Source organism: Comamonas flocculans (assembly GCF_007954405.1).
Lineage (GTDB): Bacteria > Pseudomonadota > Gammaproteobacteria > Burkholderiales > Burkholderiaceae_C > Comamonas_C > Comamonas_C flocculans.
Genome location: NZ_CP042344.1, coordinates 3230861 through 3286095, shown reverse-complemented (window position 1 = coordinate 3286095; position 55235 = coordinate 3230861). Strand labels below are relative to the sequence as shown.

Here is a 55235-nt window from a genome sequence, read left to right as displayed (position 1 = left end):
AGCCGTCGGGCTTGTAGGCCAGCGCGTCGATCAGCGAGATCGGTACGTCAAAAGCCGTGGCCGGATAGCCCAGATCGGGCGCGGCCTCGTCCGAAGCCACGCGCAGGCGCACCACCTGGCTGCGGCCGAAATGAAAGTCGGCGCTGCTGACCTTGGCCGTCTGGAAGGGCAGCCCTATCACCAGCACCACCACGCCGGCGCGCTGGCTGCTCCAGTGCGCCGACAGCGTCGGGCAGTATGCCTGCTCGCACAGCAGGCTGCGCGGTGCCACCGCCACGGTCTTCGCGCCGTCGGGGGCAATGCTCTGCTGCACCTGAGGCAGCCGGCTGTCGGTGGCCGCGCAGCCCGCGAGCAGCAGCGCCGCCATGCTTGCCGTCCACGCCAGTCTTTGCGGATTTCTCCTCATCTGCTTGCGCCTTTTCAATGTCTTTGCAGTCGATACACCGATGTTGCCATGGCGCTGAGCCCGCGCGCGGCAAAATCGGGGTCCTGGGCCAGCAGGTCGCGCTGCTCCAGGCGGCGCAGCTCCCAGCGGGGCGCATAACGCTGCATCACCTCGGCTTCGGGCACGGAAAATGGCGGGCCCTGCATCTCGTCCTGAGGGTATTGCAGCGTCACCAGCAGCCCGCGGCAGCCGCTGGGCAGGCGCGCCATCAGCTCGTCCACATAGGGCGCGCGCAGTTCGGGCGGCAGCGCGACCAGCGCCGCGCGGTCGTACAGGCCGCTGCAGTCTGCCAGCGCCTGTGCATCGAGCGCAAAGGCGTCGCCGCAGATCAGCTCGATCGGCCCGGCCACGTGGTGGCTGCCGTAGCGCGTGTGCGTGACCTGCGGCGTGAGGCCGTGCTCGCAAAAGAACTGCTTGACCGCCAGCTCGGACAGCTCCACGCCCAGCACGCGCAGGCCCTGGTCCGCGAGCCAGAGCATGTCCAGCGACTTGCCCGCCAGCGGCACGAACACCCGCGCTCCCGAAGCCAGGCCCAGCGCCGGCCAATGCGCCTGCAGCAGCGGCGACACCCGCGCTTGATGAAAGCCGATGCGCCCTTCGCGCCAGCGCTGCAGCCAGAAAGCATGGTCCATCCGTCGTTCTCCCAAAGCGGTTTGCAGTTTAGGCCAGCGCCGTTTGGGCAGGCGCGCCCAGGCAGCGCGCTGGCCCGGCCAAGGGGGCCGGCGTTGCTGGCGGGGCTGCCGCTGGCGCGTTCTACGCGGTCCGCGCAGCCGACGCGGGTGCGCCCGTGCCGCCGGCCAGCAGCGAGAACCGCATCAAGGTGCGCGCCCTGGCACGGGCATGGTCGACGACGGGCAGCGGGTAGTCCACACCCAGGCGCAGCCCGCAGGCCGCGAGGGCCGCGGGCTTCATCGCGGCGGGAAAGTGGATGTGCGCGTCCGGCACGCGCGCCAGCTCGGGCAGGTAGCGGCGGATGAAGGTGCCGTCGGGGTCGAAGCGCTGCGACTGCGTGATCGGGTTGAAGATGCGGAAGTAAGGCTGCGCGTCGCAGCCGGTAGACGCCGCCCACTGCCAGCCGCCGTTGTTGGCCGCCAGGTCGTAGTCGTTCAGGTGCCGGGCAAAAAAGCGCTCACCCCGGCGCCAGTCGATGCCCAGATCCTTGGTCAGGAAACTCGCCACCACCATGCGCAGGCGGTTGTGCATGTAGCCGGTGTGCAGCAGCTGGCGCATGGCGGCATCGACCAGCGGGTAGCCGGTGCGCGCCTCGCACCAGGCCTGCCACAGTGCGGGCGCTTCGTCCCACTGCACGCGGTCGTACTCGGGTTTGAAGGACTGCGTGAGCACCCGCGGGCAGTGCCACAGGATCATGAAGTAGAAGTCGCGCCAGGCCAGCTCCGACAGCCAGGTCTGCGCGCCCGCACAGCCCTGGCTGGCCTGCTGCGCGGCCAAGGCGGCGAGCTGGCGCACCGACACGGTGCCAAAGCGCAGGTGCACCGACAAATAAGACACGCCCCTGCGCCCGGGGTAGTCGCGCGCCCGCTGGTACGCCGCCATGCGCGGCACGAAATCTTGCAGCAGCTTCTGCGCCCCGCCCATGCCCGTGGGCAGGGGCAGCTGGCGCAGGTTGGTAGCGGCAAAACCCAGGTCCGACAGCGCGGGCAGGCGCTCGCCCGCAGGCGGCGGCGCCAGGTGCCGGGCATGGCGATCGACGGGATAGGGCCTGAGCTGGAAGGCGTCCAGCCGCTCCAGCCACGCACGTTGGTAGGGCGTGAACACGCTGTAGGGCCGGCCCTGCCGGGTCAGCACCTCGTCCCGGTCGAGCAGCACCTGGTCCTTGTAGTCGCTGAATGCGATGCCCAGGATGTGCAGGGCCTGGGCCACGTGCTGATCGCGGGCGATGGCCTGGGGCTCGTAGTCGCGGTTGGCCAAAACCTCCTGCACGCCCAGCGCTTGCGCCAGCCGCACGATGCACTCCCGCGCCGGACCATGGCGCACGATCAGCCCTCCGCCGGGCGCGCCGCTTTGCGCGGCCAGTCGCTGCAAACCTTCGTGCAGCTCCAGCACGCTGGCGTGGATGAACTCGACACGGCGGTCTTCGCGCCGATTCCCGTGACCGGGCAGCGCGTCCAGGATGTCGGTGTCGAACACGAAGGCGCAATACACCCGCTCAAAGCGGCGCAGCGCGTGGTACAGGGCGGCATGGTCAGCGCAGCGCAAATCGCGGCGCAGCCAGACCAGGGCGCTGCCTGCCGTGGCGGGCGGCTGGGGTTCAGCGCGACGGGAGGAGGCATTCATTTGGGGGTGGCTCCGAGCGTACAGGCTGCAGAGCATGCATCGCTGCGCCCACGGCTGCCAGCGGCACAGACAAAAAGAGAACTCCGAGCCCACGAAGGCCTGTTCGCCCTGCCCCCTCCGCTCGGGCAAGGCGACCCAGGGCCGACCCATCGCGGCGACCATGCGGGCAAAAACCTGCGCAATGGCGGAACAGGACGGCGCGGCGGATTTGGCGCAATGTATTGCGCCACCGCGACTTTGCCCGAGCGATCAATTCAGGCAGACTGCTTGAGCATGCTCCGCCCTGTACCAGAGTCCGCTTGCCCGTGTCGGCGCCATGCGGCAGGTGCCGGGCTTGCCGCGCCTGGCAGCGCAGTGGCGCCAAGCCCATTGAACCAACGGAGAATTTGCCATGCCGATGCCAACCCAAGCATTTCAACACGCGCCCGCTTCCGTGCCGCGCCCCATCTTCGCCCAGCCGCGGCGCCTGGCTCTGCTGGCGCTGCTGCTGGCGGGAGGTGCAGTGCTGCTGGCCGGCTGCGCCAGCACGCGCCCGCCGCCTGGCGTCACGGCAGTCACTCCGTTGGACGTGCAGCGCTACGCCGGCCGCTGGTATGAGCTGGCCCGCCTGGACCACCTCTTCGAGCGCGGCCTGACCGACGTCACGGCCCGTTACGCAGTGCAGCCGGACGGCAGCGTGCGCGTGGTCAACCGCGGCTATTCACCAGCGGCCGGCCGCTGGCGCCAGTCGGTAGGCAAGGCCGTGTTCACCGACGGGCCCGCCACGGGTTCGCTCAAGGTGTCGTTCTTCGGCCCCTTCTATGGCGGCTACCACGTCGTCGCTCTGGATCCCGATTACCGCTGGGCCCTGGTGCTGGGCCCGGATACCAGCTACTGCTGGATTTTGGCGCGCGAGACGCGGCTGCCTGCTGCGCAGCGCGAAGCCATCGTGGCGCGGGCGCAGGCGCTGGGCGTCGATACCTCGGCGCTGGTCTGGGTGCCGCACGAACGGGAGGACCCGGCGCACTGAGCGCTTGGCGACCCCTCGATCCAACAAGCCCAGCGAGGAAAGCGGCAAGCCCTCGCTTCGCTCGCAGGGCGGTCGCGGCCCTCACGTCGCTGGCGGCTCAGGAACTCGTCCTGCCGCCGCCGCGCCTTGGGCGAAATCGCTGCTTGTACCCTGCACCAGCCGCGCAAGTCCCTTCGCAGCTGGTCCCTTGCTTGCTTCCGGCCCGCTCACATCTGTGCAGACAGGGCGTGCGCATACCGCGCCGGCGTGACCCCGAAGACCCGGCGGAACAGGGCGATGAAGGCACTCACGTTGTCGTAGCCCAGATCAAGCGCGGTCGCGGTGACCGATCTGCCCGCTGCCAGCCATTGCAGCGCGCGCAGCAGGCGCACCCGCTGGCGCCATCCGCTGAAGCTGAAACCGGTCTCGGCGACGAAGCGACGGCTCAGCGTGCGCGGCGCAATGCCCGCCCAGCGCGCCCAATGGTCCAGACTGCGGCCATCGTCGGGGTGCTCCGACAGCGCCTGCGCGATCCTGAGCAGGCGCGCGTCCCGCGGCATGGACAAGCCCAGTTCCGCGCGGGGCCGGGTGCCGATCTCGTCCAGGATAACCGCCGCCAGGCGCAACTGCGCGGCGTCGAGCGCCGCCCCCTGCGGCCACGACACGGCCCGCGCAAGCGCTTCGCGCAGCAGCCCGGATACGCTCAGCACGCAGGGCTCACCCGGCAGGGGGCCGCAGGCCGATGTAGCGACGTACAGGCTCCAGCCCGAGAACGGGCCATGCGACTTCAAGCCATGCGCCACTCCGGGCGGAATCCAGACCGCATGGGTGGCGGGTACGACCCAGCGGCTGTTGCCCGCATCGACCGAGAGCAGTCCCTGCGTGGCACCGAACAACTGCCCGCGTGCATGGCGATGCCGGGGCGTGGCGCGCACTTCGCCGCTGCGCGCCACCACGCCGAGCACCGGCGGCCCGTTCGCAGCCGATGCCAGGTCGGGGGAAAGCAGCGGGAGGGACATGAATGGCGCAAACGAGGTATGCAATGTCTTTTATACCGTACTCCAGCCTCTGCCGCCTGCCTAAAGTACGGTGAAACTTCAGGAAGGAACACCATGCAAACACCCTCCATCCACCGGGTGCTGGACGATCTGCTCAACCAGGGGACGCTGCCGCTGGACGAGGTTCTGGATCGGCATTTCAGCCCGGCCTACCGCCAGCGTACGAACGGGCAATGGGACGACCGCCGGGCCTTCGCCCTGCATGCCCGCAAACTGCGCGAGGTGGTGGCTGTGGCGCGCATCGAGGTACTGGACGAACTGCGCGACGGCAGGCGCTACGCCGATCGCCACCGCGTGCACATCACCAAGCGCGACGGCGCCGAGCTGCTGCAAGAGGTTTATCTGTTCGCCGAGCTGGACGCGGACGGACGCTTCGCCCGCGTCCATGAAACCACGCTGATGCTTGAAGGAACAGAGTCCGACCGCGAGATCGGCAACATGAAATGACTCTGAGGCCGCGCGCCATGGGGCGCGATCGACGGTGGCTTCGCGGGGCAGCGGCCCATCATCCATCAGCGCCTGCGGACAGCGCAAGCAGTCGCGTCCGGTGACGACGAGGCGAGCGCCGCGGCGATCACCATGCCGGCCATCAGCCGCCCGCGCAAAGTGGAGTGCTTCGGCCGCGGCCACGAAGCATCGAAAGTGATGCAACGCCATGCCCGGCGAATCCTCGCGCCTTTATGTGCCGCGACTCAAACTTCAAGAGCCGTCTCGTCGGGCGCCGCCTGGCCAAGGGTCAATCCCGGGCCCAGAGCGGCCAAGGCCACTGCATCCGCGCCAGCAGGTAGACGGATCGGGCACGATGGGTCGTTCGCCGCGCGCCACACAGTCTCCACCACGTCCGACGCCTGGGTGAGGGGCTCAGACGACTGCGTCCATTCCGCAAAAACGTTCTGCGCCAATTCGGAATAGGCGTCGGGGATGGACCTCATCCTGGAGCGGGAGTTTTCACCGAAGCGGGTCTGTGGCGCTCGTCCCGGCAGCACCAGGCTCACACGCACGTTGAACTGCTGAAGTTCCAGCGCGAGCGACTCGGTGAATGCGTTGACCGCCGCCTTGCTGGCGGTGTACACGGAAAGCAAGGGCAGCGATTTCAACGTCACGGCCGATGTAACGTTGACGATGACGCCTGCCTTGCGTTGCCTGAACTGAGGCAGCAATGCCTGGGTCATCGCAATCGTGCCTAGCGCGTTCGTCTCGAAGATCTCACGCACCGTGTCCATCGGCGTGCCTTCAAGAGCATTCAGCGCGCCGATCCCCGCGTTGTTGACCAGAACATCGACCGGCCCGGCGGCTTCCACGGCCTGGCGAATACTCTCCTGGTCGGTGACGTCGAGAGCAAGCACGCGCAAATGCCCGAAGCGAGGAAGCAGATCTTCGCGTGGTGTACGCATCGTGGCGACAACTCTCCAGCCGCGATGAAGAAAGTACCTGGCGGTTTCAAGTCCGAAGCCAGACGAGCATCCGGTGATCAGGATGGTTTTCATGAAAGTTCAAGCGAGTGATTACGGTTCATGAACGATAGACTGGTACGGCCGGACTGGATACAACGGATAGTCCGGATTTTTATTCTTGGAGTCCATTCGTGATTGATCCGCTCGCCGAAGTGGTCACGATGCTTCAGCCCAGCGCTCCATTCTCCAAGGTCGTCAGTGGCGCCGGCGCCTGGCGCGTTCGTCGCACGGAGCCCGGCCGGACCTTCTACTGCGTGATTCTCCAGGGTGCGTGCCGTCTGCTGGCCAGCGGACACGAGCCGATCGTCCTTCAAGAGGGCGATTTCATTCTGATCCCTTCGGCGCACGGGTTCTCGATGTCGAGCCTTGAACCGCCGCCGGAACAAATTGACGCCTTGCCCGTCGCATTGCCCAATGGCGAATTCAGGCTGGGCGTCCCGAACGGGCCGCCCGAGGTCCGCTATCTTGTCGGCTACTGCGTCTTCGGCGCGCCGGACTCGGCCTTGCTGGTGTCGCTTCTTCCCAAGCTCGTCCTTGTCCGGGGCGAGAAACGGCTTGCAACCCTTGTGCAACTGGTGGGAGAAGAATGCAACGCACGTCGGCCCGCTCGCGATGTCGTCCTGGCACGCTTGCTGGAAGTACTCTTCGTCGAGGCTCTTCGCTCTGCGGCAGGGGCCACTGCATCATCAGGCCTCCTTCGGGGACTTGCCGACGAACGTCTCGCGGTCGCCATACGGCGGATGCACGAGACACCAGCCCAGTCATGGACGGTAGATCAGCTGGCGAAAGAGGCAGCACTCTCGCGCTCGGCGTTCTTCGAGCGATTCAGCCGCGTCATGGGGACGACCCCGATGAAGTACCAGTTGGCCTGGCGCATGGCGTTGGCCAGGAACCTGCTGAAGCGCGGTGAGTGCAGCATTGGCGAAGTCGCGCAGCGCATCGGCTACAGCTCGGTAAACACCTTCAGCGTCGCGTTCACCCGTCACGTCGGGCTACCACCGAGACGCTATGCACTGGAAAGCGTCGCGGCCCAGTGACCCACGAGCCCGACGGGCTGTGCGAGCAACTGGCAATCGAGCATCGCCTCACCAAACCGGAATGCCCAGGGCCAACGGCACGCTCGAGCGCTTCAACGGGCGCACTGCCGATGTTCTGAAGAGTCACCGCTTCAACAGCGTCCAAGACCAGGGGCGACGCTGATGCACCATGCGGACTTGTACAACCGCCAGCTGCCGCAGTCCGCGCTGTACAGCAAAACGCCTGAGCAGGCCATTGAGCAGTGGCATCGGAGCCATTCAGGTGTCTGGCTGTGCCCGTCGCGGGATCATTCCCACTCCATCATCAACAAGCGCCTGAACCCGCATGGTTAAAGGACTTGGCTGTGATCGACATGGGTCTTTACCGTCGCTTTTACCGTCAGAAACGCAGATCTTTTGCTGGCGCAGGAGATGGAGCGATTTGCGGGGAAGCGACTCTTTCGACTTCATTGTCAATCAGGGCCTAGGATACCGGAAAGGCCCTGAGTGAGGATCCGTGCCTCGCTGGCACTTCCAGCCAATTTTCTTGCCCGCCCCTGCACGATCGCCATCTTCTGTGCGATAGAATTTCTGCGTGCGTTCGTCGACGCCAGCTGCTCACCATGGCCCACCCGGTTCGCCGGGACGACGTGAAGACCTTCGACTGAGCTTCCCATGTTTCGCGGAGCGCGGCAGTGAGCACCGGGTGTATCTGCGGCAACATGAAGGAACGCACCATGGAACTCATCTCAACAACGGCGACCGCCGCCGAAAAACTCAAGCGTTTGGCCAAGACGCTTCGTAAAAGCACCCGTACATCGCTCGCCATTGCACTGGATGCTGTCGCCAAACAGCACGGCTACGAGCACTGGAAGCATGTGACGGTCTGCCTTGAACAGACAGCCAGCGCGAGTCGCAGCAAACCGCTTCCCGAGTCACTGAAGGACCTTCTAGATCGAGCGGCCATGCGCAGCCCCGCGTCGGCCGAATCACAGAAGGCCTTCGCCCAAGGCTTTGTCTTCGCCATGGACGTCAAGGACGCCGAAGAGCTTTCGCTGACATCCGAGTACGCGGAGTGCGACGATGGGTGGTACCTCGCCGCCAAAGATCTGTGGCGGGGGCTGGCCCACTACCGTGACGACGAGACGGGCACCACACTCTTCGAGACACAGCAGCCCGAAGAGTTGGCCAGCGCGGCACTGGACGACCTGCAGAACTACAGGCTCTTCCGACATTTGGGCACGGCCGTTCCGGCCTCGCTTGAGGAGGCCTACAAGCAAGCCAGCGAGCTCTCGTTTTTCCCACCTACCCACATCTGGCTTGGCGGAAAGTTCATCGACATCGGCGAGGTTCCCGAAATTCGGGTGGACGGACAGGTGGTGTTTTCCTCCTCGCCGGGTTTTGCCGTGCTGCCGTCAACCGACAAGCGCACCCGTTTTGAGAAGTTCGGCCATCTCCTGAATGCAGCGGAGCGGGAGTTGTTCGACAAGATAGCGGCGCAGGAGCAGGATTTCTGGCTGTTCCAATTGGAAAAGCAGACGCCGATCGGCCAAGCCCGCTACAAGCCGGTGCACAGCTCGGTCAGGTCCAGTTGGCAAGACGCCAAGAAAATCTAGCCCTGTGAAGAGTCCTCTGCGGCGCCCTCGCCTAGTCGATCGTCGAACCACCATTTGTCGATGGCTTGACGGTCCTACAGGTGCGAAACCCAACGGTCATCGAACAGCACATCGACGCTGAAGACCGGCTACGCGTCGTAGACGACCTCGTGGTCGAAGAATCGCCCTTGCGGCGCGTCGCAGTGGATACACCCGTTGGACAGCGAGGGTTGCCACGCTCTTCTTGGGTGGCAAATAAGAAAAACGCAGTGTCGCCGGCACTTTCCGTGTTCTCATGGGCGGAGTTCACGCCTCAAAGCGCCTTTCGTGAAGCCTGCCTTCTGCGGCCTGCGCGTCGGGTCGCTGGCAGCGTCTCTGCACTCCTGTTCGAGCAGACGGCCCGCGAGACATCACGGGCTGGCGCCTCTAGGATTGACCCAGCCGATCGTGTGCATCAATTCCGTACCATCGGCGCATGAGCACAGGATCAAAAATCGAACAAGCGCGACTGGTTGACATCGGCGTTAACTTCCACTCTGGGCAGTTGGTGTCGCTGACCGACCAACTGTTGGTGCGTGCACGGGCGGCAAACGTGACCCAGATTCTGGCGACAGGCACATCGGCGGCGTCCAGTCGTCTGGCCCTTGAGCTTGCGAGAGCCAATCCGGGCACTGTCTTCGCGACCGCGGGGGTGCACCCCCATGGCGCAAAGTCGTACGACCCAAGCACCGTCCGCGAGCTGACCGAACTCTGGAAATGCACGGAGGTCGTAGCTATTGGAGAGTGTGGCCTTGACTACAACCGCAACTTTTCGCCTCCCCAAGCGCAGCGCATTGCCTTCGAGCAGCAGCTGTCAGTGGCTGTCGAGAATCGCAAGCCGCTTTTTCTTCACTGCCGAGACGCCTTCACCGATTTCCACGACATGCTTACCCCTGTGATGGCCGCCGGAGCGCGCGGCGTCGTGCACTGTTTCACAGGTAATCGCGCGGAAGCGGAAGCCTTTCTCACGATGGGACTCGACATTGGCATCACGGGTTGGGTCACAGACCTCCAACGCGGCCAGGCGCTTCGCGCAGCCCTGCCAGCCATTCCGCTGGATCGACTGCACCTTGAAACGGATGCTCCTTATCTGTTCCCCAAGAACGCCGGAACGCGTCGGGGGCACAACGAGCCGGCTAATCTTCCCTGGGTCGCGGAAAGCGTGGCAGAGCTCTTGGGTTGCAACGTCGACGAGCTCATTCACGCCTGCAGTTCCAATAGCCGACGGATGTTCTGCCTTCCAGGCAATTGACAGGGTTTCGCCCCCTCTGGTCTGCACGCAGTACATGCTCGGCGCGTCGCAGGCACACTTTCAGTGTAAGCAGGCCTGGGTCATAAGCGAATCTCCTAGGGATGCTCTTCACGAATCACCGCGCCGCGTGCATCTGCGGGCTCGGGCGGTCTGCGGCGTCGCAAATCCTCGCAATAGCTCCGACTATTGCTGCGGTTTGCGCCTTGCAGCCCATCCCGATCCGCAGCGCACACTTACCGCTCGATTCGTGAAGAGCATCCCTAGCAAGCTGGTCCAACACCGAATCAGAACCGTGCCTCGGTGCCACTGCTGGCTGTTTCTTCCCTGAGTTCCTCAAGGCTCTCCATCAATCCAGGTATCGGTGCCCTGCAGATGTATGGCCCACTTCGTCGAGAGATCAACCTGGTTTCGCAAGAGTGCTACCCCCCTTGTCCGGCCCCCGTCTCCTGAATCCCCTGTCTCCCGCCATGAACGCCTCCAGCATGTATGGGATCAGCGTAGCCGCATCGACCGGTTCGCCGTAGGTTTGCGCGTGCAGCGCCGCGTAGCGGTCGAGGTCGGCCTTCAAGTGGGCCGGACACGCGAAGGCCAGCTTCGTGGATTCCAGTTTCGGCAGCGGCCCGAGCCGCAGCTTCTTGCCCGTGCTCATCGAATTGTCCCCCTCTGGAAGAACATCGGCTGATACGGTCGCAGCACCAGGTCGCGGTTGACGATGATCCGCACCGGCAGGCCCGGCCGCTCGGTCAAGGTCGGCTGGATGTTCATGTTGCGCCGGGTCATCTCCTGGCCGACCTGATTGATGCTGTCCTGGGCGCTGTCGCGCCCCGCGATCACGATGCGGTTGCCGTCCTGCCGGTTCTCCGGCGCGGCCAGTTCGGCACCCACGCCCAGCAGCGTCGTCAGCGCCGCGCCGGCGACGATCCGGCCCCAGTGGTAGTCCACGCCGTCTTCGAGGCCGGAGTAGCCGGCCGGGTCGGTGCCCACCAGGTTGTCGATGGTCAGCGAAGACGTGTCCGGCAGGATGATCCGGTTCCAGACCACTTGAACCCGGCTCTGCCCGTAGCTGACCTGGCTGTTGTATTTGCCGAGGATGCGCGATCCCTGCGGGATCAGCAGGAACTTACCCGTGGCCGAGTCATAGACCGGCTCCGTCACCGTGGCGATCACGTCGCCCGGCAAGTCCGACTTGATGCCCGTGACGAGCGCCCCGGCGATCACTGTTCCGGCCATGACCTGATACGGCGAGGCCGGCATTTGCAGATTGCCGGAATTGCGGGTTTCGGTAGAACCGCCTTTCAAGAACGCCTCCTTCTGGTCTTGCCGGTTCTGCGTGGCGGTCGGATCGGCAGGCTGGGCCGCCGTCGAGGCAGGCCCCGCCGCCAGCGGGTCGAAGCCCGCCAAGGCGCTACCCGGCGCAGCCGCAGCGGCTTGGGCTGTGGCAGGCGCTACGACCTTGCCCTGCTGGCCCGAGCGAAAGAACACCGCCGAAGCCGCCGCCGCTTCGGCCTCCTTGCGCAAGGCATCCGCCGGGTCATGGCCAGGCGGCGCATAGGTGGGTGTGACTGGCTGCTGCGAGGCCACGATGGCCGGGCCAAGGTCGCCCGGTAGCGGCGGCCCCAGCTCGGGCACCTTCTGCGGCAGCTTCGAGTAGTCCGATGGCAGGCCGTCCAGCCCTTCGGACTTCGATACGCGATCGACGTTGTAAAGCTCGGTCTGCTCGCCCGCACCGCGTCGATGCGGCTGGAGCGACCAGATGGCGGCCCCGAGTACGGCGACCGACAGGCCGCCCATGAGCATCGCCAGCGTGCGCCGGTTCAGGCGCGTGACCGGGCGCGGCTGCGCGCGCAGCGCCACCGCCTCGGGCGCGACCTTGCCCGCCTGCGGCGCAGCACGGTCGGGGGTGTCGTCCTGGCTCATGGTCAGTTCCTCCGCGTGCCCACTGCCGCCCCGTCATTGCGCTCGATCCGCACCACGTCGCCCTTGTCGCCGCCCAAGCGCAGTTCCGCCGCGCCAAAGAGGCGATCCACGATGTAGTACGACGCACGGAAGCGGTAATTCACCAGTTGCCCGTCGCCCTGCGCACCGATCACGAACAGCGGCGGCAGCTCGCCTTGCGCGATGCCAGCGGGGAACTGGATATAGACCTTCTCGCCGTCATCGAAGGCGCGCAGCGGCTTCCACGGCGGATTGCTGCCGGTGACGGCGTAGCGGAAGCGGATCTTCTCCAGCGACAAGCCGGTATCGACCGGCGCGGCGGCGCTGGCCGCCTGCGCCTGGCGCTGCAAAGCCAGCATCCTGTCCTTCGGGTACTCCCAGGAAACCGAGGCCATCCACGTTTTGTCGGTCGAGGTCAGCTCCAGCAGGTAAGTGCGCCGACTGGTGGTGATGACCAGATTGGTCTTGAGGCCCGAGCGGATGGGTTTGACCATCACATTGACGCGCAGCGCCTCACCGCTGCCGCTCGATGTGTCGCCCACGATCCAGCGCACGGTATCGCCCGCAGCCACCGTCACCAGTTCCTCGCCGGGCTGGAGCGCGATCACGGTCACGCGGCCCACGGCCGCATAGACCTGGTACAGCGCGCCATCGGTGAAGGGCCACACTTGAATTGCATTGACGTAGCCCTCGCGCGTAGGCGCGATGCGCGCCTCGGCATTGGCGCGAGACACGCGCACGGTTTCGTCGGCCGGTTCCGGCGCGGGCTTGGCGTCCTCGGCGTCGGGCAATGGCTTCAACTGCGCCGGCAGCGCCAGCGGCTCGGGCACCTTGACCACTTCCACCGGCGCGGGCGGCTCCGGCAGCGGCTGGGCCTGCACCGGCTCATCGAGCGAGATGGCCGGCGGCGGCTTGCCCTGTGTGGCGCAGCCCGCCAAGGCAACGAGCATCAACGGCAAAGCGTAAAAGCGGAAAGACAAGTTCATGGTTTTGCTCCTTCGGAAGAATCCAGCTCACGGCTCCACGACAGGCCGTTGACGTAGATGCCCAGGGGGTTCTTGCGCAGGCGCTGCTCGGTGCGCGGGGTCTGCTGCACGATGGAAATCACGGCGTTCCAGCGTTCAGTGCCCGCCGCGGCGCCGTTGACGAAGCGCCGTTCCGTCCAGCGCACGTTGAAAGACGTGTCGCTGGCGCGCACGACGCTGGTGATCTGCACCGTCACCGACTCCTTGCCGATGCGCGCAAACGGGTCGTTGACCCGCGCGTAGTCGTTGAGCACCACGGCGCCCTTGTCGGTCGTGTAGTCGTAGGCGTCGAGCCAGTTCTGGCGCACGACGATGGGGTCGATGGACAGCGAGCGCACCAGCTCGATAAAGCGGCCCAGGTGGTAGGCCACTTGTGCATCGCTGGGCCGGTACGGCGTGGCGGCTTCGCCGACCGCGCGTACCTGGCCCGCGTTGTCCACCTCCACAACGTAGGGCGTCACGATGGACTGCGCCGAGCGCCACACCAGGCCGCCAGCCATCAGCAGCGCCAGCGCGAGGCAGCCGAAAGCCATCAAGCGCCAGTTCTTCGCCTGCACGCGGGACGTGCCGATGCGCTCGTCCCACACCTGCGCGGCGGATTGATAAGGGGTCGCAGGCTGCGGTGTGTCGGCATAGCGCACCTGCGGGCGTTTGAATCGCATGGGTGTTCTCCTTGAAGATCAGGAATCGGAATCGCGCAGGCTCGGCCCTTGGCCGGAAGCGCCACCGTCGCCACCGCGCAGCGTGTGGGCGGCGGTTGTGGCGGCATGGGTGAGTTGTTGACGTCGGTGCAGGCGCTTGGCCCAGGCCGGTTGCTCCTGCGGTGCGGACGGCGGCGCGTCGCCGCTGGCTGCACCACCACCTGCTGCGGGCGCATCTGCGCTGAACGCAGCGGCAGCGCGATCACGGATCGAGCGCGCGCCTTGCGCCACCTTCTGTCCGGCCGCCTGTGCGCCGGTCTTGGCGACATTGCCCACGCCAGCGGCGGCGCCCTTGAGGCCGCCACCAGCAGAATCGGAGCCGGCCTGGAACGCCGACTTCGCGCTCCCGGCCAGCTTGGCGGCAGCCGGAGCCATGCGCGCGCCGGCCGCGACAGCGCCACCGACGCCCGTGGCCGCCGCACCCACGGCAACGGCGGTACCAGCCGCGCCCAGCGCGGCGCCGGCCATCGCGCCCGCGCCGAGCTGCGGGCCGCCGGACACCAGCCCGGTCGCAATGCCCGGCCCGAAGATGCCCAGCGCCAGCAGGGTCAGAGACGCCAGCATGATGACCACCGCATGGTCGATCGACGGCTCGGCCGGATGTATCTGGAACTCGGCGAACAGCCCCGAGCCGATGCCCACGATGACGGCCAGCACCAGTACCTTGATGCCCGAGGACACCACGTTGCCCAAGACCTTTTCTGCAAGGAACGCGGTCTTGTTCCAGAGGGCGAACGGCACCAGCACGAAGCCCGCGAGCGTGGTCAGCTTGAACTCGATCAGCGTGATGAAAAGCTGCACCGCCAGCACGAAGAAGCACAGGATGACGATCAGCCACGCGAGGAACATCACGACGATGGGCGTGATGTTGATGAACACCTCGGGGAATCCCGCCAGTTCGCGGATCTGATCGAGGATCGGCATCCCGGCGTCGATGCCGACCTTGGCCAGCCTGCCCGGTTGCAGGAAGTTCTCCATGCTCAAGGTCGAGCCGCTGGCCGTCAGGCCCAAACCCGCGAACGAGCGAAACACGATGCCGGCCAGCCAGTTGAAGTTGCCGATGATGTAGGCGAAGGCACCGACGTAGAGCACCTTGCGGATCAGCTTGGTGATCACGTCATCGCCCTGGCCGGTGGCATGACTCATCGCCCAGAACAGCCCGGCGATCGTCATGTCGATGACGATCAGCGTGGCGGTCAGAAACGCCACCTCGCCATGCAGCAGCCCGAAACCCGAGTCGATGTAGCGCGAGAACACATCGAGGAAGCGGTCGATGACCGAAACGTCGTTCATGGCGTGTCCTCCCAACCAGACACGGCCACGGCTTCGGTGCTATCGGCCGGCTCATCGAAGCTGGGCGGGATTGGTGGCAGGTCGGCGAGCGTCTGGTACTCGCCGGGGCCGGCCTTGCCCGAGAGAAAGCGGCGCAGGTCGGCTTGGGCCACCTGTGCGCAGAATGCGCCGTCGTGCTCGCCGGCGCGGCATTGCGCGCGCAGCGCGTGCAGCTGTGACGGGTCGGCGGCCAGCGCATCCACCGAAGGCGGCCGGTCGCAGCCGGCCAGCAGGGACGCGAGAGCGAACAGAACGGGCGCGTTCTTCATGGCCGCACCCGTCAATGGTTGTAGAAGTTGACGGGCTGCGGCGTGTACGGCGTGCCGTTGCCCAGGAAGCGCCGCGTCACTTCGCGCCCGCGCTCGGTGGCTGCGGCTTGCCGCGCCAGCTCCAGTGCGGTGGCCCGGTCTTGTGTGATCTGGAGCCGCTGCGACTGAATCGACTGCTTGGCCTGCAAGGCAAGCAACTGGTTCATGGCCTGCATCGCCTGCAAGGCACCCACGGCCGACTGGCTCTGGCCCACCAAGTCGGTGAGTGCGCCCTCGTCGTCGTTCAGGTTACCGGACGCCTGCGCCTGCATCCGCATGGCAGTCTGCAGGCCATTGAGCGTGTTCTTCCAGCGCTCCTGGGCATCCCGGTACATCTGGTCGCCACTCGCTGTGGCGGCGTACTGCTCTGGGTACAGGCGGGCAAACTCCCGATCCAGATTCGTCACGTCGTAGGCCAAGCCTTTGGCCTCGGCGATCAGCCGCTCAGTCGTCGCCAGGTTGGCGCGCAACTGGCCGACCACGCTTGAAGGCAGGCTCGCCAGGTTGCGCGCCTGGTTGATGAGCATCTGCGCCTCGTTTTGGAGCTGCTTGATCTGGTTGTTGATCTGCTCCAGCGCACGAACTGCGGCCAGCGCGTTCTCCACGTGGTTCGTCGGGTCGTACACGATGCGCCCGCCGCCCAGGCCGAACAAAGCGTGAGCGGGCATGGAAGCACTGAACGCGAGCATTGCGGCCGCAGCCAGCGCAACGCTCCGGTGCTTGATGGAAGAACGAAGGGTCATGGTGAGTTCTCCTGAGATTGAGAAGGAAACGTTGACAACAGGTCGGCGGCCCAATCGAGGCCTCGGTGGCGTAGCCACGCGCCCGCGAAGCTGACCGCACCGGCATTCCGCAGCGCTTGATCGATCTCCTGCTGGTCCTGAGGGGTGGACGCGCCCGCAAACGCCAGCGTCGCCGGCCCCAGGTCGAGGTCGAACAGGCGGTTGCCGAGGCGGGATTGGTAGTAGTAGTCGCGCTTCGGAACTGCCGTGGCGACGATTTCGATCTGGCGGTTGTTGAGGCCGAAGCCCTGATAGATCGTCTTGATCTGCGGCTCGGTCGCCTGCGGGTTTGGCAGGAAGATGCGGCTCGCACAGCTTTCGACGATCGCTGGCGCGATGCTCGAATCCTTGATGTCCGCGAGCGACTGCGTGGCGAAGATGACCGACACGTTTTTCTTGCGCAGCGTCTTGAGCCATTGGCGGATGCGCGCGGCAAACACTGGATCATCGAGAAACAACCAGGCTTCATCGATAATCAGCAGTGTGGGCGCGCCGTCGAACCGTTCGTCGAAGCGCGCGAACAGATAGCCCAGCACGGCAAGCACCGCTGCCTTGCTGTGCATCAGTTCTTCCATCTCGAAGCACTGCACGTCCGCCATGCCCAGCCGGTCATGGTCGGCGTCCAACAGCTTGCCGTGCGTGCCGCCCAGCACATACGGCGCGAGCGCCTGACGCAGTGCGTTCGATTGCAGCAGCACCGACAAGCCTGTCATCGTGCGCTGCTCCACCGGCGCACCGGCGAGGCTGCCGAGCGCCGACCAGATGGCGGCTTTCTCGTCCGGGCCGATCGCCACGCCTTCGTGCAGCAAGCGGCCTTCGATCCATCCGGCCGCCCAGGTGCGGTAGCCTTCGCGGTCGATGCGGGCCAGGGGCTGGAAGGCGATTTCGCCATCCGTGCCCAGGTCGTAGTGCTCGCCGCCCAGCCCGAGGATCGTGGCGCGCATGGAACGCCCCATGTCGAACGCGAAGATGCGCGAGCCGCGGTAGCGGCGGAACTGCATCACCAGCGTGGCGAGCAAGACCGACTTGCCCATGCCGGTCGGGCCGGCGACCAGCGTGTGGCCCACGTCGCCGATGTGCGTCACCAGCCGGAACGGCGTCGCGCCATCGGTGCGCGTGACAATCAGCGGAGGGCCGCCCAGGTGCTCGTTCCTCTCCGGCCCGGCCCAGACCGCCGATACCGGCATCATGTGCGTCAGGTTCAGCGTAGAAACGATGGGCTGGCGCACGTTGGCGTAGGCGTTGCCGGGGAGCGAGGACAGCCACGCATCCACGGCGTTGAGCGTTTCGGGGATGGTGACGAACCCGCGCCCCTGGATGACGCGCTCCACCATGCGCAGCTTCTCGTCGGCTGCGCCGGCGTCCTCGTCCATGACGGTGACGGTCGCCGTCAGGTATCCGAAGGCGACTTGATCGCTGCCCAGCTCCTGCAAGGCGGCATCGGCGTCGGCAGCTTTGTTGCTGGCGTCGGTATCGACCAGCGGGCTTTCCTGCTGGAAGATCGTTTCGCGCAGCAGCGCGATGACGTTCTTGCGCTTGGCGAACCACTGGCGGCGCAGACGCCCCAATTCCCGCTGCGCCTCGGATTTGTCGAGGCACAGAAAGCGCGTACTCCAGCGATGCGCAAATCCCAGGCGGTTGAGGTCGTCCAGAATGCCCGGCCAGGTCGAGGTCGGAAAGCCCCGCACCGACACCACGCGCAGGTGCTGGTCGCCCAGCATGGGCGCCAGGCCACCGACCAACGGCGAGTCGGTCAGCAGCGCGTCGATGTAGAACGGCACTTCGGGCACGCCCACGCGGTAGCGCCGCGTCGAGATGGTCGAGTGCAGATAGGTCAGGGTCTGCGCGTCATCGAGCCAGGCGATTTCCGGCATGACGCCATCGAGCAGGTCAAAGACCCGATCCGTTTCCGCGACGAAGGCTTGCAGCCTCTCGCGCCAGTCCACGCCATTCATCGGCGTGTTCTCGTAGAGCATCTTGGCGGCACGGGCGCGCGATTCCTCCGGCGGCAGGTACACCAGCGTCAGGTGATAGCCGCTCTCGAAATGGTTGCCCGATTCCTCGAACGCCGCGCGGCGTTCCTCGTCCACCAGCCACGACAGCGGCTCGGGAAACCCGGAGCGCGGATAGCCGGCGGCGGCGCAGCGCTCTGCCTCGATGAACAGCGCCCAGCCCGAACCCAGCCGGCGTAGCGCGTTGTTCAAGCGCGCCGATGTGGCGATCAGCTCGCCTTGCGTGGCGCTGTCGAGGTCAGGCCCGCGAAACCGGGCCGTGCGCTGGAAACTGCCGTCCTTGTTCAAGACGACACCCGGCGCGACCAGCCCGGCCCAGGGCAGCCAGTCGGCGAGCAGCGCCGGACGCTGGCGATATTCGGCAAGGTTCAGCATTTCGGCATCCCCCTACACGTCCAGCAGCGGGCGGTGTTTGATGTGCCGGGCGAACACGGCCATGAACTGCGGATCGACGCGCGCACCCCAAACCGCCAGCGAATGGCCGACGATCCAAAGCACCGCGCCTGGAATCCAGAGTTGCATTCCCAGCCCGACAGCAGCAGCCAACGTGCCATTGGCAATCGCCACGGTGCGCGGTGCGCCGCCCAGCAAGATCGGCTCGGTGAGCGAGCGATGCAAAGGCACCTCGAACCCGGCCGCGAAGCTGTCCAGGGCGCTCATACGACAGCCCCGCCGGAGAAGCTGAAGAACGACAGGAAGAACGAGGACGCGGCGAAGGCGATGGTCAGCCCGAACACGATCTGAATCAGCTTTCGGAAGCCTCCCGACGTATCACCAAAGGCCAGCGCAAGGCCCGTGGCAATGATGATGATGACGGCCACGATGCGTGCCACCGGCCCTTGGATCGACTCCAAGATCGACTGCAACGGCCCTTCCCAGGGCATCGAGGAACCGGCGGCCTGCGCGGTTCCGGCCAGGAACAGCAGCAGCGCCGCCAGCATCAGCCCTTGCGCCGCAGGGCGGGCCAGGGTGCGCAGCCGCGAAAGGCGCAAAGCCGGATTTGCAGAAACACGGAAAGCAGGAACGATCATCTGCGTCATGGCAGTTCTCCAAGTTGGTCAGGGGACGGGGAAATCGCCGCAGCGGGTGCGGCTTCGGGAAATGGCGGCAGCTCGGGAAACGGCGTCTCCAGCGCGTCCGCCAGTTGGTAGCCCACGCCGTCGAAGCCGACGACGCGGGCGATGCTCTCGATGCGGCGCTTGCGCCCGCGCCCGGCGATGTGGATCACCACGTCCACGGCCTCGGCGATCAGCGCACGGGGCGGGTTCACCGCCACTTCGAGAATCAATTGCTCCATGCGCAGCAGCGCGCCCAGCGCAGAGCCGGCGTGGATCGTGGCGATGCCGCCGGGGTGCCCGGTGCCCCACACCTTGATGAGATCCAGCGCCTCGGGGCCGCGCACCTCGCCGACGACGACGCGATCCGGCCGCAGGCGCATAGATGAGCGCACCAGCTCGGTCATGGACACCACGCCGGAGCGCGTGCGCAGCGGAACGTGGTCGCGGGCCGCGCATTGCAGCTCCACCGTGTCTTCGAGCACCAGCACGCGGTCGCCGGTGGCGGCGATTTCGGCGAGCAAGGCATTGGCGAGCGTGGTCTTGCCGCTGCTGGTGGCTCCGGCGATCAGGATGTTCTTGCGCTCGCGCACGGCGCGAACGAGAAAACCTGCCTGGGCGGCAGTCATCATCCGGTCGATGACGTACCGCTCCAGCGGAATCACGCCAATGGCGCGCTTGCGCAGCGCAAAAGCCGGCCCCGGCGCGGCGGGCGGCAGGATGCCCTCGAAGCGTTCGCCGGTTTCGGGCAACTCGGCCGACAGCAGCGGCTGGCCGCGATGCACCTCCGCGCCGACGTGGGCCGCGACCAGACGGATGATTCGCTCGCCATCGGCTTCGGGCAGCTTCACGCCCATCGGTGCGCGGCCCGACGACAAGCGATCCACCCACAGGGTGCGGTCGGGGTTGAGCATAATTTCCACCACGTCCGGGTCTTCCAGCGCGGCGGCGATTAGCGGCCCCATTGCCGTGCGCAGCATCTGGATGCGCCGGTCGAGCGAGGCCGCGTTTGCGGACTGCGGCGCGTTCATGACCTACGCTCCTGCGCTTCGTCCAGGCGCACCGGATCAGGATGGAGTTCTTCCACCACGTCGCGCACCAGGCTGCGTCCGCGCATCAGGTGGCGGCCAAGCTGCTCGGTGAACTGCTCGAAGCGCGCCTTGCCCTGCGCACGGGCCGCGTCTTGGTGCGCTTCGGGAACCGGCGTGCTGACGGTCAGGTAGTAGCGGATGAACAGCGCCAGCGTCTCGATGGCGATGTTCTGGTCGCGCTCCATGCGCTCGGCCTGGCGCGACAGCCGATCAAGGCGCTTGGCGATGGCTGCCTCGCGCTGGTCGGCGGCATCGGGCGACAGCCACGATGCGAGCGCCGCCGCAACGATGGACGACTTGGAGACGCCTTTCTTGGCGGCCAGTTCATCGAGCCGCTGGGCGTGCTCGGGCTGAATAAAGAGGTTCAGGCGGTAGCTCATAGCTCGATTCCGTCGTTGGGGTTCAGCGAAGCCAGCCGGGCCGTGCGCTGCATGGCCGGATCAAGCTGGCGAGGAAGGGGAAGCGGCAGATCGTCGTCGTCATCGAGCAGGCCGAGGTCGGCAGGGGGCACGGCCAGTTCGGGGTCGTAGGCGACGGTTTCGGAGAGTTCGGGCTGACGGCGCGGGCCGCCGTCGTCAGTGCTGGCCGGGAAGCCTTCGGCTTCTCCGGCGACAGGCGGAGTCGGCACGGCAGGAATCGCCAGCCCGCTCCAGTCGTCGGGGCGCAGCGGCGGCGCGTCGGCGTATTGGCTGTCCGCCAACACGGGCGGCGACAGCACGCGCCGCTTGAAATTGGCGTCCGCGTAGTAGCGCAGCTTCTTTGCCCGGATCGGCGCCACGCTGGACACCATCACCACGGCCTCGTCGGACGGAAGCTGCATGACTTCGCCGGGCGTCAGCAGCGGGCGGGCCGTCTCCTGTCGCGACACCATGAGGTGGCCCAGCCACGGCGCGAGCCGGTGGCCCGCGTAGTTGCGCTGTGCGCGCAACTCGGTCGCGGTGCCCAACGTCTCGGAAATGCGCTTGGCGGTGCGCTCGTCGTTCGTGGCGAATGTCACGCGCACATGGCAGTTGTCGAGAATGGAGTGGTTCTGCCCATACGCCTTGTCGATCTGGTTGAGCGACTGCGCAATGAGAAAGCTGCGGATGCCGTAGCCCGCCATGAAGGCCAAAGCCGTCTCGAAGAAGTCGAGCCGACCCAGGGCCGGAAACTCATCGAGCATCAGCAGCAGCTTGTGGCGACGCTCGATGCCGTCGCTGCCGTCGAGCGATTCGGTGAGCCGCCGCCCGATCTGGTTGAGGATCAACCGGATCAAGGGCTTTGTGCGGCTAATGTCCGAAGGCGGCACCACCAGGTACAGCGATACGGGGTGCTCGGTGGATATGAGGTCGGCGATGCGCCAGTCGCAGCGCGAGGTGACTTCGGCCACCGTGGGATCGCGGTACAGGCCGAGGAACGACATGGCAGTGCTCAACACGCCGGAACGCTCGTTGTCCGACTTGTTGAGCACTTCACGCGCAGCGGATGCCACTACCGGATGCGGGCCAACACCTTCCCCATTCGCCAGGTGCGGCGTGGTCATCATCCGATGCAAGGTCAGCTCGAACGGGCTGGCCGGGTCGCTGAGGAAATTGGCGACGCCGCGTAGCGTCTTGTCTTCGCCCGCATAGAGCACATGCAGGATGGCGCCGACCAGCAGCGCGTGCGAGGTCTTCTCCCAATGGTTGCGCTTCTCCAGCGCGCCTTCGGGATCGACCAGAATGTCCGCGATGTTCTGCACGTCGCGCACTTCATGGTCGCCCTTGCGGACTTCGAGTAGCGGGTTGTAGGCCGCTGATTTGGCATCCGTGGGGTTGAACAGCAAGCAGTGCGAGAAGCGCGAGCGCCAGCCGGCGGTGATCTGCCAGTTCTCGCCCTTGATGTCGTGGATGACGGCGGACGCGGGCCAGGAAAGCAGCGTCGGCACCACCAGGCCGACGCCCTTGCCCGAGCGCGTGGGTGCGAACGTCAGGACATGCTCTGGCCCTTCATGGCGCAGGTACTGGCGGTCGTGCTGGCCGAGAAATACACCGGCTGGCTGCGTCAGGCTCGCCTTGCGAATGTCCTGCGCGTTCGCCCAGCGGGCCGAGCCGTAGGTCGTGACCAGGCGCGATTGACGCGAGCGCCATATCGACATGCCGATAGCGACCACCACGGCCAGCAGGCCGCTGCCAGCGGCGATAGCGCCGCCCCTATCGAAAACATCGGAAGCGTAGGCATCAAAGAAAAACCACCACTCGAACAGCTTCCACGGGTGGTAGATCGGCGTGCCAAGAAAATCGAACCAGGGCGAGCCAAGGCGTAGTTGATAGCCAAGGGCCGCTGCTGTCCATTGTGTGGCGCTCCACACTCCGGCGATCACGATGCCGAACACCACGGCAATCTGACCGAACAGCACGTTCGTCCCTTGCATGACCTGGCCTCCGATTTCTCCTGCGCTGATTCCTCATGGAAAGCGCGGCACAAGGACGTGCCGCAGGCGTCAGGATCGTTGCCGGATCAGTACCAGTCAAAGGCCGTTATGGCGGGGTTTGAGGTCAAAAAAGCCGGAGTTCTTGCTGTGAAGAAGCTAATAAAAATGCCACATACGCGAGCGCGTTGTGGCGTATTGAGGTAACAGCGAGAGCTTCGTCGCTGTGAACCGGCCGCGAAGGGCGCTACTTAGATTTTTTCTCGGGTCGATCACCGAAGAAACGGCGGTTCGCAGCTTCGGCAGCGCGTCGGCAGAGTTCGTCGCCGACCTTTGCGCGGTCTTCCTTGCACAGTCGTTGAATCTCCTTGATGCGCTTCGGATTCGCCACCAGAAAGTCCACAGTTTCCGAAGGTTGCGAAGGGCTACATGCCGTCAGCGTGGCGGCAAGCGTCAACAGCAACACCTTGTTCATGGCGTCTGTCCTTTCATCGGATAGTGCGGGAATACATGGCGGCGCTCTGGGCATCGGCCGAGTTAATGTTGGCCACTCGTCCGATGAACCGGGTCAGCATTTCGGAAAGCTCCGCGTCACGACGCAGCAAATAGGTCGTGAGCATCGGCGGCTTACCCGCCAAAGGCCGCGCAACCACGCCCGGCTCCCGGCTACAAGCAATGTGCGCCGCGCCCGCCAAACCCAAGGCCAGTCCGGCGGAAACCAAGGTCATCATGAGGTCAAAAGTGGCGACGTGCTGAACAATCAGCGGCTCCTGTTCATGCCTGCGCAGAATGCGATCGACTTGGCGCGCATGGCCTTCGCACACTGCAGGATCGCCAAGTACCAGCGGATAGTGCAGCACCTCCTCCAGCGGAACCTGCTTGTAGGCAAGCACGGGATGACGTGCAGGCACCGCTGCCATCAATTCGTCCTCCCAAGCGGGAGTGACCACGATGCCAGCGCCCACGTCATCGGTCATCGAAAAGCCAGCGTCGTACAGATCGTCATGCAGGCCCTTGATCTGCTGGGCTAAAGGCACCTCGAACAGACGAATTTCCACCTCTGGGTCTTCTTCTCGGCACTGTGCCAGCAGCGCCGGCAAGCGTGATGGCGTGACGCCGTCGGACAAAGCAATGCGCAGTTGCCCGTGATAACCGTTGGCAGCGGATTTGACGCTATCGCGCGCTTGCTCCAGCGCCATAAAAACGCGCGGCACGTGCTCCAAGAGCAACCGGCCCGCGCGGGTCAATTGCGTGCTGCGGGTAGTGCGAAAGAAAAGGCGTGCACCAAGGTCCTCCTCAAGCTCCTTGATGGTGCGAGACAGAGGCGACTGGTCTATGTGCAGCCGCTCGGCGGCACGCGCGAAGTGAAGCTCTTCCGCGACAGCGATGAAACATCGAAGGTGGCGCAACTCCACTTATTTTCTTCCTATTCATATCGTTCAACAACGCAGGTCTGATGCCCTTCCGGGTACATCGCTAAGCGATGCATGTGCGTCATGCATGCCACCGACGACAGGTGGTGTTACGCGTTCCGACGAGCGTTGCGCCAGCCCTGCTGCCATGCCGGCCACCAGGAGCCCTCACTCAGCGGCGTCTCGGCACACCACTGCTACGGATCGACGTAGCGTTCGCCGGCGGCGCGGGTGGCGATCTAGAAGCTGCGCCGGGCATGCTCCGGTTCGCTGACCACTCCAGCGTTGCACCCGCCACTGGTGAGCACGAAGGTCAGTTCCGGATCGCTGACCTTGTACACGGACAGACAGGGGGCGGCGTGGTCTCGTACCGTACCGCTGATGAACCTGGACACCCCGATGTCGGCCAGTGCCGCCGGCCTGCCGCCTACGCGGGAGCGCCCCTCTGCCAAATCGTTGCACATGTACAGGCGCCGCAGATACCGGCAGAACGACACTGCGGTAGGCATCGGCAGTGTTTGCCGCACCTGTCGCGGTCGCCGTGATGGAGCGTGCAACCGGGTTCAGGACTCGTTGAGATCGAGGCGGTCGCGGCGGACCGCCGCGTCATCCATCAACTCATACCACATCGCATTGAGAACGGCGAAGGCGGCTGCCAGCGGCAAGCCGAGAATCCAGGCGAAATACCACATGGTCAATCTCCTATGAATGAAAGCGTGCACGGGTCAGTACGCATGGCCTTTACCATCCCGAATGGCCTCGGAGTCGACTTTGCCGCGCAAGACCGAGAACACCCAGCTGGTATAGGCCAGGATTAGAGGCATAAAGATGACCGTCGAAACGAGCATGATGAACAGCGTGAGGTGGCTCGATGAGGAATCCCACACGGTCAGGCTAACCGACGGATTGACCGATGACGGCAGGATGAAAGGAAACATGGAGACGCCCACGCTAGCGATGATCCCCGCGATACCCACGCCTCCAGTAAGCAGAGCTGCCGCCGGACGACGCACCGCCAAGCAGATCGCAGCGGCCATGGAGCCCGCCAAACCCAATGCCGGCACCACCCAAAGCGCGTTTTCGGAGGCATAGTTGGCAAACCAGGCGCCGCTTTGCATCACAGCGGTCTTGACAAGAGGATTCGAAGCGCCACCGCGCACAATCTCGCTCGTGATCGCGTACCCCGACACGAAGTTGGCCAGAACGACCCCCGCCACTGCGTACAGCACCACGGTCAGCAGCGCCGCCACGATGCCAAAACGGCGCGCGCGCTCGGCTACGTGGCCTTCAGTCTTGAGTTGTAGCCAGGCGGCGCCATGCATGACCAGCATGGTGACAGAGACGAGACCGCACAGCAGGGCAAAAGGATTGAGCAACCCGAAGAATGTTCCGTCATAGAAAATCTGCATGTCGTGTTCAATGCGAAAGGGAACGCCCTGCAACACATTGCCCATTGCCACACCAAAGATCAGCGCTGGTACGAACCCACCCACGAACTGAGCCCAATCCCAGCGACTGCGCCAAGCTGGATCTTCCCGCTTGCTGCGGAACTTGAATGCCACGGGCCGCAAAATGAGTGCGAACAGGATGGCGAACATCGCTAGATAAAAGCCGGAGAACGACACTGCATAGAGTTGCGGCCAAGCCGCGAAGATGGCTCCACCGCCGAGAATCAGCCAGACTTGGTTACCCTCCCAGACCGGCCCGATGGTGTTGATAACGGTGCGGCGTTCGCTGTCGTTGCGCGCGACGAAAGGCAGCAGCGTGCCCGCGCCGAGGTCAAAGCCATCGGTAAGCGCGAATCCGATCAGCAACACTCCCAACAGTGCCCACCAGATCAGGCGCAACACGTCATATGAGATGAGTTCGTGGAGGATCATGCTATTTCTCCTTACGGTATTACTGTGCAGGTGCCAGGCCAGCCGAACCGGCGGGCTGGCCTTCGATGTAGGTGGGCGCATGGGTGTCGGGCCCCTTGCGGATTGCCTTGAGCATGAGCTTCATCTCGATGATGAGCAGGACGGTGTAGATCACCACGAAGCCGGCGATTGTCAGCAGCACGGTAGAGGCGCCGAGGTTAGACACTGCTACCGCCGTTGGCAAAACGCCCTCGATGGCCCATGGCTGACGTCCCACCTCGGCCACGATCCAGCCGAACTCGGCGGCAATCCAAGGCAAGGGGATCGACCACACGGCGACCTTGAGCAACCATGGGTGCGCATCCAGCCGACGTCGAGCCGAAAGCCAGAAGAAGACGCCGGTCAGCAAAATGAAGAAGAAACCCAGGCCGACCATGACACGGAACGTCCAAAATAGTGGCGCCACCTGCGGCACGGTATCCCAGGCTGCCTTGGCGATTTGCTCAGGCGTGGCCTGGCGGGGGTCGTCGACGTAGCGCTTCAGCAGAAGTGCGTAGCCCAGCAGTTGTCCGTGCTCCTCGAATGCAGCCTGCGCCTGGTCAGGCACGCTCGCGCCCCCCGTTGCGGCACGGATCTGCTGCAGGGCGTCATAGGCCAGGATGCCATCGCGGATGTGCACCTCGGCGCGCGCAACCAGATCGTCAATGCCAGGAATTTGCGTCGTCAGCGAGCGCGTGCCGATCAGTCCCATGGCCCACGGGATGTGGACTGCAAAGTGGGTTTCCCGTGCGGCTTGGTCGGGAAATCCAAAAGCGGTGAACGCGGCAGGTGCGGGCTCGGTCTTCCACATCGCCTCGATGGCGGCGAGTTTCATTTTTTGGTGCTCGGTGGAGAGGTAGCCGCTCTCGTCGCCCAGCACCACGACCGACAGCGCCGAAGCCAGGCCGAAGCAGGCGGCCACCGTCATCGAGCGCTTGGCCAGCTGGACGTGGCGACCCTTGAGCACGTACCAGGCTGCGATGCCGAGCACGAAGATGGCCGCCGTCACGTAGCCGGCCGAGGCGGTGTGCACGAACTTGGCCTGCGCCACCGGGTTGGTGAGCACGGCGAAAAAGTCCGTCATCTCCATGCGCATGGTCTGCGGATTGAATTGGGCGCCCACGGGGTTCTGCATCCAGCCATTGGCAATCAGGATCCACAGCGCCGAGAAGTTCGAGCCCAGCGCCACGCACCAGGTGACGATCAAGTGCTTCACCTTGGAGAGGCGATCCCAGCCGAAGAAGAACAGGCCGACAAAGGTGGCTTCCAGGAAGAAGGCCATGAGCCCCTCCAAGGCGAGCGGCGCGCCGAAGATGTCGCCGACGTAGTGGCTGTAGTAGCTCCAGTTCATGCCGAACTGAAACTCCATCACGATCCCGGTGGCCACGCCCATGGCGAAGTTAATGCCGAAGAGCACACCCCAGAACTTGGTCATGTCGCGCCAGATGGTTCGGCCCGTCATCACGTAGACCGTCTCCATGATGGCGATCAGGATCGACAGGCCTAGCGTCAATGGAACGAATAGAAAGTGGTAGAGCACCGTGATCGCGAACTGCAATCGCGACAGGCTGACGATGTCAAAGTCCATGGTGGGTTTCCTTTATTGATGTCAAATCATGTGTGCGTGAATAAATCAGTCGCGCCTCAATGCGGCCAATGAGGCTTCAAACCCGGTGCTACCGCGAGAAAACTCCGCTTCGATGCGACCGCTACGCAGGACCAGCAGCCGATCGGCCAGTGCCGCTTCGCGCTGGAGGTGGGTGGCCATCAGCCAGGCTCGACCCGCACCCAGCGAGTCGAGCCGCGCGAGGACGTCCATAGCAGTCGCCGCATCCAGCCCTTCGGTTGGCTCGTCCAGCAGCCACAGCGGGTGCGGTTGAAGCAGCAGACGCGCCAACGCCAGACGGCGCGACTGCCCACCCGACAGCCCAAGTCCTCCTTCGCCGAGCCGCGTATCGAGTCCAGCTTGCAGAGCTCGAATCTCGGATGCAAGGCCTGCGGCTTCGAGCGCCTGCCAAAGAGATGCGTCTGTAGCCTCGGGATTAGCCAGCAGCAGGTTGTCGCGCAGGCTGTCCTGGAAAAGATCTGCGCGTTGACTCAGCCATGCGTGAGGTTGCGAACGAATGACTCCCTCGTGCGGTATCAGCTCGCCTGCAATCACGGCCATGAGCGTTGATTTACCCGCGCCGCTGGAGCCAACGATGGCGATTCGTTCTCCAGACATCAGCACCAGCGACAAAGACCGCAAGGCATCTACGGGGCTGTCCGGATAGCGCACCGATACCTGCTGCAGGCTGATCGCATAGCCGGCTTCGAGGGACGCCCTGGGCGGAGGCGCCACATCACCATCGCCGCAATATGGCGACAGGCGCCGCGCTGCCAGCCAAGTACGTCCAGCCTCCAAAGCGCCTCGCCGCAGCGCCGCGAACGGCTCCATCGCCGTCAGGGCGATCAACAGCGCGAGCGCCGCACCGGGGGTGCCGAGACGGCCCTGGTCAGTCAACACGCCGACGCCCAGCAGCACAAGGGCCAAAGTGAGGCTGCCAGCGATACCGTAGGCAGCACCGGCAGACATGTCCAGGCCGTGTAGAAGCCGGTCGATACGCGCCAGGCGGCGATCCGTGCGCTGGAGTGCATCGCACTGGCCAGCCAGGCGTCCGGCCATGACCAGTTCGGTCTGGCCGGACACCAGATCGACAGTCTGGGCACGCAAACGCTCGGTGAACAGAGCGTGCCGCGCTGCGAGCTGCCGCGAGCGGCGAATCACTTCGACCGCCACGGCAACGCCTACGAGCAGAAGCCAGACGCCCAGCGAGATGCCGAACCAGGGAGCCTCGGTGCCGAGCACAACGGTACCGAAAATCGCCGCGCCCAGCGCGGCGCCGGCTGGCACCAGAAGGCGCAGGTAGAAGGATTCCAGCGCATCGAGGTCGACGGTCAGACGAAACAGAGCGCGGGCTGGGCGGCGCAGCAGATCCTGAATGTTCCCTCCGCCCGCCCAGCTTCGGAAGATGCGCTCGCGCAGTTGTGCCAAGGCGGCCAGCGTCGCATCATGCGTGACAATCCGCTCGCCATAGCGTGCAACGGTCCGCCCGAGGGCCAGCAGGCGAATGCCGGCCGACGGCGCAAAGACGTCAAACGCCAGAGCGCTGGCGAACTGCAGTCCCGCGATCGCCGTTGCAGCGATGAACCAGCCCGACAGGCCGAGCAGACCCATGCCTGCTAGAACGGTCAACGTCGCCAGCGCAGCGCCCAGCATCATGCGGCGTGAAGACCCGCCGAGTGTGGCCCGCACTGCGGGTAGCAAGGTCGATATGGCCGCAGCGGCTTTACGCGCCATGCCAACCTCCCTGAATGGGCTTCGGGGCATCGGCAGTCGCCGACAGCTCGATGACGCGATCCATGCGTGCCGCAAGCTCGGGATCATGGGTCGCCACGATCAGGGTGCGTCCCTGGGCCAGGGCCACGAGGGACTCGGTGACCTGCTCGGCCGTTTCCGTGTCCAGGTGGGCCGTCGGTTCGTCCGCAAGCAGCAGATCGGCATGGGGCGCGGCCATCAGGCGCGCCAACGCCAAACGCGCAGCCTCGCCGCCCGACAGACCCGTTCCACCTTCACCCAGCGAGACACCGGGGTGCGCTTGCGCCACCTTGTCCAGCCGTGCCCACCGAATCGCCTGGTGCACCTGCGCGTTCTCCACGCCCGCTCGTCCGAGGGACACGTTGTGCCGAACCGACCCGGAAAACACGTGAGAGCGTTGCGCCATCCAGGCCATGCGCCCACGCAACCGCCGCGCCGATGCCGCGGTCAAGGGAGCACCTCCGATCTCGATGCTGCCTTGCGACACGGGCAGCAGCCCGGCAATGAGCGACATCAGGACTGTTTTTCCCGTTCCGCTGCCTCCCATCAACGCGACATGCTCTCCCGGCTTCACGTCCAGGGCGAAGTTCTGGAAAACCGGGGCTTCATCGGAAAACGCGAATGTGAGGTTCTCGATCTTCACGCCCGGCGGCAGCCGAGCTGCCGATGCATGCGGCGTGGACGGCGCGTTTTGCTCGTCGTCCAACAAGGGCAATCCGCCCGCGTGGAGCCTATCCAGCGCGTCCATCGCCGCGATACCGGCAGCCCGGTCATGCCAGACGGAAGCCAGCTCCCGCAAGGGCTCGAAAAAGGCTGGCGCCAACAACAAAATGAACAAGCCTTGAGCCAGGCTGAGACGCCGCCCCCAGGCACCGAAATCCAGGTACCCCAGCAGGTGAAACCCGACGTAAACCGCCACCATCGCCACACCCAGCGCCGCGAACAGCTCCAGAACCGCCGAAGACAGGAACGCGATGCGCAGCACACGCATGGTGCGCTGGCGCAGATCTTCGGTGCTCGCCCGCAAGCGGCGCGCGGTGGCCTCCGTACTGCCCAGTGCGCGCAGCGTCGGCAGGCCGCGCAGGCGATCGAGCAGAAATGCGTTCATGTTGCCCATCTGCAGCCATTGCGCCTGACTGGCGGCACGAGCCCGCCAGCCCACGATTGCCATGAACAGGGGAATGAGCGGCGCCGCCAGCACAAGCACCGCTGCCGCAGCCCATGAGTACCAGCCCACCGGCAACAGTATCAGCAAGGGCATGAGGCGCACGCGCCACATGGCGCCCTGGTAGCGCGTCTGCCAGGGAAGGATCGCGTCGGCCTGTTCTGCCAGCGCGCTCGCGGCCGCGCCGGCATGCGCTCGGGCGCGATCGAGCGGAGAACGCGCAGCCAAAGCAGCAACTGCATCCACACGCCATTGGCCCAGGCGCTCGCGCGCGGCATCGAACATGCGGCCGGCGCTCCACGCTTCGAGCCAGGCGCGCAGCGTACCCGCAAGCACGATGCCGAATGCCGGCCACAAGACACCCGCCAAGCCTGCACTGCTTTGCAACCGTGACACCCCAAATGCAATCAAGCCCGCCTGAGGTACCCACAGTATTGGGCTGATCGCATGGGCCAGGCTGGCCGCATCAATCCGCGAATCCGCCATCGGCCGAGGCCTGTCTGAAAGCAGTTCGCCCGACATGTTTAACGCCTCCGGCCTTGCGCCGCGCTGTCTGCTGCGGTCATTTTCAGGCCATCCGCAGAGGAATCTTGAGATAGTGAACACCGTTGGATTCCGCGCGGGGCCACCGTCCGGCCCGGATGTTCACCTGTATCGAAGGCAACAGCAGTGTGGGCACGGCCAAGGTGGCGTCGCGCTGTTGGCGCATCGTGACAAAAGCATCCTCGTCCATGCCTTCTCTTACATGGACGTTGTGCGCACGTTGCTCGGCAACCGTCGTCTCCCACGCGTAGTTGTCGCGACCGGGAGCCTTGTAGTCATGGCACAGGAAGATTCGTGTCTCCGGAGGCAGCGCAAGCAGCCGCTGTATGGAGCGGTACAAGATCCTTGCACTGCCCCCGGGGAAATCGGTGCGAGCCGTTCCGTAGTCAGGCATAAACAACGTATCGCCCACGAAGACCGTATCGCTGATGCGGTAGGAGACACACGCAGGCGTATGACCCGGCGTATGCAGAACCTCCACCGTCAGGTGGCCGATTTCGAATCTCTCTCCATCCTTCAGAAGGTGATCGAACTCACTGCCGTTACCCGACACATCGTCGACGTTGAAGACCGGCCGGAAAAAAGTCTGAACGTCGCGAATGTGCTCGCCAATCGCGACCCGTGCCTTTGTGCGTTGTCGAATGTACGAGGCAGCACTCAGATGGTCAGCATGGGCGTGCGTCTCCAGCACCCACACGATGTTCAGGCCATAATCTCGCGCCCTCTTCAGCACGCGGTCTGCGGATGCGATGGATGCCTCGCCACTGCGATAGTCGTAGTCCAGAACCGGGTCGATCACTGCTGCTTGTCGCGTGCGCGAGTCCGAGACCAAATAGGTCACGGTGTTGGTCGGCTCATCGAAGAATGCTTCAATGTGGGCCTGAGATTGCATACCGACTCCTAGCGCAATGCATGTTTCAGGTTCATTGTATATTAGTATAATCTAAATTAGTGCAATCTGAATTAAAGATAACCGTGACGCTGAGCAAGAGCAACCAACGATTCATCCAGGAAGGCGCGGTGAAGGCTGCGGCGATGTTGCGCGCCATTGGCAACGAGCAGCGGATGCTGGTGTTGTGTTTGCTGATCGATCATGGCGAGCTGACTGTCGGTGCGATGCTAGAGCACGTTCCGCTGAGCCAATCGGCGCTGTCCCAGCATCTGGCCAAGATGCGCGAGGAAGGGCTCGTCGCATTCCGCCGCGAAGCCCAGACCTTGTACTACCGCATAGACAACCCCGCCGTGAAGAGACTGATGTCGACACTCAAGAATATGTTTTGCCCCTGACCGCTGGTCTAGGCAGATTCAGTGTTGCAAGCCAAGCTGAGGTGCCCATCGAATTTCGTCTTCCAGCGGGCCGCTCTCATGCCGCACCATGCTTGCTGATCCAGTTCTCGAGGAACCGAAGCGGCGAGCTGTAGCTCAGCGTGGAGTGGCGGCGCCTGCGGTTGTAGAACACCTCGATTTACTCGAAGAAATCGGCCTGGGCGTCGGCTCGCGTCGCGTAGGTCGTGCCAGTACCCGCTCGTTCTTCAGACTGTTGAAGAAGCACTCGCTGGACGCGTTGTCCCAGCAGTTGCCCTTGCGGCTCATCGAGGCGGTCTGAACCGCACCGGGACGGTTCAGAGCAACGCGGCGAGCCGAGATCGGATGTGACCTCCCTATCCTTTCTGGCTCCTCAGCAACCCGGAGACCATGGTCTCGGGCTGCTGAGCTGGGCCCGCGACGCAGCCCTTACAGACTCTTGGTCGAGAAGTACCAGTCCGTCGTCTTGTAGCCTTCACCCATGCGCTGCTTGATGGCATCTGGGCTCTTGGGCGGGGGCACGATCACGTCGCATCCCGGCGTCCAGCCTTCGGGGGTAGCGACCATGTTGGCATCGCTGGTCTGCATGGCCTTAAGCAGTCGCACGAACTCGTCGATAGAGCGGCCGTTACTCATGGGGTAATAGACCATCGCGCGCAAGATGCCTTCCGGATCAATGAAAAAGGTTGCTCGCACAGCCTGGGTGTCAGCTGCACCGGGGTGCACCATGCCGTAGGCGCTTGCCACTTCCATCTTGATGTCCTCAATGATGGGGAAGCTGATCTCAACACCGAATTTCTCCTTGATATTCTGCGTCCAGGCCAGGTGGGAATACAGGCTGTCGATGGACAGGCCGATCAACTCGCAGTTCATGCTGCGGAACGTGTCGGCAGCCTTCTGGAAGCCGATGAACTCAGTCGTGCACACCGGCGTGAAGTCGGCCGGATGCGAAAACAAGATCAACCACTTGCCTTTGTAGTCGGTCAGCTTGCGATCACCGTGCGTAGTCTTGGCGTCGAAGTCCGGGGCAGGTTCGTTGAGGCGGGGAAAAGCCGAGGTAGTGTCTTGCATGGAGTCCTCACTAGTTCAAGATTGTTTGCCGAGTGGCGATGTGTATATTAGTTGAATCTAAATTAGTAAACAATGAAATAAAAATATTAGGATCATCAATGCGAACTATCGAAGGCACGGCAGAGCACGGGAAGTCTGTTCGATGAACGGCAGACTCCTGTTTCCGAGTGCTTGCTTGACATGTCACGCGCAACATGACGAAAGAGGTGGAGGCCTATCTACAGACATGGCGACACGCTGTGTACGCGGCACCGTGGCCCGCTAGGCTTTGCTCGATGCTTGGAGAACTTGCAGCTGCTCCAACTGGGAACTAACAAGGAAAGCCATTTCATGAGTTGGCTAGCCAATCGTAAAATTGCGCTGTCGCCCAATCTCCCAGGACACTCCACCGCCGCGTACCGTCGCGGCAAGCTGCTGCCCCAGCCGCTGCTCGATCACCGGCTTCCACGGCACCAGCGAGAAGCCCATGCCGTCATCAAGCATCGCGTAGCGCCCGCTGGCGAGCATGACGGAACGGCGGTAGATGCCAACCACACGCTGGCCGTCGGTCACGGGCCGGTATTCCAGACCGGTTTCGCCGGCAATGTCTTTCGCGGCCTGTGCCAGCTCCCAGTTGCGCAGCGTGCCTAGCAGGTTGCGCGCCAGGATCACGCGCTGCCCGCGCCGCTCGGCCAACCCCTGTTCGACTAGGAAGTCGGCGCGCTGCTGCATCGCCTGCTTGGCTTCCGCGCCAAAGCCCAGGTCGCCCAGGCCCGAGCCGCCACCGATCAACTGCTGGTCGAGCCAGGTGGCACCGATCATGCGCGCCTGCCGCTCGATGGGCAGGTGCGATTTCAGCTCCACGGCCACGCCGCCCAGGCGCTGCGCGTCGTAGCGGCGGCCCTGCTCGGGCAGGTCGCCCGGCACGTTCCATAGCCCTTCGGCCACGCGCTCCACGATGCCCGCCCGGCGCAGGGCTTCCAGCCGGCGGACATGGGCGGCCACGACCTCCTGCGGGTCGCGTCCGGGGACGGCCTGGCCCTGTGCCACCGCCAAGTGGTGGTCGGTGCGGTACAGGCCATCGCTCGCCAGCGCGGCGATATTCTTGTCGGCCGCGCGCACGTCGGCTGATCCCTTCACCTCCACCACGGCCCCGGTCGGATAGTTCGCCAGCTCGTCGCGGGCGTTGAGCGCGACGTAGTGGGCCTTGCCGTCCACCCCGTCGATGACCAGATAGCCCCGGTCGCGCAGCTCGTCGGCCAACCCCTTCGCGGCCACGCGGCCGAGAATGGTTCGGCCGTCGTCGCCAGGCTCGAACACCGCCAACTCGCGCGGCTCGCCGCGCATGGCCCGCTGCATGGTGCGGATGATGTCGCCGCGCTCGCCCAGGGCGCGCAGGGTCTTCTCGGCATCGGCATGGACGGCCCAGGTGCCGGGCTGCGTCTCGTCGGCCAGGCCCAGCCGCTGCAAGCGTTGCAGGCGGCCGATCAGCAGCAGGCGCTGGCGTTGCAAGCGGGGTTCGTTGAGCCGTTCGACATGCACCAGGCCATCGCTGCCAGCCTCGCCTATCTCACGTTTGAGGGTGCGATCCAGGCTCGTCCATCGCTCCTGTTCCACCTCGCGCCTCAAGGTCTGCTGGATCTCCAGCTCGGTGCGCGGCCCCAGCCATTCGATCGCCAGCTCGGCGGCGCGATGGCGGAAGCCGTCGGCGATGTAGTCGCCCGCGATGATGAGGTCTTTGCCGGTGTCGTCGCGCCCGCGCACGATCAGGTGGGTATGCGGGTTGTCGGTGTTCCAGTGGTTCACCGCCACCCAATCGAGGCCCGTCCCAAGGTCGGCCTCCATGCGGCCCATGAGGTGCCGCGTGTAGGTACGCAGGTCTTCCAGTTCCGCGCCATCCTCGGGCGAGAGGATGAAGCGGAAGTGGTGCCGGTCGTCGGCGCAGCATTCCTTGAAGGCGTCGAGGTCGGCGGTATCGGTCTGCGGCCCGTAGGCTTGGCCCGGTTCGCCGTCGCGACCCACGCCATCACGTTCGATATAGCGGAGGTGCTTGGCGAGCGATTGCGGACTGGCCCGCTGGTGATTCACCAGTAGCGTCTTGATGGTCGCGCGCCGGGACATGGGCGTCAGCTTCGCCCCTGCGAAGCGCGCCGCCGTGTGGCCGCGCCCCAGGCGCGAGCCGGGACGCTGGCCGGTGCCGCGCGCCGATGCCGGACGGCGCACCGTGGACTTGCCGCTGCTGGCCTTGCCCGCCTGCTTGAGCACCTTGGAAACGAAGCTCTGCCCCTGGCCCTTGCCCCGGTTGTTCGGGGCCTTGGGAGGATTCAGGCGCACGCGAAAATCGTCATCGCGGCGGTCGCTCATGGCTGTGCTCCCTGAAAGCTCCGGCATGCCCTGTCGTGCGAAGCACGCGGACATGCCTGCATTGGCGCGAGCCTCGCGCCGAACACGGCACGGTGGCGAAGCCGCGCTGTGCCGCGCCAACCCCACGTGCAGACTGGCTTTCGACGTGGCCCGGTGCCGCGTCCTTTTGTCTTGCCTTCCGCCTTTGCCTTCCGCTGTCGCTCCAGGCACCGGCGGCCCGGCTGCGCTGCTGCGCGAGCAGCCAGCGCGCCGGCAAACGCGGCGACGGCCATAGGCCGGGCGCGTTCGAGGCAAGACGCCTGCACATGGGAAGGCAGCGCGAAGTGCGGCGCCCGATACGCAGGATTGGCGCTCGCACTGCACGCGCGACGACACGCAGAACGCCACCGGATCGGCACGCCTGATAGCACGATGATGCGCAGCGAATCGGCGGCGATCATGGGCGCTTCTCCAGCCAGATCGGGTGCGCGACGCCGATCACGGCGGATGCGCTGACCGGCCCGAAATACCGGCTGTCGAACGACGCCGGATTGGTCACACTGAGCAGGAACAGTTCGCCAGGCCGAAGCTGCCGGCACTGCGGCCAGGATGGCAGCGGACGGCCCAGCCGGTCGGCGGGCCGAACGGCAGCCACCGGCACGCCGTCGATCCACACCAGCGCATCGAAAACGCAAACCTGCTGTGGCGCGACTGCGCCCACGCGCTTGAGCAGCGGCACGCGCGCCGGCAGGTAGCCGCGCTGCGCGGCCAGCGCGGCGGCGTCTGGCGGCAGTGTGGTCAGGACGATGCTGTCCACGGACAATGGACGTGGCAGCGAGCCGGGCCGATGGCGCAGCGGATCGACGCGATACCAGCCCACGGGAACGCTGTCGGACGGGTTGTAGATCAGGCGCGGGAATGGATGCACGAAGGACGCCCAGGCCAGCGCAGCGAGGCCGCAGGCGGCGAGGCCCGCGAGCACGATGCGGGCGCGCAGGCGCGAGCGAGGACGCGGCGCGAGGCCCGTAGTGGAAACGGCGGTCATGGCAGCGTCCTCCCGGCCAGCCAGGCGGCGTGCCGCTCGGCGGTGTATTCGGGCAGCGGCAGGCGCGCGGCGAGCCGGTTGGCGAGCGTGCGCCAGTACGCGGGCGAGACGGCGACAGGCGCGATGCCCAGTGCCTCGATGGCGTCGATGCGCTCCAGCACGGCGCGCACCTGCCCGTCGCCCTCGGCGTGCAGCAGCAGGCGCGCGCCCGGCTGCACGCCGGGGATGCGCTGCATGGCATGAAGCGGTGTGCAAGCCTGTATCACCATGAGCTGCCAGCGCACGGTGCCGTAATCGTTGGACTGCCAGCGCACGCGGCAGAACACCGCGCCCGGCAGGAACACCGCGCTCCGCCGCCAGCGGTCGAGCTGGTGCATACGCGCGGGTTTGCCGAAGCGAAGGTAGAGCTTGAAACGGGCCTCGATGTAGGCCAGCGCCACGCGCGTCAGCGGCGCGCTAGCGGGCTGGCCGGAAGGCGCGATGAATGATGGCTGTGGCGCAGCCGTGGCCGCGCCAGCGGCAGGCGCGGCAGCAGGTGCAGCGGATGCGGTCACGGAGTGTTCTCCCTGCGGTTATCGGGAAACTCCCGTTCGAGCAGGCCGCGCAGCAGGTCGGCCACGGTCACGCCTTGCGTGAAGGCCGATACCTTGATGCGCGCCCGCAGCGCGGGCGTGATGTCGAGGGTGAGGCGGGCCGTGTAGAGGTCGCCCTTGCCCAGCGCATCGGCGTCGCCCTGGCGAATCCACGCCTCGGCGTGCGGATTCGCGGGCGGACGCGCGCCGATGCCGACGCGCTTTGCCGCACGTTTGCTGTTCGGCGGTGGCTTCGCTGTCATGTCGTCCACCGCAGCAGTTCGTCCACCAGGGCGGTGATTTCCCGTGCGGCGGCGCTGTCCGGTGCCGTCTCGCGCGCAAGCCGGCCAGCGGCCACGCTGACGGCGAACACGATGCGCTGGCACACCTCGGCGCGTAGCGCCGGCAGCGGCTGTTCGGCCAGCGATTGCCGCGCTTCCCTGCCGATGATGGTGGTGCTTACGCGCCGGTTGATGACGAAGGCTGCGCGGAGCAGCGGCCGGAACACCTGCGCCTCGCGGATCAGCGCCACCATCTCGGCACTGGCCCACAGGTCGTAGGGGCTGGGCTGCACCGGAATCAGCACGCGCTCGGCCGCCAGCAGCGCGGAGCGCGCCAAGGCGGCGATGCGCGGTGGGCCGTCGATGACGACATGATCGGCGCGGCGTGCCAGCTCCGGGGCTTCCTGATGCAGCGTCTCGCGTGCGAGGCCCACGGCGCTGAACAGCCGTGGCAAGCCTTGCTGGCTTCTGCGTTGCGTCCAGTCCAGCGATGAACCCTGCGGGTCGGCATCCAGCAGCACGACGTGCTGGCCGCGCATCGCCAGCTCGCCGGCGATGTGGGTGGCGAGCGTGGTCTTGCCGACGCCGCCTTTCTGGTTGAGCAGCGCGACGATCATGACCTAGCCCTCCGTGTTGGAAAGCCTGGCTGTCGCTGCTGCGTTGGTGGCCGCGTGGCGGTTATCCACCGCAGCGGCGTTTCCCTACTAAAAGTTAGAGAATTTAAGTTAGGGAAGTTAGAGGGCGCGCAAACCCAGTGCTGGTGCGGGTTTGCGGCCGATTTTGTTGCCTGATAGCACGATAGTTCGTTGCCTGATAGCACGATACTTGTGTTGCCTGATAGCACGAGTCCGTCCACAGGCTCTACCGCACTTATCCCCGTGCCGTGGACGGCACGGGCCGGAACGTGAGCAGCGGCGAAGAAAGCCCCGAGACGTGCTCGATGCCCAAGTGGTAGCCGGGCAAGGACTGCCGCGCGACCAATGCCCGCAGGTCGGCGGCGAAGTCGTAGTAGCGCGCCACGCTGCCCGATTTGCGGTACAGGTGCTGAAAGTCGAACTGCCAGCCGTGTTCCTGCCTGCCGCCGTGTTTGCGCACCAGGCGGTACAGCCACCGCTCGATGCCGCCGGTCAGCAGGAAATACGCCGGGTCGATGGTCAGCACCAGGGCGGCGTCGATCACGCCTGCATAGAACCAGTCGGGCAGGATCAGCTCGATGCCCAGCGGCACGCCTCGGGCATCGGCTAGCTCGCGCCATTCGTTCACCCATGAGAAGCGATGCAGACGCCGGCCTGTCGTCTCGCGGATGGATGTGGCCACCGTGGTCGATTGCAGGCGATCCAGGGCCGCTTTGAGGCGCTGGTAGTCGCGCAGCGACGTACCGCGCCCGATGAAGCGCAGGATCTCGTAGGGCGTGGCCTGCATCAGCCGCGACGGGCGCAGGCCCGCGTCGCGTGCTTCCACGATCTGGCTGGCGGCCCAGATCAGCACATCGGCATCCCAGATCGTGGCGATGCCGTGCTCGGCCGTGCCTTCCACGCGGATCGTGACGTTGCCGGCTCGGAAGTCGATCGGCGCGGTGCGCCGTGACTTCGCCAGCGAGAAGAACGGAAAGGCCATCAAGTCCTGGCTGTCGCGCGGTGCCATGTCGCCCGGCAAGGCGCGGAACAGGTCGAGCTGTTCGCGTTCTTGCGAAGGCCGCTGCCGCACGGGCAGCGCAGGGCTGGACATGGCGATGGCCTGACGCGCGCCAGCGATCAGCGCGCACGGCTGTCGGCCGAGTGCTGCTCGGCATATTCGGGATCGGAAGTCGTCTCGAAGCTGCGATCAGCCGCCCAAGCATCGAGGTCGGCCACGGCGTACATGACGCGGCGGCCGAACTTGCGAAAGCGGGGGCCGCCGCCGATCACGCGCTGCTTTTCCAGCGTGCGCGGCGACAGGCGCAGGTACTCGGCGGCTTCGTCGTTGGTGAGATAACGCTGCGGCTGCGCGGCAGCGGTCGAAACAGTAGCGGCAGGCCGCAAGGGAGCGGGTCGCATGGGAAGTACCTCCATCAAGCCCGGCCACACCATGCGACCGGGTAGAGGCACTTTCAGAAAAGCGAGGCTTTCCGCGAAGGGACGATCTGCGGTGGGCGCGAAACGTCCCCCCTACTGCAACGGCAGTGGTGGAAGCTGTGCTAGGCGACGATAGCCGCCGCGCATCAGCGCATCGCCACGGCGCACCAGTCGGCGCACGCGGGCGCGCAAGGCGCTGTCGGTGTGCCAGTCGGTGGCGACGGCATCGGCACCGAACAAGCCTTCGGCCATCTCACGCAACGATGCGCCCGCCAGGGCCGCATCCAGCGCCTGCAAGGTGTGCAACTCCAGCAGCGCACCAGGCGTCGGCCTGGGCGATGTCATCGCGGCAGGTGCGGCCTGCGCCATATCAAACGTGAAGCCGACCGGCGGCGCAGCGCCTGCGCGCACGGCATAGACGAACGCCATGCCATCGTACAGGCCGGGCGAGAGCGCGAAGCGCCGGCAACGGCCAGGGCTGCGTGCAATCAGCGCCAGCCGCTTGCCGTCGTGGATCAGTTGCTTGTGGCCGGGAATGCGCCAGAACGCGAAAGGCACGGCGTTCACCGGCGGATCGTCATCGGGATAGAGCTGAACCAAGGTCGCGTGGCCGGGCTGCCAGGCCGGATGCGCGTCGCGCGCATCGAGCGCCGGGTCTTCCAGCAGGCGCAGGCCCCAGTGTTGCGCCGCCTGCAAAGACGGCGAACGGCGATGATGGCGCAGCCAGTCGCGCCGGTAGTCGGGATGCCTGCGCAAGTATTCCCAGGCCAGCGCAAGCGCATCCAGCCACAAGACGTAGAGGTATGCCGCCGTTGGATACCAATGGGCGGCGTGATGGGGATCGACCATGACGCCTCCTCCTGCGAACAGGAATCGCCGCCACGAAAACACTACGCGCTACATCGCCATCGTCGGAACGTCATGGGGTAAAAAGGTGGATGGGGCTGTCAAGACCGATTCGATTGGCTCCGATGCGTTGCGGTATTCGTCTCAATGCTGCGGCGGCAGCGCCCCGATATCGGACGCCGTACAGGCCAGCCTGCCGCAGCCCGCGCAAAACATCCTGTCCGTTTGGATCAGATTGGTGCGGCCACGCTGCAAGAATCCCGATTGAGACCAGCCCGGTATGACGCCAGACTGAAAAAGTCACAGTGCGCCGGGCTCAGTCCGGGATGGCCCCGTCCTGCTCGGACAAGCGGGCGTACTCCGACAGCGTGCGCGTGGGCTGGAAATAGCAATCGCGCATCACCGGCTGCCGACGCGGCCCGACGATGCTGGCCAGGTCGGACAGCTTCACGGTGTCCAGCGCGGGCACCCCAATGCCCAGGTCGATCAACCCATACGCCGTGTCGCCGTCGGCGGGGTCTAGCGACACCAGCAGCCATGTCACATGCGCGTCCGGCGTGAACAGCCGCACCACGGGCAGCGGGTCGCTGGCTTCGCAAGCGGCGCGAGCTTGGCCGTGGGCCAGCAGGCGGGCGCGGTCGTCCTCGGTGATGAGTGGATTCATGGCGATTCCCTGCGGCTGCACAAATCCGCCGAAGCGTGAAAGCGCAAAGCCATCTCGGCGGATTTGTGCATGAACACGATTGCGGCTCCGTGACTTCGCGCCTTCGTTCAAAGCCGTAAATGCGGATTTCCGTAGAAGCGCAAAACAGTGGGATTTCTATGAATGAGTTAAAGATAACGTGGTTTTAATTGTGCTGTGAATCGACGCTTCTGTCCATGCAGAAGCGTTCCGTCCAGCCCGGCCGACCGGCGGGCACCACCACCCATGACGCCGAGTTGGCCCACGCCTTCGGCGCGGCGGTGCGTGCGCTACGGATGGAGCGCGGCATCGCGCAGGAATCGCTGGCGCACCTGGCCGGCATCGAGCGGTCGCACATGGGCAAGATCGAGCGCGGCGAGCATATGCCTACACTGGCACTGATCTTCAAGATTGCCGGCGCGCTCCAATGCAGCACGGCGGTGCTGATGGGCGAGGCTGAAAGCCAGCTCGCGGCGGCCAGGCCGTAGGCGCTGGCCCGGCCGATCCGGCATTGGCCGGTTCGGCGATGTTCAAGGGGCGCCAAGCGCAGCGAGGCGGGGATAGGCCGCTGTGCTTTCCCCTGGAGGCATACACAAAGTCGCGGTAAAAAAGCATCTACGGCAACGGCAGAGAACGACCCAGCGCAGTCGTCCCCGAATCCGCACGTCAATGAAATGACTGTTGCGCAGCGTTCTCGGCCGTTCGATGTCGGTGATCGTGTTCACGGTGTCCGCCACATTCCGGTAAAACGAGACGCGGACCCGATAGCCGCGGTAGTGACCGGTTTGCCGGCCAGAGCCGCCGTTCACGGGCTTCAGCGCGCTGGCGCAGTGTGCGGTCCTCCGATTGGACGCCCGCGATGCGATCGGCCTCAAACCCGTTATGCCAGTTTCATCACTGGATGAGCCCGGTCCGCCCCGCCGCCGTTGAAGCTTGAAAAGAGCACTTGGTCATTCACCTGCAGTCTCTCAGGCCCGTAGACGCTTTCGGTGTGGAAGAAAACGTCCCCATTGTCCGTGCTGATGAAGCCGTATGCGTTGTAATCGATTCGCTTGACTCGGCCTTCTCTTCGAGGTGCCGGCGTGTAGCAGAGATTGCCGCAGCGAGCGACAAGCTCGTCAGCGGTTGGCCGTTCCGCGGGATCGCGATTCAAGCAAGAAAAAACCAGGTCTATGACTTGGCTTGAGAGTGGAGCGAATTGGGGATTTGCGGTGAGGAACGCCGGCACTGCGGGCCTCTCCGCCGCAAGGATTGCACGAACGGCTCGCAAGCCGACGCCATAAGGTGCCTCTCCGCACATCAGATGGAACATCATCGCGCCGAGGGACCACACATCGGCCTTCGCACCCACCTCCGTCGGGGTGTCGATTGCTTCGGGCGCCATATAGGGGAGAGCCCCCACAGCCGTTTGCGACGTGGTCATGGTGGCCGTGCCGCCGGCAGCCGCTTCCTCCAGCTCTTCGCCCGCCATCTTGGCGATCCCGAAATCGGTGACCTTCACCTCGGTGAGCGAATAGCCGCCGACAACCATCACGTTCGTCGGCTTCAAGTCACGGTGGATGACGCCAGCATGATGGGCGGCGGCGACCCCCTTCGCCAAGTGATGAAAAATCTTGGCGCAGAGGTAGGGGTCGAGAAATCTGGTTTGGCGCAGCAAGGCCTTGGCCATGTCCGCGCCTTCAATGAACTCCTCGATTAGATAGCGAGCGTCGCCTTCTTTGAAGTAGTCGAGGGTCTTTGCGACGTTCGGGTGGTTCACCTTCGCAGCCACGACCGCGCTTCGTTTGAATCGCTTGGTCGCCGACGGATTCTTTGGCGTTTTCAACGCCACGATCCGATCCGTCAAATTGTCGTTGGCGGCGTAGACGAACTGCATGCCGCCAGCGTCAACGTAGCGCACGATCTGATAACGCCCTCCAACCACGTCTCCTGTCGACAACGGACCACTCATAGGACGATCTCCGGGTGGGACAAGTCGAACGTGATGTAGCGGCGACGGTTGCCTTGATCTTGGGCTCCTAAAGCTACGACGCACGAGCCAGGCAGGGCATCGCCAATATGGAGTTGGCGGTTGTTGACGAGCACGTCGCCACTGAGGCTTTGAACACGGAAGTCCAAGCCGTCGTAGCGAATTTGAATTTGCCCCATGTTCGGCAAGCTGAGATTCACCGAGCGGCTCCCGGCGTTCAAGTAGGATGCGCGCCCCTGAAAGACAAGCAAAGCCTGATGCCGGTCGAAAAGCACGTGCCGAGCCAGCAGGTCTCGAACATGGGACATCGCCGGCCGGTCTTGAGGCCTTGTCGCGAGACATTGGTCAAGCACCTGAATGATTTCCGGAGCAACTGCGAACGGCAAGCCTGTGAAGTAGCTCGCGGCAGTCGGGGTCGGCGGTTGGGCCATGAGGTCGGCAGGCAAACCGCGCGTCGCAAGGAAAAGCGCAGATGCGCCAAATGCATACGTGTCCACCGCCATCGTGAACTTTGCGTTGGCAAGGTAAAGTTCAGGAGCCGCAAAGCCGCGCGTTCCAACAAAACCCACAGTGGACGCCGCCGGGCCATCGTCGCGCGCTAAGCCGAAGTCAAAAATCTTCACGACCCCTTCGGGATCGAGTTTCATGTTGTTGAGCTTGATGTCGCGGTGGATGACTCCGACGGCGTGGATGTCGCTGATTCCTGACGCGATCTGCCAGAGCTGTTTGTAGAAGGCTGTGGTCGTTGTAGGGGCCAATGCGTCGTCGAAGAGGTCTGAGCCTTCTATGAATTCTTGGACGATGCCCAAGTCCGATCCGCCCAGTTGGAGCACATCGTAGACCTGGACAACGTGCTTCGAGCGCATCTTGAGCAGAGCCTTCAACTCGTCAAGCATGCGCCGCCGATTGGCCGTGTCCTGAATGACTTTGATCGCGACCTTGCGTTCGAGGACGGCATCTTGGCAGGGATGGACAGATCCCATACCGCCGGCGAGCGCCGCACCAGAGATTTGATATCGATCTGGCAACGGCATTTATTAGTTGGTCTTGTTGGGGAATTCGATCAGGAGCTGAGGCACGCTCGCCTTTTCTTGGCTCTTTTCTGCTCGTTGACCTTTCGCAGCCGACTTGCCTTTGCGCGCTGAGCGCCCTTTCTTTGTCGCGCCAGCCGCTCTGGCTTCTTGCGGGGCCGCGGCTGCCGCAGATGTTTCGGCCTCGCCCTCTGGCGGCTGGACATCATGAGAGAGAGCCGGGGCGGTCTTTGCGGCAGGCGCTGGCTGCTGCGCGGGCGATGTGGGCTGCCTCAGAGGGTCAACGATCACATGTAGCTCACCGAACGGATCCCACACTTCAAGGCACCTATCGACGTCAGGCATGCCCTCGTTAATGGCGTCTCCAAGCGAGAGCATGGCAGCCGTCGCATTGTCCGGACCGCCGCACCACCGAGAAAGCTCAACCAAGCGACGAACGCAAACGCCAGGATCTGGGGCGTGCTTTATCAATTGGCCAAACCAAGGCGTCGAATCTAGAAAATGTACCCCGTCGGTCGTCAGAAAAATGGCTACGCCATCATGGGGGGGCAAGCTTGAAACGCTAGCCTCGAGCGGTTTGCCGATGCCGATAAACTGGATCAGCTTTGATTGATCAAAACCCGCCTCGCCAATGCGGCCCAATTGGCCCGCGATGGTGTCGTCGATAGAGATCTGCTTCAACGATGAGCCATCGGCGACATAGACGCGACTGTCGCCAACGCTGGCCCAATGGATGGGGCCGTTGCCTGAAATCAACGCCGCCGAGATCGTAGCTCCGCCTTCGCCATGCATCCGCGCATGCACATCGTTGTTAGCCTGGTGTATGCCGCGGAGCAACCACTGCCCCGAGTCGATTGAAGCCGTCGCCTCGCTTGCGATGGCGGCAAACAAACTTCCGAGAGCCAATGCCGCGCATTCAGCGCCTTGCTGCATCCCGCCGATCCCATCGGCCAACGCGGCAACCGCGAAAGGCCTGCCAAGCCGATCCCGGCCGCGTACGATGGCTACTCGATCCTGATTTTCCTGGCGAATTTCGCCTACGTCCGTAGCGAGAGCAGCGGCGATGGGAGCCACTCGTCTCACGCCGCTGGACGACGTGCGGCGCATAAGCCACGCTGTCAGCTGGGTTTGTAGGTTAGATCGCCCGAAGCTCATTTTTTCAGGGAGAGGTCGAAAATCGAATCTTCTCTATGGTAAGCGAACGCCGATGGGGATTTTTAGATCGGCCGGAGGTTTATGGCGGCGCGTTGAGCCTGCATTGGAGGGCCATCTCGTAGGCGGTCTCGAAGTGGGGCTCCAGGGGGCGATTCATCGCCTTATGCTGCGCGATCACGGTCCCTTTGTCCGAGTCGCCAAGCCGGCCTTTGAAGATCAGCCATGAGAACAAGTGCGGAGTTGTCTGGATGTGCGGATGGCCCGAGTCCTGGGCGAGCTTGCGCGCCTTCTGGTCATCGGTGATGACCGCTTGCCCGATCTTCATGGCGAACGCGATGGACGAAAGTTCGCCCTTGCCTAGGCGCTTGCGGCTCTCCAGTAGTTTGATTGCCTGCAGGTCACCGATGTCGCATGAGTGCGCGACGAAGCCGCCGCGCCCCTGCTCCTGAACTAGCCGCCGCATAAGTTCGGTCTCGGCCGCCGTCGGCGCCTCCTTGCGCGGCTTGTGCAGGGACTCGTAGCGCACGAAGCTGGTGATGCAAAACTCGCAGTGGGCCTCCTTGGCTGCCGCGTGCAGTTTGGCAGACGAGAGCACGTTCCACACCGAGCAGGTGTCGGCGACATTCACCAGGCGGAACACAGACGGATCAATGGCCATGCAGGCTCCGCCCGTAAAGGTCGGCCAGCTCTGCAAGTTCTCCATGGCTGCACAGCAGCGCCTCGGCCAGCCGGCCGATGCTGATCACGCCGGCAGAGAACCCATCGAAGCACAGACCGACGTAGTGGTCGGAGAGCCCAGATTCGAGAAGGCGGGCCTTGCGCTCTCGCTGCGCGACGCTGAGGCTGTCGGGCAGCTCGGGATCGATCTTGGCGTCGCGCGCGACGCGTAGGCGGCGAATGCGATCGCAAGTCGCCGCGTCGATCAGCTTGGCTTCTTTGAGGGCGATGGCGAGCGCGACGCAGCTCACCCGCAGATCGTTCGCCCATCGCTGCGCATCGGCATCCGTCCACCGTGCAGGGTCCGGGAGCTGGGCCAGAAAGGCTGGTGGCATGAGAAAACAGGATGCAAAGCGGTTGGCTCGCAGCTCAACCATGTCTGATCCGCTAGCTCCCTCGAAGCTGACGCTAGCGCCTTGGGAGAAGTCAAAGATGGCGTGCGCCATTTCGTGCGCGGCGCTGAACCGCTGCCGATAGATGTCCTCACTGTGATTGACCAAAGCGCATTTGCCCGCGACCGGATGCATGATGAACAGGCCGGAGATGTTCGAGTTGCCAAGCTTGCGGCGGAAGACATGGACACCCACACTGCGGAACTCTGCGTAAACATCCCGGGGGACTTCCCGGTCGGAGTAACCTAGGGCGGTCCGCAGGCTCGCGGCGGCGGCCTCGCCGTGGCCCTTGAAGAAGGCACCCGAAGGCGCGAACGAGAAGCTCTTGGGTGGGCGGCCGAGCTCTCGCACCAGGAAATCTTCGGTTTCGCACAAGTAGAGGAATTCTTGGATTGCGCGACGATCCTCTTTGGTGAAGTCGTTGCCGTGCGCGCGGTAAAGCGTCTCGGTCTGCTCGAACGGGGCGACTTGCTCGTTGGAAATAAAGAACTTGAAGTCGCAGCGATAGTGGTCAGCGAGAATCAGCACCTCGTCGCCGGTGGGCTCTTGCTGGCCGGCTTCTATGGCCGCCAGGCGAGCTGCATCAATGCCAGTTGAAGACGCGACTTCGACGCTCGACTCCTTGAGCTGTCCTCGGTATTTGGCGAGCTTAGAGCCCAAGGTCCGCAAGTCGATGGCCATGGCCCTTAATGATATCCGGGCACCTTTCGGGCCGGTCCAGTCTTTGCTTTGATCGGCTTTGCCAGAGACCGGAGTGAATCGACACGGGTCAGTGACGCCACTCACCCAACGACCGCGTCCAGCCTGAAGCGGTCGGCCAAGAATAAGGGCTTGCCAGCAGCCCTGGCCGATAGCTGCCGAATCAGCCAGCGCCCCATCCATTGCGGCGAGCGCTGGCCGGCCGATCCGGCGCAAGCCGGTTCGGCGGTGTTCAAGGGGCGCCAAGCGCAGCGCGGCGGGGATAGGCCGCAGGGCTTTCCCCTGGAGGCAAGCAAAGCGCGCAGCGCCATCGGCGCGAAGGCGTGAGGGATTGACGCCGAATGGCCGTGACGGCGAAGTCGGCACGGGGCGCAGCCCGAAAGCCCGGCGGCGCATCGCGCCGACACGCCATGCTGTTCCTGCTGCCGCGGGTTTCGGAACATTCGACCATCACCGATACGATGTCGGTACTGAACATGCCGGGCATGAGGCAACCGCCGAAACCCTGTGCATGCGGTGCTGCGATCAGCAGCACAGCGCCCCGCCGCAATGGGCGGGGCGCTGTGGGCGGCCGTCAGGCCGCCTTGGGCTTGCTGCGCGACCAGATCAGGTCGTGCGTGCCGTTCTCGCCTTCGATCAGGCGGGCATAGACCGTCGCCGGGAACGAAGGATCGTCGATGACCACCGACAGGTAATCCCGCCCGGCCTCGCTGGTTTTCTTCCACGCCGCGCCGAAGTCGTGGCCTGCCGCTTGCATGCGGAAGTCCGGGGCGCTTTCGTTCTCGCCCTTGTCGTTGGGAACCAGCTTGGCCTTGACGTTGAGGGTCAGGGTGCGAAGCGAGCCGGTGTAGCCGTCTTTGTCTGCGGTGAAGGTGCCGATGTTTGCCATGATGTTTCTCCTTTCGGGTTGAACAAGGTCGCGCCAGTGCGTCCTTGTTGTGATCCGTCCGGCGGGGGATGGGCGGGCCGCACCGCTTGCGGGCGCAACGCAGTGGAGCGCCTGGAAGCGAAAAGAATTTGTCCCGCGAGGAATGCGCGCAGCGCAGGGGAAATTGTTTTCGCTGGAAGGTTGCGGCCATGAAGCCCAAGGCGCAGCCGCGCCACCGCCAGGATTCACAACAACACAAGGACGTACTGGCCGCCCGCTCCCGAATGGAGACACGACCGACTCGGCATCCCCGCGTGACGGCTTCACCGGCCTGCGCCCTGACACGGGCAAGGACAACACCCGGCGACAAGGTGAAAGCGCCCTTGACGTAGCAGGCGGCCTCTTGCGTGAGGCGTGGCGTGGAAGCTCCATTGCAGGGTCGGGCGGTGTGTCGGTGAGCCGCCTTTCGTGACGTACAGGCGACGAACCGCGCCAGCGTCGAGGGCGGCACGCTTTCGTGCAACCTGCCGCAGCAAGCCGGGGCGTAGCCCCACAAATCCCGCCCATTGAGGCGGGGCGCGTTCGGAATGTCGTCGGCGCTCTGCGCCGACGCACTTATGGGCTTCGAGAGGTTTTCTGCGCACAAGGCCACTTGTGCGCCGCCCCTTCGCCGCCTGCCCGAAGGCGGTGAAGGGGCGTTCTGGCTTTGAGCCTTGAAACCGGGCGCGGCCACTGCCGCGCCCGGATTTTGACCACCAGCCCCAGGGCGGAACGGTCTGGAGCCGGTGCGAATGGAACAGCGAAGCGTCCCGGTCGGAACCGGGGCGCTCATCAGTGCAGGGTCACGCGGCGAGTGCGTGGGCTTGCTGCTCGTCGGCGTGGTCGATGGCTTCCGGCTCGTCATCCGTCACGGCCTGCGGCGCATCCTGCGCCGTGGTGCCTTCGGCCTTGAAGATGGCGGGCATCCAGCCCGTGCCATCGGCCAGCCGCTCGGCTTCGCTGGCAATGTCGGCCTTCTTGAGCTTCGCCAGCCGGTTGACCTGTTCGGGTGCGTACTCGCCTACGGCATCCAGAATCGCGGCCTTGGAAACGTGCTTGAAGTAGCCTTCTGCGGTCGGCTGCCACCATGCGGCCATGTCGAGGCCCACGGCCTGCGCCAGTTCCTCACCGGGCTGGTGCGGCATGGCGCGATGCGTCACCACGTCCACCGTGACGGCCACGCATACCGCCAGCAGCCGCACCAGTTCGTCTTGCGACTTCGCCAGCAGCGCGGCGAACAGTTCGGTGCTGTCCTCGGGCAAGGCTTCGCCCGCTACCTGTTGCAGTTCGCGCAGCGCCACGGCGGCGGGCGATTCCGGCCAGTCCGGGGCCATGCCTTCCAGCCGGTCTTGCACTTTCAGGCTCACGCCCAGCGGCAGGTCGTGGCCGTAGCGGCTTTCCTGCAAGACGGTCTGCACCATGCCATGCACCAGCGCGGCCAGCGCCACTTGCGGATGCCGGGCGACTTCGATTTGCAGCGCGGCGGTGCGGTGGGCGCTCAACCGCTGCGCCAGCCGGTCGGACATGGCGGCGGTCTTGGGCTGCTCGTCATCCTCGCCTTCGTCGTCGTTCCCGGCATCCTCGCCGCCGAAACCTTGGCGCAGGCGTTCCAGCGTGCGCAGCGCCTTGGCTTCGGCTTCGCGCATCAGCCCGCGATGAATCACGGCCTGCCCGTTGCGGTCGATGGTGACGATGGCACCGGCTGCGGCTTTCACGGTCGCACCGTAGTCCTGCAAGCCATCTTCCAGCGCCTGCAACTGCTCGCCCACGGCTTCCCCTTCCTCTTGCAGCGCGTCGGCCTTGTCCTCGTCCTCGGCTTCCAGCGCGTCATCCACGGCTGCGGCCAGTTCGTGCAGCTTGGTTTGCAGCTTCTCGATGCGTTGCGCTTCGCGCTTGTTCGGCTCGCGCCGCTCCCTCGGCGCACGCTGGAAAGCGTGCAGGTCGGCATGGGTCATGCCCGGCGTGGCGTCCACCCACGCCCAGCCTTCGGCCTTCACCTCGGCGGCGATACCGGCCAGCTTGTCTTGCACCAGCCTATCCAGCAGCGCGGCATCGGTCAGATACACGCCCGCATCGTCATCCGCGAACAGGTCGCGGCGGATGCCACCGCCTGCGGCTTCGTAGGTCTCCAGTCCGACGAAACGCACCAGCGGATGCCGGTAGGCGTCGATTTCCCTTTCGGTGAGGCGTTCGCGCAAAGCATTCGGGCTGCGCTGCCACGTCGGCGCATCGTAGAACGCGGTTTCCTGCGCGGCGTGGTCGTCGGTGATGGCAAGGGCCATCAACTGGTCAAGGTTCACGGCTTCGGCGCGGTAGTCGGCCAGCAGCCGGGGCGAGACGTTCGCCAGCTTCAAGCGGCGCTGCACCACCAGCGGGGACACGCTGAAATCCGCTGCAATGTCCTCGATGGGTCGGCCTTCGGCCACCAGCGCGGCGAATGCCTCGAACTGGTCGGCCGGGTGCATGGCTTCGCGCTGCACGTTCTCGGTGAGGCTGGCCGTGCGGGCGGTGCCATCGGCCACCAGCAGGCAAGGCACCTCCCATTCCTTGCTGATGCGGCGCTTTTTCGCCAACAGCTTCAACGCGGCCAGCCTGCGGCCACCGGCGACCACTTCGTAATGCTCGCCATCGGCGGCGGCAATCACGATCAGATTTTGCAGCAGGCCGACACGCTGGATGGACGCGGCCAGCTCGGGAATGGACATGCGCGGGGTCTTGCGCACGTTGCGGCCAGCAGGACGCGACACCAGCCGCGACAGGGCAACCAGTATCAGGTTCTTGGTCGGGTCGGCAGCTTCCAGCGGGATAGCGGCGGCGGCAGTGACGGCGCGGGCTTCGGTTTGGGTAACGGCGTTCATGGTGATACTCCTATCGGTTCAGGGATGCAGCAGCGAGAAAAGCGGCAAGGGCTGCTGCCTGCCCCTGCCGCGTGGGGAATCAGGCTTTCAACTGGCGCAGGCCATCGGCCAGCATCCAGAGGGCGCGATTGAGGCGCACATCGGAATCAATGCCCTGCACGGGGCGGGTCTGCTGGCGGCGTCCGTTGGCGCTGCGGCCCTGCAATCCACCTTTGGTCAGGTTTTCTTGCGTGCGGTTGAACACGCTCCACAAGTCCGGGCGGCGGTCATCGAACCGGCGCGGCATCAGGATTTGCGATTCGGTGATGGGCGCGGGCTTGTTGTCGGTGGGGTCGTACTTGAGGGCCAGCGCAGAACGGGCGAACACTTCGGCTTCACCTTCGTCCAGCGTGATCGCGCGCATGGCATCTCGGGAATCCTTCACCCGGTCGAAGCCGCGCAAGACTTCGTAAGCGCCTTCGATCACATGCCCGGAAACGTTGCCTTTGTGGGGCACGCGCACATCGGCCACGGTGTCGCCGCACACAAGCCCATTGCTGCACACGAACCGAAACATGCCGGCCAGCATCTGATAGCTGCTCGTTCCATCATGGGAGTTCAGCAGGATGATTTCATTGGCTTCCGCGCCATTGATCTGGCTGGCGTGGCGCAAGCGGATCATGTGTTTCGTGTGCTCGCGCTTGCCTTCGTCGCGCACGCGGGTCTGCGTCACCATGAAGGGTTGAAACCCCTCTTTGCGAAGCTCGGTCAGCACGGCAGCGGTGGGGATGTAGGCGTACCGCTGCGAACGGCTTTCATGCGGCGCGTCCGCGAAGATGGAAGGCGCTACGCGATGAATCTGGTCATCGGACAGTGGGTAGTCGCTGCGCAGCGAGGGGGAACGGGAAGCGAAACGGGATGCGAGTTGCATGGTCTTTCTCCTGACGAAAAGGGTTTGCTGTTCAAACCGCACACCGGATTCCTAGATTCGGAGCCCGGCCTTTCGGCTGTTTGGTGCGGTCGGCACGAGGAACCCGGTTGGCCCTGTTGCCACCGTCTTTCCTGAGTTCATCGCCCGCGACGGTCAGGAGCGCGCGAACGGGTGCTGTCAAGGAGGCAAGCGCAGGGTTGGTGCGGCCCGCAGGCGCAGCCGAGGACACGGCCCTGCGCGCCTTGACGGCACACGGGCGCGGGCTACAGTCGCGGACAAGGTGATGGAGTCAGGGAAGACGGCTGGACATGGCAACGGCCTTCCCTATGTGCCGAACCGCACGCAAGCGAAGCGCGCAGGCCCGGAGCTGGAAGCCGGGCCGTAGGCGTTAGCGATGGAAGCCCGAAGGGGCGAAACCCGTAGGGGTTCGATGCGCAGCACGACAGCGCGACCGGCCACATTCCAGGTGGCCGGGGACGCCCATGCCATCAACGATGGGCAGCATGGGCTGAATGCCCTGGATGAAATGCCGCTGATGCGCAGGGGTTGCCGCGCCGGCACCGCCGGGGCGGCGGTATCGAGGGGCGCCAAGCGCAGCGCGGCGGGGATGGCCGCATGGCCTTCCCCTGGAGTGCAAGCGGAGCGCGCAGCGCCGCAGGCGCGAAGGCATCGGTACCGGGCGCAGCAGAAAAAAGCGCGTCGCCCCGAAGGACGGCGCGCTTGCGAGGTCACACGATGATCCGCCCGGCCAGCCGCGCATCGCGTGCGTAGGCGCTCAAGCGTTTCTCAGCACGGAAAGACAGATCACGTTCGATCGGCAGGCCCAGCCCGCCGCGCACGCTCGCCAGCTCGCTCAAGCTGACCCAGCCGATTTCCGGCTCGCCCAGGCCCAGGTCGCAAAGACCGAAAGCGTGGTCGTGGTCATCGGGATCAATCTCGGTCAGCAGCCAGGTCGCGCCGCCGTCCGGCGTGAACAGCTTGACCACTGGAGCCGGATCGAAGTCCGGGTTCTCCAGCGATGCGCGGCCGTTGGCCAGCAGCACGATGCGTTGCTCGGCAGTAATGGGTACGTTGTTCATGGTGAACTCCTGAAAGGTTGCCGGGCGGAATTGCCCGACCCTTCCGGGGCACGGCGCAGCGCAAGCAGTCAAGGGTTAACGACGGCCGCCAGGACGCAAGCGCCATCGGCGCGCAGCCCTTGACCGCGAGCACGCCATGGCACCATGAAGGGAACAGCAAGACCGCCTCCCCTCGCACCTCCACATACGTCGGCTTTTGGGCAAGTGCGCAGCACGCGCAGGCCCGCGAGGGCTGGAGACATCAGGGATCAAAGCCGGACGGCCGCGATTCGGCACGAAGCACGGGGCGCAGCCCGCGAGCCCGGCGGCGGAACGCCGTGACGACGGAAGACCACGGAGATTCACTGCACAGCAAATAAGGCCAGCAGAGCGAATATGCGTATCAGGACACGACCGACTTCGCCCCAACAGGTTGTACCGATCGCCCGCGATAGCCACCATGGGCACCAACGCATCCGATCAAGGTCACTGCCATGCCGCCCTCTTCGCAACCCGCCCAGGACAGACCTTCATCTTTACCCCATCCGGGCACGGCCGGCTACGACAACGTTCCCCAGTTCCCGGCAAAGGCGCCCTTGCCTTTCCGCCGCACCATCCGCCGCCACGAACTGCACCAGATCGTCCCCCTCGCCGAGACGACGATCTACGAAATGGAGCAGCGCGGCGAATTCCCGCGCCGCTTCCGCCTCACCGCCCGTTGCGTCGTGTGGGATTTGGAAGAAGTCGAAGCCTGGATCGAAGGCCGCAAGCAAGCCTCTCGATCAGCGAAGACCACCTCGTCCAGCGGACCGGACGTGAGGCTGCGCCGGCACCGCCCTGTTCGATGATGACGCCACCATCAAATGCTTGCAGCGGCTACGCGGCAGCCACCCGGACCAGTACTGCCCCGGGCAGCGCCTGTGCCATCTGCACCGTTGCAAGCTTGACCGCAGCATCGCGGTCGCTCGCTTCCCTGCTGAAAGCCAGACCGACATGACCTGGCCGTCCCCAGCCGACCGTGGCATCGGCGCAGTCGCTGTTCGCCAACTGGCGAAGGACATCCTCCTGCGACCCGACGCCCGAGTCCAGCGCATAGACCAGTGTGAAATCGTGAACCATCGCGTCAGCCTCCTTCGTCATCCAGTACCGGCGATCCGCGCCAGCATGTCGTCAAGCTGCTGACGATCTGCTGCACGCTTGGCGGCCGTGCGCTGCGCCAGGTTGTGCAGCTTGCGTCGCACCCCCGGTAAGTCAGCCGCATGGGCCAGTCCAATCAGACTGAAATCCGGCTTCTCATCCTCGACGGATTGCAGGAAGGCGCGCGACGACCCATCCAACCAATGCGCTACGCGCGCCAACAGGCGCTCGCGACTTTCCAGCAAGGCAGCCACGCTGATAGGCACGGACGTCATCCCCTTGAAGTGGGCCTCGAAGGTGGCCTCGAAATCCGCCGGCACGCGCGGTGCCAGCATTTCCCAGGCCGGCTTCGGACTGCACGTCAGGTACACGAGAAAGGTTCGCCAGAGACCCGCATCTGCTCGTTCATCCTCCAGCAGCAGGCCGACGTCGAAGAGATCACGCGGGTGTTGCCGCGACAGCGCAGCCGCCAGCTTGCCGGCATAGAGATCGGCGAACGCCAGCACCTGCACCTCGGCAAAGCCGAAGGCTTCCTCCACCCGTGGCCTCACGACCATGGTACGCACCGGATGCACCGTGCCACGCATCACGGGCGTCGTCTCGATCTGCACGCGCGCACGGCCGCGACTGGCCACCAGGCGAGTGACCGCCCCGCCCTCGCCCGCCGAGGTCTGCACCTGCAATTTCAGAGGCCGGGCGCGCAACACATCGGCCAACCGCCCCAACGCTTCGGCGATCAGCTTCGCATCTTCGGCGTAGTCGTGGACCGGCAACCAGGCCAGGTCTATGTCCACCGACAGGCGTGGCAGATCGTGCTCGAACAGGTTGATGGCCGTGCCGCCCTTGAGCGCAAAGCCCGGCTCCGAGGCCAACACCGGCAGGATATCGACCAGCAGCCGCACGCGGTCCGTGTAGCGCCGGTCCCAGTGCTCAAGCCAGGTGCTCATCGAGCTCTCCCGGCAAGGTGATCTGGTAGGTCGGATGCAGGCGTCCGCCGGGCACCAACGCGCGCTTGCCACGACCCAGATCGACGCCCTCCAGCGGCACGTGCGACAGCCACGCATGCCGATGGCGCT

The 55235-nt window shown here is 64.9% G+C and carries 56 protein-coding genes and 2 pseudogenes (2 of these 58 running past the window's edge); 9 read left to right on the top strand and 49 right to left on the bottom strand.

Going from position 1 to position 55235, the window contains the following annotated elements; all coding sequences use genetic code 11:
• The 3 genes from FOZ74_RS15765 to FOZ74_RS15755 all read right to left on the bottom strand — a co-directional run.
• Positions 1 to 367: the 5' portion of a hypothetical protein gene (locus tag FOZ74_RS15765; RefSeq protein ID WP_146913979.1), read on the bottom strand. The gene continues 176 nt to the left of window position 1, outside the view; only the first 367 of its 543 coding nucleotides appear in the window; the start codon lies at positions 365 to 367; the stop codon falls past the left edge of the window.
• A gap of 53 nt (positions 368 to 420) precedes the next feature.
• Positions 421 to 1077: a thiopurine S-methyltransferase gene (locus FOZ74_RS15760; protein ID WP_146913978.1), complete on the bottom strand. Its 657-nt coding sequence runs from the start codon at positions 1075 to 1077 to the stop codon at positions 421 to 423.
• A 121-nt stretch (positions 1078 to 1198) separates the two neighbouring features.
• The gene (locus tag FOZ74_RS15755) at positions 1199 to 2740 is read right to left on the bottom strand and encodes a cryptochrome/photolyase family protein (protein WP_146913977.1); all 1542 of its coding nucleotides are present in this window, start codon (positions 2738 to 2740) and stop codon (positions 1199 to 1201) included.
• A gap of 397 nt (positions 2741 to 3137) precedes the next feature.
• Here FOZ74_RS15755 and FOZ74_RS15750 point away from each other — a divergent pair, with 397 nt between their 5' ends.
• Entirely contained in the window at positions 3138 to 3749 is a 612-nt protein-coding gene (locus FOZ74_RS15750; protein WP_146914239.1) for a lipocalin family protein, read from the top strand.
• Between the two features lie 206 nt (positions 3750 to 3955).
• On the opposite strand, the gene FOZ74_RS15745 is transcribed toward FOZ74_RS15750, so the two are convergent.
• Entirely contained in the window at positions 3956 to 4747 is a 792-nt protein-coding gene (locus tag FOZ74_RS15745) for an AraC family transcriptional regulator (protein WP_146913976.1), read from the bottom strand.
• Between the two features lie 93 nt (positions 4748 to 4840).
• Here FOZ74_RS15745 and FOZ74_RS15740 point away from each other — a divergent pair, with 93 nt between their 5' ends.
• On the top strand, positions 4841 to 5233 hold the full coding sequence (locus tag FOZ74_RS15740; protein ID WP_146913975.1) for a nuclear transport factor 2 family protein: 393 nt from the start codon (positions 4841 to 4843) through the stop codon (positions 5231 to 5233).
• A 245-nt stretch (positions 5234 to 5478) separates the two neighbouring features.
• On the opposite strand, the gene FOZ74_RS15735 is transcribed toward FOZ74_RS15740, so the two are convergent.
• Positions 5479 to 6273 (bottom strand): SDR family oxidoreductase, encoded by a 795-nt coding sequence (locus FOZ74_RS15735; RefSeq protein ID WP_146913974.1) that lies wholly within the window; start codon positions 6271 to 6273, stop codon positions 5479 to 5481.
• Between the two features lie 98 nt (positions 6274 to 6371).
• On the opposite strand from FOZ74_RS15735, the gene FOZ74_RS15730 reads away from it, so the two are divergent.
• The 4 genes and pseudogenes from FOZ74_RS15730 to FOZ74_RS15720 all read left to right on the top strand — a co-directional run bounded on the left by FOZ74_RS15730 (position 6372) and on the right by FOZ74_RS15720 (position 10142).
• Entirely contained in the window at positions 6372 to 7277 is a 906-nt protein-coding gene (locus FOZ74_RS15730; RefSeq protein ID WP_146913973.1) for an AraC family transcriptional regulator, read from the top strand.
• Positions 7238 to 7610 (top strand): annotated as a pseudogene (locus FOZ74_RS16440) (integrase core domain-containing protein); the annotation flags it as partial. The gene FOZ74_RS15730 and the pseudogene FOZ74_RS16440, both read left to right, overlap by 40 nt.
• Positions 7611 to 7993: 383 nt before the next feature.
• Positions 7994 to 8872 carry a hypothetical protein gene (locus FOZ74_RS15725; protein WP_146913972.1) on the top strand — a complete coding sequence of 293 codons (879 nt, stop codon included), beginning with the start codon at positions 7994 to 7996 and terminating at the stop codon, positions 8870 to 8872.
• A gap of 454 nt (positions 8873 to 9326) precedes the next feature.
• Positions 9327 to 10142: a TatD family hydrolase gene (locus FOZ74_RS15720; RefSeq protein WP_146913971.1), complete on the top strand. Its 816-nt coding sequence runs from the start codon at positions 9327 to 9329 to the stop codon at positions 10140 to 10142.
• 397 nt (positions 10143 to 10539) lie between these two features.
• Here FOZ74_RS15720 and FOZ74_RS15715 read toward each other — a convergent pair whose 3' ends face one another.
• The 21 genes from FOZ74_RS15715 to FOZ74_RS15615 form a co-directional block, all read right to left on the bottom strand.
• Complete coding sequence (locus tag FOZ74_RS15715) at positions 10540 to 10791, bottom strand: DUF2274 domain-containing protein (protein WP_146913970.1); 252 nt, start codon at positions 10789 to 10791, stop codon at positions 10540 to 10542.
• A complete protein-coding gene (locus FOZ74_RS15710) occupies positions 10788 to 12059 on the bottom strand; it encodes a TraB/TrbI/VirB10 family type IV secretion system protein (protein WP_146913969.1) in 1272 nt (423 codons plus the stop codon). Before FOZ74_RS15710 ends, FOZ74_RS15715 begins: the two co-directional genes overlap by 4 nt.
• A 2-nt stretch (positions 12060 to 12061) precedes the next feature.
• Positions 12062 to 13063: a P-type conjugative transfer protein TrbG gene (gene trbG / locus FOZ74_RS15705; RefSeq protein ID WP_146913968.1), complete on the bottom strand. Its 1002-nt coding sequence runs from the start codon at positions 13061 to 13063 to the stop codon at positions 12062 to 12064.
• Positions 13060 to 13764 (bottom strand): conjugal transfer protein TrbF, encoded by a 705-nt coding sequence (gene trbF / locus FOZ74_RS15700; RefSeq protein WP_146913967.1) that lies wholly within the window; start codon positions 13762 to 13764, stop codon positions 13060 to 13062. Before trbF ends, trbG begins: the two co-directional genes overlap by 4 nt.
• Before the next feature lie 18 nt (positions 13765 to 13782).
• Positions 13783 to 15096, bottom strand: coding sequence for a P-type conjugative transfer protein TrbL (trbL, locus tag FOZ74_RS15695; RefSeq protein ID WP_146913966.1), 1314 nt, complete (start codon positions 15094 to 15096; stop codon positions 13783 to 13785).
• Complete coding sequence (locus FOZ74_RS15690) at positions 15093 to 15404, bottom strand: EexN family lipoprotein (protein WP_146913965.1); 312 nt, start codon at positions 15402 to 15404, stop codon at positions 15093 to 15095. The genes trbL and FOZ74_RS15690 overlap by 4 nt, the downstream gene beginning before the upstream one ends.
• Positions 15405 to 15415: 11 nt before the next feature.
• Positions 15416 to 16168: a P-type conjugative transfer protein TrbJ gene (gene trbJ / locus FOZ74_RS15685; protein WP_146914238.1), complete on the bottom strand. Its 753-nt coding sequence runs from the start codon at positions 16166 to 16168 to the stop codon at positions 15416 to 15418.
• A gap of 14 nt (positions 16169 to 16182) precedes the next feature.
• Entirely contained in the window at positions 16183 to 18612 is a 2430-nt protein-coding gene (gene trbE, locus FOZ74_RS15680; protein WP_146913964.1) for a conjugal transfer protein TrbE, read from the bottom strand.
• A 12-nt stretch (positions 18613 to 18624) separates the two neighbouring features.
• Positions 18625 to 18897, bottom strand: a complete 273-nt coding sequence (locus tag FOZ74_RS15675; protein ID WP_146913963.1) for a VirB3 family type IV secretion system protein — start codon at positions 18895 to 18897, stop codon at positions 18625 to 18627.
• Positions 18894 to 19277 carry a TrbC/VirB2 family type IV secretion system protein gene (locus FOZ74_RS15670; protein WP_146913962.1) on the bottom strand — a complete coding sequence of 128 codons (384 nt, stop codon included), beginning with the start codon at positions 19275 to 19277 and terminating at the stop codon, positions 18894 to 18896. Before FOZ74_RS15670 ends, FOZ74_RS15675 begins: the two co-directional genes overlap by 4 nt.
• The gene (trbB, locus tag FOZ74_RS15665) at positions 19274 to 20323 is read right to left on the bottom strand and encodes a P-type conjugative transfer ATPase TrbB (RefSeq protein WP_146913961.1); all 1050 of its coding nucleotides are present in this window, start codon (positions 20321 to 20323) and stop codon (positions 19274 to 19276) included. Before trbB ends, FOZ74_RS15670 begins: the two co-directional genes overlap by 4 nt.
• On the bottom strand, positions 20320 to 20763 hold the full coding sequence (locus FOZ74_RS15660) for a CopG family transcriptional regulator (RefSeq protein ID WP_024540087.1): 444 nt from the start codon (positions 20761 to 20763) through the stop codon (positions 20320 to 20322). Before FOZ74_RS15660 ends, trbB begins: the two co-directional genes overlap by 4 nt.
• A complete protein-coding gene (locus FOZ74_RS15655; protein ID WP_024540086.1) occupies positions 20760 to 22775 on the bottom strand; it encodes a conjugal transfer protein TraG in 2016 nt (671 codons plus the stop codon). The genes FOZ74_RS15660 and FOZ74_RS15655 overlap by 4 nt, the downstream gene beginning before the upstream one ends.
• A 244-nt stretch (positions 22776 to 23019) precedes the next feature.
• Positions 23020 to 23247: an EexN family lipoprotein gene (locus FOZ74_RS15650; RefSeq protein ID WP_024540085.1), complete on the bottom strand. Its 228-nt coding sequence runs from the start codon at positions 23245 to 23247 to the stop codon at positions 23020 to 23022.
• 13 nt (positions 23248 to 23260) lie between these two features.
• A complete protein-coding gene (locus FOZ74_RS15645; RefSeq protein WP_024540084.1) occupies positions 23261 to 24187 on the bottom strand; it encodes a LysR family transcriptional regulator in 927 nt (308 codons plus the stop codon).
• A gap of 560 nt (positions 24188 to 24747) precedes the next feature.
• Positions 24748 to 24876 (bottom strand): cytochrome bd-I oxidase subunit CydX, encoded by a 129-nt coding sequence (cydX, locus tag FOZ74_RS15640; RefSeq protein ID WP_051384976.1) that lies wholly within the window; start codon positions 24874 to 24876, stop codon positions 24748 to 24750.
• A gap of 33 nt (positions 24877 to 24909) precedes the next feature.
• Complete coding sequence (gene cydB / locus FOZ74_RS15635; protein ID WP_024540082.1) at positions 24910 to 26064, bottom strand: cytochrome d ubiquinol oxidase subunit II; 1155 nt, start codon at positions 26062 to 26064, stop codon at positions 24910 to 24912.
• A 19-nt stretch (positions 26065 to 26083) separates the two neighbouring features.
• On the bottom strand, positions 26084 to 27670 hold the full coding sequence (locus tag FOZ74_RS15630) for a cytochrome ubiquinol oxidase subunit I (protein WP_024540081.1): 1587 nt from the start codon (positions 27668 to 27670) through the stop codon (positions 26084 to 26086).
• A gap of 45 nt (positions 27671 to 27715) precedes the next feature.
• Positions 27716 to 29422 carry an amino acid ABC transporter ATP-binding/permease protein gene (locus FOZ74_RS15625; RefSeq protein ID WP_024540080.1) on the bottom strand — a complete coding sequence of 569 codons (1707 nt, stop codon included), beginning with the start codon at positions 29420 to 29422 and terminating at the stop codon, positions 27716 to 27718.
• The gene (gene cydD, locus FOZ74_RS15620; protein WP_024540079.1) at positions 29412 to 31127 is read right to left on the bottom strand and encodes a thiol reductant ABC exporter subunit CydD; all 1716 of its coding nucleotides are present in this window, start codon (positions 31125 to 31127) and stop codon (positions 29412 to 29414) included. Before cydD ends, FOZ74_RS15625 begins: the two co-directional genes overlap by 11 nt.
• 46 nt (positions 31128 to 31173) lie before the next feature.
• On the bottom strand, positions 31174 to 32040 hold the full coding sequence (locus tag FOZ74_RS15615) for an MBL fold metallo-hydrolase (protein WP_024540078.1): 867 nt from the start codon (positions 32038 to 32040) through the stop codon (positions 31174 to 31176).
• 143 nt (positions 32041 to 32183) lie between these two features.
• On the opposite strand from FOZ74_RS15615, the gene FOZ74_RS15610 reads away from it, so the two are divergent.
• On the top strand, positions 32184 to 32435 hold the full coding sequence (locus tag FOZ74_RS15610; protein ID WP_084301299.1) for an ArsR/SmtB family transcription factor: 252 nt from the start codon (positions 32184 to 32186) through the stop codon (positions 32433 to 32435).
• A gap of 76 nt (positions 32436 to 32511) precedes the next feature.
• Here the strand turns inward: FOZ74_RS15610 and FOZ74_RS15605 are convergent.
• From FOZ74_RS15605 to FOZ74_RS15545, 11 genes and pseudogenes are all read right to left on the bottom strand, one after another.
• Positions 32512 to 32744 (bottom strand): annotated as a pseudogene (locus FOZ74_RS15605) (IS3 family transposase); the annotation flags it as partial.
• Between the two features lie 138 nt (positions 32745 to 32882).
• Complete coding sequence (locus tag FOZ74_RS15600) at positions 32883 to 33524, bottom strand: peroxiredoxin (protein ID WP_024540075.1); 642 nt, start codon at positions 33522 to 33524, stop codon at positions 32883 to 32885.
• 339 nt (positions 33525 to 33863) lie between these two features.
• Positions 33864 to 35867 (bottom strand): relaxase/mobilization nuclease domain-containing protein, encoded by a 2004-nt coding sequence (locus tag FOZ74_RS15595; RefSeq protein ID WP_024540074.1) that lies wholly within the window; start codon positions 35865 to 35867, stop codon positions 33864 to 33866.
• Between the two features lie 436 nt (positions 35868 to 36303).
• Positions 36304 to 36891 (bottom strand): S26 family signal peptidase, encoded by a 588-nt coding sequence (locus FOZ74_RS15585; RefSeq protein ID WP_024540073.1) that lies wholly within the window; start codon positions 36889 to 36891, stop codon positions 36304 to 36306.
• Positions 36888 to 37445, bottom strand: a complete 558-nt coding sequence (locus tag FOZ74_RS15580) for a DUF2840 domain-containing protein (RefSeq protein WP_146913960.1) — start codon at positions 37443 to 37445, stop codon at positions 36888 to 36890. The genes FOZ74_RS15585 and FOZ74_RS15580 overlap by 4 nt, the downstream gene beginning before the upstream one ends.
• Positions 37442 to 37726: a chromosome partitioning protein ParB gene (locus FOZ74_RS15575; RefSeq protein WP_146914236.1), complete on the bottom strand. Its 285-nt coding sequence runs from the start codon at positions 37724 to 37726 to the stop codon at positions 37442 to 37444. Before FOZ74_RS15575 ends, FOZ74_RS15580 begins: the two co-directional genes overlap by 4 nt.
• Positions 37723 to 38361 carry a ParA family partition ATPase gene (parA, locus tag FOZ74_RS15570; protein WP_146913959.1) on the bottom strand — a complete coding sequence of 213 codons (639 nt, stop codon included), beginning with the start codon at positions 38359 to 38361 and terminating at the stop codon, positions 37723 to 37725. The genes FOZ74_RS15575 and parA overlap by 4 nt, the downstream gene beginning before the upstream one ends.
• Positions 38362 to 38614: 253 nt before the next feature.
• Positions 38615 to 39472, bottom strand: coding sequence for a replication initiator protein A (locus tag FOZ74_RS15560; RefSeq protein ID WP_146913958.1), 858 nt, complete (start codon positions 39470 to 39472; stop codon positions 38615 to 38617).
• 26 nt (positions 39473 to 39498) lie between these two features.
• A complete protein-coding gene (locus FOZ74_RS15555) occupies positions 39499 to 39780 on the bottom strand; it encodes a helix-turn-helix transcriptional regulator (protein ID WP_033987191.1) in 282 nt (93 codons plus the stop codon).
• A gap of 111 nt (positions 39781 to 39891) precedes the next feature.
• Entirely contained in the window at positions 39892 to 40647 is a 756-nt protein-coding gene (locus tag FOZ74_RS15550; protein ID WP_146914235.1) for a DUF2285 domain-containing protein, read from the bottom strand.
• Between the two features lie 313 nt (positions 40648 to 40960).
• Complete coding sequence (locus FOZ74_RS15545) at positions 40961 to 41308, bottom strand: DUF2958 domain-containing protein (RefSeq protein WP_146913957.1); 348 nt, start codon at positions 41306 to 41308, stop codon at positions 40961 to 40963.
• 215 nt (positions 41309 to 41523) lie between these two features.
• On the opposite strand from FOZ74_RS15545, the gene FOZ74_RS15540 reads away from it, so the two are divergent.
• Entirely contained in the window at positions 41524 to 41814 is a 291-nt protein-coding gene (locus FOZ74_RS15540; protein ID WP_146913956.1) for a helix-turn-helix domain-containing protein, read from the top strand.
• A 392-nt stretch (positions 41815 to 42206) separates the two neighbouring features.
• Here the strand turns inward: FOZ74_RS15540 and FOZ74_RS15535 are convergent, their stop codons facing one another.
• The 9 genes from FOZ74_RS15535 to FOZ74_RS15485 all read right to left on the bottom strand — a co-directional run bounded on the left by FOZ74_RS15535 (position 42207) and on the right by FOZ74_RS15485 (position 53043).
• Positions 42207 to 43277, bottom strand: coding sequence for a serine/threonine-protein kinase (locus tag FOZ74_RS15535; RefSeq protein ID WP_146913955.1), 1071 nt, complete (start codon positions 43275 to 43277; stop codon positions 42207 to 42209).
• Positions 43274 to 44329 carry a serine/threonine-protein kinase gene (locus tag FOZ74_RS15530; RefSeq protein ID WP_146913954.1) on the bottom strand — a complete coding sequence of 352 codons (1056 nt, stop codon included), beginning with the start codon at positions 44327 to 44329 and terminating at the stop codon, positions 43274 to 43276. The genes FOZ74_RS15535 and FOZ74_RS15530 overlap by 4 nt, the downstream gene beginning before the upstream one ends.
• A gap of 3 nt (positions 44330 to 44332) precedes the next feature.
• Positions 44333 to 45400: a PP2C family protein-serine/threonine phosphatase gene (locus tag FOZ74_RS15525; RefSeq protein ID WP_186764621.1), complete on the bottom strand. Its 1068-nt coding sequence runs from the start codon at positions 45398 to 45400 to the stop codon at positions 44333 to 44335.
• Between the two features lie 160 nt (positions 45401 to 45560).
• Positions 45561 to 46139, bottom strand: coding sequence for a hypothetical protein (locus tag FOZ74_RS15520; RefSeq protein WP_146913952.1), 579 nt, complete (start codon positions 46137 to 46139; stop codon positions 45561 to 45563).
• Positions 46129 to 47271, bottom strand: coding sequence for a helix-turn-helix domain-containing protein (locus tag FOZ74_RS15515; protein WP_146913951.1), 1143 nt, complete (start codon positions 47269 to 47271; stop codon positions 46129 to 46131). The genes FOZ74_RS15520 and FOZ74_RS15515 overlap by 11 nt, the downstream gene beginning before the upstream one ends.
• A gap of 592 nt (positions 47272 to 47863) precedes the next feature.
• Positions 47864 to 48178: a DUF736 domain-containing protein gene (locus tag FOZ74_RS15505; protein ID WP_146913950.1), complete on the bottom strand. Its 315-nt coding sequence runs from the start codon at positions 48176 to 48178 to the stop codon at positions 47864 to 47866.
• An 821-nt stretch (positions 48179 to 48999) separates the two neighbouring features.
• Positions 49000 to 51054: a ParB/RepB/Spo0J family partition protein gene (locus FOZ74_RS15500; RefSeq protein WP_146913949.1), complete on the bottom strand. Its 2055-nt coding sequence runs from the start codon at positions 51052 to 51054 to the stop codon at positions 49000 to 49002.
• A 79-nt stretch (positions 51055 to 51133) separates the two neighbouring features.
• Positions 51134 to 51964 carry a DUF932 domain-containing protein gene (locus FOZ74_RS15495; protein ID WP_146913948.1) on the bottom strand — a complete coding sequence of 277 codons (831 nt, stop codon included), beginning with the start codon at positions 51962 to 51964 and terminating at the stop codon, positions 51134 to 51136.
• A 728-nt stretch (positions 51965 to 52692) separates the two neighbouring features.
• Complete coding sequence (locus tag FOZ74_RS15485) at positions 52693 to 53043, bottom strand: DUF2958 domain-containing protein (protein WP_146913946.1); 351 nt, start codon at positions 53041 to 53043, stop codon at positions 52693 to 52695.
• Positions 53044 to 53516: 473 nt separating this feature from the next.
• Between FOZ74_RS15485 and FOZ74_RS15480 the strand changes: the two genes are divergently transcribed.
• The gene (locus tag FOZ74_RS15480; RefSeq protein ID WP_146913945.1) at positions 53517 to 53870 is read left to right on the top strand and encodes a helix-turn-helix transcriptional regulator; all 354 of its coding nucleotides are present in this window, start codon (positions 53517 to 53519) and stop codon (positions 53868 to 53870) included.
• Between the two features lie 28 nt (positions 53871 to 53898).
• On the opposite strand, the gene FOZ74_RS15475 is transcribed toward FOZ74_RS15480, so the two are convergent.
• The 3 genes in view from FOZ74_RS15475 to FOZ74_RS15465 are tightly spaced (at most 17 nt apart) and all read right to left on the bottom strand, a layout consistent with a single transcriptional unit that may run on beyond the window.
• Positions 53899 to 54141: a transcriptional regulator gene (locus FOZ74_RS15475; RefSeq protein ID WP_146913944.1), complete on the bottom strand. Its 243-nt coding sequence runs from the start codon at positions 54139 to 54141 to the stop codon at positions 53899 to 53901.
• A gap of 17 nt (positions 54142 to 54158) precedes the next feature.
• On the bottom strand, positions 54159 to 55106 hold the full coding sequence (locus FOZ74_RS15470; protein WP_146913943.1) for a nucleotidyl transferase AbiEii/AbiGii toxin family protein: 948 nt from the start codon (positions 55104 to 55106) through the stop codon (positions 54159 to 54161).
• A protein-coding gene (locus FOZ74_RS15465) for a type IV toxin-antitoxin system AbiEi family antitoxin domain-containing protein (protein ID WP_146914234.1) crosses the window boundary here: on the bottom strand, positions 55090 to 55235 show its final stretch. It continues 676 nt past the right edge of the window; 146 of the gene's 822 nt are visible here — the last part of the coding sequence; its start codon lies beyond the right edge, outside the window; its stop codon occupies positions 55090 to 55092. Before FOZ74_RS15465 ends, FOZ74_RS15470 begins: the two co-directional genes overlap by 17 nt.

Coding starts and splice junctions, on each gene's coding strand:
- FOZ74_RS15760 (WP_146913978.1), bottom strand. CDS start 1,077: ATGGACCATGCTTTCTGGCTGCAGCGCTGGCGCGAAGGGCGCATCGGC.
- FOZ74_RS15755 (WP_146913977.1), bottom strand. CDS start 2,740: ATGAATGCCTCCTCCCGTCGCGCTGAACCCCAGCCGCCCGCCACGGCA.
- FOZ74_RS15750 (WP_146914239.1), top strand. CDS start 3,138: ATGCCAACCCAAGCATTTCAACACGCGCCCGCTTCCGTGCCGCGCCCC.
- FOZ74_RS15745 (WP_146913976.1), bottom strand. CDS start 4,747: ATGTCCCTCCCGCTGCTTTCCCCCGACCTGGCATCGGCTGCGAACGGG.
- FOZ74_RS15740 (WP_146913975.1), top strand. CDS start 4,841: ATGCAAACACCCTCCATCCACCGGGTGCTGGACGATCTGCTCAACCAG.
- FOZ74_RS15735 (WP_146913974.1), bottom strand. CDS start 6,273: ATGAAAACCATCCTGATCACCGGATGCTCGTCTGGCTTCGGACTTGAA.
- FOZ74_RS15725 (WP_146913972.1), top strand. CDS start 7,994: ATGGAACTCATCTCAACAACGGCGACCGCCGCCGAAAAACTCAAGCGT.
- FOZ74_RS15720 (WP_146913971.1), top strand. CDS start 9,327: ATGAGCACAGGATCAAAAATCGAACAAGCGCGACTGGTTGACATCGGC.
- FOZ74_RS15715 (WP_146913970.1), bottom strand. CDS start 10,791: ATGAGCACGGGCAAGAAGCTGCGGCTCGGGCCGCTGCCGAAACTGGAA.
- FOZ74_RS15710 (WP_146913969.1), bottom strand. CDS start 12,059: ATGAGCCAGGACGACACCCCCGACCGTGCTGCGCCGCAGGCGGGCAAG.
- trbG (WP_146913968.1), bottom strand. CDS start 13,063: ATGAACTTGTCTTTCCGCTTTTACGCTTTGCCGTTGATGCTCGTTGCC.
- trbF (WP_146913967.1), bottom strand. CDS start 13,764: ATGCGATTCAAACGCCCGCAGGTGCGCTATGCCGACACACCGCAGCCT.
- trbL (WP_146913966.1), bottom strand. CDS start 15,096: ATGAACGACGTTTCGGTCATCGACCGCTTCCTCGATGTGTTCTCGCGC.
- FOZ74_RS15690 (WP_146913965.1), bottom strand. CDS start 15,404: ATGAAGAACGCGCCCGTTCTGTTCGCTCTCGCGTCCCTGCTGGCCGGC.
- trbE (WP_146913964.1), bottom strand. CDS start 18,612: ATGCTGAACCTTGCCGAATATCGCCAGCGTCCGGCGCTGCTCGCCGAC.
- FOZ74_RS15675 (WP_146913963.1), bottom strand. CDS start 18,897: ATGAGCGCCCTGGACAGCTTCGCGGCCGGGTTCGAGGTGCCTTTGCAT.
- FOZ74_RS15670 (WP_146913962.1), bottom strand. CDS start 19,277: ATGACGCAGATGATCGTTCCTGCTTTCCGTGTTTCTGCAAATCCGGCT.
- trbB (WP_146913961.1), bottom strand. CDS start 20,323: ATGAACGCGCCGCAGTCCGCAAACGCGGCCTCGCTCGACCGGCGCATC.
- FOZ74_RS15660 (WP_024540087.1), bottom strand. CDS start 20,763: ATGAGCTACCGCCTGAACCTCTTTATTCAGCCCGAGCACGCCCAGCGG.
- FOZ74_RS15655 (WP_024540086.1), bottom strand. CDS start 22,775: ATGCAAGGGACGAACGTGCTGTTCGGTCAGATTGCCGTGGTGTTCGGC.
- FOZ74_RS15650 (WP_024540085.1), bottom strand. CDS start 23,247: ATGAACAAGGTGTTGCTGTTGACGCTTGCCGCCACGCTGACGGCATGT.
- cydX (WP_051384976.1), bottom strand. CDS start 24,876: ATGTGGTATTTCGCCTGGATTCTCGGCTTGCCGCTGGCAGCCGCCTTC.
- cydB (WP_024540082.1), bottom strand. CDS start 26,064: ATGATCCTCCACGAACTCATCTCATATGACGTGTTGCGCCTGATCTGG.
- FOZ74_RS15630 (WP_024540081.1), bottom strand. CDS start 27,670: ATGGACTTTGACATCGTCAGCCTGTCGCGATTGCAGTTCGCGATCACG.
- FOZ74_RS15625 (WP_024540080.1), bottom strand. CDS start 29,422: ATGGCGCGTAAAGCCGCTGCGGCCATATCGACCTTGCTACCCGCAGTG.
- cydD (WP_024540079.1), bottom strand. CDS start 31,127: ATGTCGGGCGAACTGCTTTCAGACAGGCCTCGGCCGATGGCGGATTCG.
- FOZ74_RS15615 (WP_024540078.1), bottom strand. CDS start 32,040: ATGCAATCTCAGGCCCACATTGAAGCATTCTTCGATGAGCCGACCAAC.
- FOZ74_RS15610 (WP_084301299.1), top strand. CDS start 32,184: ATGTTGCGCGCCATTGGCAACGAGCAGCGGATGCTGGTGTTGTGTTTG.
- FOZ74_RS15600 (WP_024540075.1), bottom strand. CDS start 33,524: ATGCAAGACACTACCTCGGCTTTTCCCCGCCTCAACGAACCTGCCCCG.
- FOZ74_RS15595 (WP_024540074.1), bottom strand. CDS start 35,867: ATGAGCGACCGCCGCGATGACGATTTTCGCGTGCGCCTGAATCCTCCC.
- FOZ74_RS15585 (WP_024540073.1), bottom strand. CDS start 36,891: ATGACCGCCGTTTCCACTACGGGCCTCGCGCCGCGTCCTCGCTCGCGC.
- FOZ74_RS15575 (WP_146914236.1), bottom strand. CDS start 37,726: ATGACAGCGAAGCCACCGCCGAACAGCAAACGTGCGGCAAAGCGCGTC.
- parA (WP_146913959.1), bottom strand. CDS start 38,361: ATGATCGTCGCGCTGCTCAACCAGAAAGGCGGCGTCGGCAAGACCACG.
- FOZ74_RS15560 (WP_146913958.1), bottom strand. CDS start 39,472: ATGTCCAGCCCTGCGCTGCCCGTGCGGCAGCGGCCTTCGCAAGAACGC.
- FOZ74_RS15555 (WP_033987191.1), bottom strand. CDS start 39,780: ATGCGACCCGCTCCCTTGCGGCCTGCCGCTACTGTTTCGACCGCTGCC.
- FOZ74_RS15550 (WP_146914235.1), bottom strand. CDS start 40,647: ATGGTCGATCCCCATCACGCCGCCCATTGGTATCCAACGGCGGCATAC.
- FOZ74_RS15545 (WP_146913957.1), bottom strand. CDS start 41,308: ATGAATCCACTCATCACCGAGGACGACCGCGCCCGCCTGCTGGCCCAC.
- FOZ74_RS15540 (WP_146913956.1), top strand. CDS start 41,524: ATGCAGAAGCGTTCCGTCCAGCCCGGCCGACCGGCGGGCACCACCACC.
- FOZ74_RS15535 (WP_146913955.1), bottom strand. CDS start 43,277: ATGAGTGGTCCGTTGTCGACAGGAGACGTGGTTGGAGGGCGTTATCAG.
- FOZ74_RS15530 (WP_146913954.1), bottom strand. CDS start 44,329: ATGCCGTTGCCAGATCGATATCAAATCTCTGGTGCGGCGCTCGCCGGC.
- FOZ74_RS15520 (WP_146913952.1), bottom strand. CDS start 46,139: ATGGCCATTGATCCGTCTGTGTTCCGCCTGGTGAATGTCGCCGACACC.
- FOZ74_RS15515 (WP_146913951.1), bottom strand. CDS start 47,271: ATGGCCATCGACTTGCGGACCTTGGGCTCTAAGCTCGCCAAATACCGA.
- FOZ74_RS15505 (WP_146913950.1), bottom strand. CDS start 48,178: ATGGCAAACATCGGCACCTTCACCGCAGACAAAGACGGCTACACCGGC.
- FOZ74_RS15500 (WP_146913949.1), bottom strand. CDS start 51,054: ATGAACGCCGTTACCCAAACCGAAGCCCGCGCCGTCACTGCCGCCGCC.
- FOZ74_RS15495 (WP_146913948.1), bottom strand. CDS start 51,964: ATGCAACTCGCATCCCGTTTCGCTTCCCGTTCCCCCTCGCTGCGCAGC.
- FOZ74_RS15485 (WP_146913946.1), bottom strand. CDS start 53,043: ATGAACAACGTACCCATTACTGCCGAGCAACGCATCGTGCTGCTGGCC.
- FOZ74_RS15480 (WP_146913945.1), top strand. CDS start 53,517: ATGCCGCCCTCTTCGCAACCCGCCCAGGACAGACCTTCATCTTTACCC.
- FOZ74_RS15475 (WP_146913944.1), bottom strand. CDS start 54,141: ATGGTTCACGATTTCACACTGGTCTATGCGCTGGACTCGGGCGTCGGG.
- FOZ74_RS15470 (WP_146913943.1), bottom strand. CDS start 55,106: ATGAGCACCTGGCTTGAGCACTGGGACCGGCGCTACACGGACCGCGTG.